This window comes from Microtetraspora sp. AC03309 (genome assembly GCF_020826795.1).
GTDB classification, from domain to species: Bacteria; Actinomycetota; Actinomycetes; order Streptosporangiales; family Streptosporangiaceae; genus Microtetraspora; species Microtetraspora glauca.
Map to the genome: position 1 here is coordinate 57,672 of NZ_JADDIL010000011.1, position 57,443 is coordinate 115,114.

Here is a 57,443-nt window from a genome sequence, read left to right on the forward strand (position 1 = left end):
CTACGAACACCAGCGTTCGGACCTCCCCGCCGTCGCGCTCGCCCAGAGCGTGGTGACCCCGCTCTGGTCTCGTGTCTCGGGTGGCTGCCATCTCTCGCGCGACATCGTCACGGCCATCAGGCGGGCCGGATTCATCGTCGAGCGGCTCGACCGTTTCACCTTCTGCCACGTCACCCACACCATCGGCGCCGCACGCCGCGCCTGAGCCGACCCGCGCCGACCGCCGTACGCGCCCGGCGTTCACGTGCCCCCGAAACGCACATACCCCCGCAACACACCCCCAGCAAGAGGAAGACACATGCGCTGGCGCAGGAGCGGCCGGAGACCTCCGGTCGAGTTTCTGATCCCCGGCGGTTTCGTGCTGGTCGTCGTCACCTGTGCCGTCGCCGCACTGGCCCTCCCCGAGGGCACCGTCCGCGTCATCACGATGGCGGCGGCCGTCGGCGCGTTCGCCCTGTGGGCGGGAAACCCGGCCGCCGCCCTGGCCACAGCCGCGACGGCGTGGTTCTTCACCACCGGCTTCCTGGTGAACGGCGCGGGAGAACTGACGTTCTCCCGCGACGACGTGATCAGGTTGGGGGCGTTCGTCGCGACCGGGCTCGCCGGCCTCGGATGTGACCGGCTGCGACAGGTCCACGGCTCCCGACGGCGGGCGCGGCGGCTCATGCGCGCCCGCGCCGACCCACGCCGACGACCGGTGCTCTCAGCGAGACGGCGTTCTTCCGGCGTCAGAAGTTCGGGTTGATCTGGACGCGGCTGCCCCGGCAGGTGTCAGAGCCCCAGTCGTCCACGCACACCACGAGCTGCAGCTTCTTCAGGCCGTAATGTTCATCCGTGATGCGGAGATTCCTCCACGTAAGGGTGATGTTGGCGTCCTGCCTGTTGTACCGATAGGTGGTCTTCGCCGTGGACCCCGTCTCGTTGTAGACGACGAAGTAGGCGTAGACGTTGTTGGAGTCGACCCGCAGATCGCTGACCGACAGCGAGTTGACGCGGATCTCCTCTCCGTCGACGTACGTGACGTTCGCCGACGCGGAGGCGAACCCCGGCACCGCCGTCGAGAAGTTGGAGCTCGCCGCGGCCTGTGCTCCGGAAGGCCAGCCGACCAGCGCCGCCGCCCCCAGCACCAGGGCCGTACGAACGAACAGTTTCCTCATTTCCTCTCCCTTCCTTCCGCCCCTGTCACGTGATCGCGCCCAGGGGCGTCTCCTGCTCGCGATGGACTGGTCAAAGAGTCACAGCCCGGCGCCGCGCCATTCCAGAGGAAGCGAACGCGATGCGTTGCAGTACAACTTGCACTGCGCTGACCAGGCATTCTGTGCGCGAACTGCAAGCATCGAGGAGTGTCACCCCGCGCGTTTCCTTTGCCAAGGCGCGCACCGGCGGCGGGTTCGAGCCGTGCGCGTCCCTCAAACGCGATGCGGGATCGCGCGGCCGACGGGCCCGCACCATGCGCGCGACTGATCGACTATCCGTCGTGCTAGACAGGAGACAGGAGAAGGGGTGATGAGCCATGCCTCGCTTCCTGAACAGGGACCTCGTGGCGGTCGCCGCCGCGCTGGTGGTGCCCCTCGCCGTCGCGGCGATGATCTTGCCGTTCCGCGCGGGCTTCTCGAACACGAACACCGCTCTCGTCCTGGTGGTGATCGTGGTGGCGGTCGCCGCCGCCGGGAACCGCGTCGCCGGGGCACTCGCGGCGGTGTCGGCCGCCGTCTGGTTCGACTTCTTCTTCACCCAGCCCTACCAGCGGTTCACGATCACCAAGGCCGCGGACATCCAGACCGCCGTCCTGCTGCTCGTCGTCGGGCTGGTGACCTCCCAGCTGGCGGCCTGGGCCCGCCGCCTCAAGGTGATCGCCATCACCGACGCCGACTACCTCTCCCGCGTCCACGGCATCGCCGCGCTGGCGCAGACCGCCCGATCCCCCAGCACAGTGATCAACCAGGTGCAGGACCAGCTCACCGAGCTTCTCCACCTGCGCGGTTGCCGGTTCGAGTACGGAACCCTGCTCGGCCATCCCCCGCGCCTCGAACAGGACGGCACCGTCACCGTGAACCGCAGGCACTGGGACGTCGAGCGCAGGGGCCTCCCCGATCGGGAGATCGAGCTGCGCGCCTTCGGCAACGGCCACTTCTACGGGCGGTTCATGCTCCAGCCCACGCCTGGAACCGTGCCGCCTCTCCAGGCACGGCTCGTCGCGGTGACGATGGCCGACCAGGTCGGCCACACACTCGACATCGCGGCCGCCGCCCACGGCGGCAGGCGATGACGGCGTTCTGGAGCGCTGACGATGACCGCGTCGGCACGTGAGCGTCCGGTCCCGGGGACCTCGATCACCGGCATGGCCTCGATCGCACTCATCGGGCAGACGCGTCTACCGCACTACAGCCACACCGCGGTCCTGGTCGGCACTCTCATCCTTCTGGTCGTCTTCGTGATCCTCGTGATCGCCATCTTCCGATCCCGCAGGAAATGAACAGTCCGACGCCAGCTCGGAGAACCGGGTGGCCGGTGCGAGCGGCCCGACCTCACGACACCGAAGCCCGCACCACAGGGATACTTCAACGCGTGGTAGCCGTAGGCATGACGAACATGCGGAATCTGACGGGTCCGGTACTTCTCACGGCGGGTCTCCTCATGGCCGGCTGCGCGGGAAGCGCGGAACGCCCCACGGCCGCGGGTTCGGCGTTGCCGCGGGTCGCCACGAAGGGCGCGACGCTGGACCTGTCCGTACTGCGCGGCAGCGGCGGGGGTGACTACACACCGCTGGATTCACCCGAAGCACTGGCGAAGGTCGCCCCGATCGTCGCGGCCGGCGTCGTCGACGGATTCCAGCCCGGCCCGACCTTCGAGTCCCACAAGGGCGGTCCGCCGAACTACAACGTGGTGCTGCGGGTCAAGGTCACACAGCCGATCAAGGGGGTCAAGGAGCGTCTCGGGACGTCGATTCCAGCTGGTGTCATCCACATTCTGCTGTCACAGGGAGGGGCGTATCGGGACGATTCCACGTCTGTCGTGGGATGGCGTCCGCGCAGGACCATCGAGGAATTCCGGAAGGCTCTCCCGGCGGGCATTTCCGTCCTGGCGTTCGCCTGGGAGCGGCATGATCTCCATGAACTGCCGCTCATGGACGCCGGCACTCAGTTACGGGAAGGCACCGCCCTCCTTAGGGTCCACCCCCAGGGATTCATCCTGGAGGATCCGGGCCTGGCCGCCAACCGCGCTCCAGACGAGAGCGCCCTGGTCAGCGGGGCGGAGCGACTGACCTTCGGCGGCGGCGAGTGGATCCGATCCAAGACGCTGGCCGAGATGGTCGAGCGGCTGAAGCGCAACGGCTTCGGCGAGTAGCACCGAAAGAAACCAGCGGCAGCCGGAGGCAGCGGACGTTCCGGCGACGGCTTCGACACGTATTGGGCGGTGACTACACACGCGTGTAGCATCCTTTTCGCAGGAGCAGTTCACTACATGTGTGTATAGGGATGGTTTTTCTGTGGTGATGACCGGACCGGACCCCGACGACCTCACCGCTCGCGCGCGGATCAGAGACGCGGCGTTGTTGCACTTCGGCGAGCACGGGTTCGAGCGGGCGACGATCCGCGGGATCGCCGAGACCGCCGGCGTGTCCTCGGGGCTGGTGCGCCACCACTTCGGCTCCAAGCAGGCCCTGCGCGAGGCGTGCGACGCCCACCTGGTGAAGCTGATCAGCAGGCTCAACGACCAGGTCCGGGCCGACCCCGCGCCCGCCGACGTGAACTACGTGGCCGCCGCCCGTGCCGCGATCGGGCCCTACCAGCGATATCTGGCACGCGCCCTGGCGGAGGGGGGCGCCGCTCCGCTGTTCGACGCGATGGTCCGGATGAGCGAGCCGTGGCTCGCCGACGCCGACAAGAGCCGTGACCACACCCCCGATGTCGACCGCACGACCCGGGCGGCGGTGATCACCGCGATGGCGCTGTCGGTCACCGTCCTGCACCAGCACCTGTCCCGCGTCACGGGCGTCGAGATGTTCAGCCCCGAGGGAGACCTGCTGCTCGCCCGAGCGCTGATCGACATCTACTCCCACCCCATGCTCAGCCTGGAGGAGGCCGCCTCGATCCGGGCGGCCCTCGACAGGGTCCGGAGCGCATCCCCCCAAGCGGACCGCGAGAGCACTCCCCCGCGAATCAAGGAGCACCGCGATGACTGACGCCGTATCGGTGGCAGGCTTAGTCAAGACATTCGGCTCGACGAGAGCGCTGGACGGTCTCGATCTCGTCGTACGCACCGGTGAGGTGCACGGCTTCCTCGGGCCGAACGGCGCGGGAAAGAGCACCACGATCCGGGTCCTCCTGGGCATGATGCGGGCGGACGCGGGCACCGCCCGGCTGCTCGGCGGCGACCCGTGGGCCGACGCGACCGCGCTACACCGCCGGCTGGCCTACGTGCCCGGCGACGTCACACTGTGGCCCAATCTGTCCGGCGGCGAGGTGATCGACCTGCTCGGCCGGATGCGCGGCGGGCTGGACAAGCGGCGCCGCGCCGACCTGCTGGACCGCTTCGACCTGGATCCCCGGAAGAAGGGGCGCGCCTACTCCAAGGGCAACCGGCAGAAGGTGGCCCTGGTCGCCGCGCTGGCCTCCGACGTGGAGCTGCTGCTGCTCGATGAGCCCACCTCGGGCCTGGACCCGCTGATGGAGGAGGTGTTCCGCGACACCATCCGGGAGGAGCAACGCCGCGGCGACCGGACGGTGCTCCTGTCCAGCCACATCCTGGCCGAGGTCGAGGCGTTGTGCGACCGGCTCACCATCATCCGCGACGGCCGAGCCGTCGAGAGCGGCACCCTGACCGACCTGCGGCACCTGACCCGCACCTCCATCCAGGCCGAGCTGGCGGGCCCTCCTGACGGGCTGGCCGACCTGCCCGGCGTACACGATCTGCGCACGGAGAACGGCCAGGTGCGCTTCGACGTCGACACCGCCGCACTGGACACGGCGCTGCGGCACCTCACCGCGGTGGGCGTGCGCGGCCTGGTCAGCCGGCCGCCCACGCTCGAAGAACTGTTCCTACGGCACTACCACCGGAACGGCCCGGCCACCGAGAACGACGCGCAGGTGTCGCGATGAACGAGCTCACGGGCACCGGCAGGCTGGTCCGGCTGATCCTGCGGCGGGACAGGTTCCTGATGCCGCTGTGGGTGCTGTCTCTCGGCCTCATCCCGATCTCCTACGTGGCCTCCGTCAACGAGCTCTTCCCGACCGCCGCGGGACGACAGGGGTATGCCACCGCCAGCGCGAACAACGTCGGTTTCGTCGCGCTCTACGGTCCGTTGAACGGCTCCGGGCTCGGCGAACTGGTCGCCTGGCGGGCGGGTTTCGTCCCCGTCATGATCGGACTGTTCAGCATCCTCACCGTCATCCGGCACACCCGTACGGAGGAAGAGGCGGGACGCCGCGAGTTGCTCGGTGCCACCGTGGCCGGGCGGCACGCCGGCCTGGCGGCGGCGCTGGTCGCGACGTTCGGCGCCTGCCTGGTCCTCGGCACGGTCCTGGCCCTGGGCATGATCGGCCAGGGTCTGCCGGCCGCCGGATCATGGGCCTTCGGCGTGGAGTTCGCCGCCACCGGCTGGATGTTCGCGGCGGTCGCGGCCGTCGCCGCACAACTGACCAGCGGCGCGGGCGGCGCACGAGGGATCGCGATCATCACCCTCGGCGCGGCGTACGTGCTCCGGGTCGTCGGCGACATCAACGGGCTGACGGACGGCCCGCTGTCCGGGCTCACCTGGCTGTCCCCGATCGGCTGGGCGCAGCGGATCAGTCCCTACGCCGACGAGCGGTGGTGGATCACCGCGCCCGCCGTCGGCTTCACCGCGGTGTTCGCGCTGGTGGCCGTCGCGCTCTCCGCGCGGCGCGATGTCGGCGCCGGGATCCTCCCTCCCCGGCTCGGCCCTGCCCGGGGAGCGACCTGGCTGCGCTCGCCGCTCGCTCTGGCCTGGCGGCTGCACCGCGGTCTGCTCGCCGGTTGGATCGCGGGGTTCGCCGTCCTCGGCGTGGTGCTGGGCTACCTCGCCGCGGGCGTCGGGGACCTGGTGCGCGACAACCAGCAGATGCGGGACATCCTCGCCCGCCTCGGCGGCGCGGCCGGACTCATCGACGACTACCTCGCCGGCATGATGGGGCTGTTCGGCCTGATCGCGGCGGGCTACGCCATCCAGGCCACGCTCCGGCTACGGGGCGAGGAGACCAGCGGGCACGCCGAGCCGGTGCTGGGCACCGCGGTCGGGCGGTTCCGCTGGGCGGGCAGCCATCTGGTCTTCTCGGCGCTGGGCCCGGCCGCCGCGCTGGCCGCCGCCGGGCTCGCCATGGGGCTGACCCATGGCCTGAACACCGGTGACGTCGGCCATGAGCTGCCGCGGATCCTCGCGGGCGCGATGGTGCAGGTGCCCGCGGTCTGGATCCTCGCCGCGATCACGATCGCGCTTTCCGGCCTGGTGCCCCGGCTCGCGGCCGTCAGCTGGGGCGCGCTGGCGATCTGCCTGCTGTTCGGCATGGTCGGCACCGCGCTCCAGTTCGACCAGTGGGTCCTGGACCTCTCGCCGTTCACCCACCTCCCCCGGATTCCCGGAGGGCGGTTCAGCGCGGTCCCGCTCCTGTGGTTGTCGGCCATCGCCGTGGCCCTGGCCGCCGCCGGACTCGCCGGTCTCCGCCGCCGGGACCTCCCCATCACCTGACGTGCCGGATGCCGCACCGCCTGGGCCGTCGTGGCGCGGGCCCGCCACAGGACCGTGCGATCCGCGGATCAGCCGTCGAGGTAGCGCAGGATCGCGAGCACCCTGCGGCTGTAATCGGGATCCCGGGGCAGGCCGAGCTTCTCGACGATGGCGTTGACGTGCTTTTCGACGGTGCTCAATGACACGTGCAGGCGCTCGGCGATCGCCGCGTTGACGAGGCCCTGCGCGAGGTGCTCCAGAACCTCCGTCTCGCGTGCGCTCAGCCTGCTCAGCGGATCGGCGTGCGTGGTGCGGGCGAGCAGCTGGCGGACCACCTCGGGGTCGAGGGCCGCCCCGCCCGCGTGTACGCGTTCGAGCGAGTCGAGGAAGTCGGCCACGTCAGAGACGCGGTCCTTGAGCAGGTAGCCCAGTCCCTCGGTGGCCCCGGCGAGGAGTGTGGCCGCGTAGGTCTTCTCCACGTACTGCGACAGGACGAGCACGCCGACGCCCGGCCGGCGTTCGCGGATCTCCAGCGCGGCGCGCAGCCCCTCGTCGGTGTGCGTCGGCGGCATGCGCACGTCGATGACGGCCACGTCGGGCCGGTGCCGCTCGACGGCGTCGAGGAGCGCGCGCGAGTCGCCGACCGCGGCGACGACCTCGTGGCCGGCCTCGTCGAGCAGCCGGACCAGGCCCTCGCGGAGCAACACCGAGTCGTCCGCCAGGATCAGCCGCACGGCGCCGCCTTGGGCAACGTCGCGGCGACCGTGGTGGGGCCTCCCGCGGGGCTGTCGACGGTGAGGTCGCCGTCGAGCGCCAGGACGCGCCTGGCCAGCCCGGAGAGTCCACCTCCGGACGGGTCGGCGCCGCCCGTGCCGTCGTCTGAGATCGCCACGCTCACCGTCCGCTCGTCCTCGGTCAGGACGACCAGGATGTCATGAGCCCCCGCGTGCTTGACCGCGTTGGTGATCGCTTCGCGGGCCACGAAGTAGAGGGCCGTCTCGACCTCGGAGACGGGCCGGTCGGCCAGCCCGTAGTGCACGGTCACCGGTACGCTCGACCGCTCGGCGACCCCGGCGAGGGCGGCGCGCAGGCCCAGCTCGTCGAGCGCGGTCGGATAGATCCGCCAGGCCACGCTGCGCAACTCGTCGAGAAGCCGGCGCGACTCGGTGTAGGCCTGGCTCACCAGTTCGGCGGTCCTGGCCTGGTCGGGGTTGTGCCGGGCGCGGCCCAGCAGCATGGCCAGCGCGACGCCCCGCTGCTGCACACCGTCGTGCAGGTCGCGTTCGATCCTTCGCCGCTCGTCGTCGACGGCCCGCACGATGCCCGAACGGGTCGCGGTCAGCTCGGCGATGCGCCTGCGCATCAGCTCCTGCCTGCCCGGTCCGAGGACGTGGTCGGCCAGCCGTCGTTCCGCCGCGCCGACCGCGAGGATCCACAGCGCGACCAGCGCCAGCAGGACCACCCCGCCCGTGAGCCCGAGCACCCAACTGCTGGTGACCAGCCGCACTCCGGGGAACTCCAGCGGCACCCGATCCGACTCGCCCGAGGCCAGGTCCCACAACCCGCCGAACAGGAAGAGGCCGCTGATGAACAGGCCCGCCACGCTGACGTACCCGCCGAGGACGCCGAGCGCGGCGCGGGCGGCGAGGAAACCGTGGCCGCCCGCCTGCGCCGCGCCGTGGCCCAGTCGTGCCCGTTCCACCGCCATGAACCGGGCCACGGCGCGGCTGACCGCGGGCCGGGCCGCCGGGATCACGGACGCGGGCCAGGCGAGGCAGAGGAAGGCGAGTTCGGCGACGCCGAGGGCCATGCCCGCGAGGACCCCCGTCAGCACGCGGGCGACCCGATTGCTCGACACGGCTGCGAAGTCTAGGCGTCGCGCCGGCGCAGGACGGCGTAGCCGGCCGCCACCCCGGCCGCCGTCCACCCGATCAGCCAGGCCAGGCCCTCGCCGGGCGAGTACGGGATCGGGCCGCCGGTGAGGTTGTCGGTGCTGCCCATGAAGGCCAGGCCGGCGAACGTCGGCATGCGCATCGACACCTCCAGCGCGGCCTGGCCGCCGGTCATCGCGAGCATCAGCGGCAGGCCCATCAGAAGCATGAACACCACGGTGAGGGTCCCGGCCGCGCTGCGCATCGCGGCGCCCACACCGAGCGTCATCACCGACACCAGGGCGAGGAAAGCCCCGAGGGCCAGCAGGTCGAGCGTGGTCTCGGCAGGCGGGAGGACGGCGTAGCCGCCGAACATCCGGGTAGAAAGCACCGCATAGGTGACCGCCGACGCGATGCCGCCGGACACCACTCCCGCCGCGAACATCACCGGCGCCACCACCAACGCCTTCGCGGCGAGCATCCGGCCGCGGATCGGCGTGGCCTGCAACGTGGTGCGGATGCCGCCCGACGCGTACTCCGACGTGATCGTCAGCATCGCCAGCGTGACCAGCGCGAACTGGACGAACGACGTCGCCGAGATCACCGGCTCGCTCACGACCAGGCGCGCCCCCTCGCCGCCGGCACGGCGCAGCTCCGTCGCGGTGGCGCCGCCCAGCGTCAACGCGCTCAGCACCATGAGCACGGCGGCGCCCGTCAGGCACCACCAGGTCGAGCGGACCGACCACAGCTTCGTCCACTCGGCGCCGATCGTCTGGCCCAGTTCCTTGACCGCCATCGTTCACACGCTCGCTCTCCGGACGCCGTACTCCACGCTGCTCGCGGTCAGTTCCTGGTAGGCCTGCTCCAGCGAGGCCTCACGCGTGCTCAGCTCGTGCAGCCGGACGCCCGCCTCGTACGCCAGGTCGCCGATCCGCTCGATGCCCGCGCCGGTGGCGACGATCGCGTTCTCGCCGATCCGCTCCACTCCGATCCCGGCTGCGCGGAGCCGTACGGACAGGTCGCCCGCGTGCGGGCTGCGGACGACCACGACGGTCAGCGAGCTGTGCGCGATGACCTCCGCGAGCGGCGCGTCCATGATGAGCCGTCCCTTGCCGATCACCACCAGGTGGTCGGCGGTCAGCTGCATCTCGCTCATCAGGTGGCTGGAGACGAAGACCGTGCGGCCCTGCTCGGCCAGCGAGCGCATCAGGTCGCGCACCCAGCGCACACCGTCGGGGTCGAGGCCGTTGACGGGTTCGTCGAACATCAGCACGTCGGGGTCGCCCAGCAGTGCCGCCGCGATGCCGAGCCGCTGGCTCATGCCCAGCGACAGCACGCCGGCGCGCCTGCCCGCCACACCCGCCAGCCCGACCGTCTCCAGGACCTCCTCGACCCGGCTTCTCGCGATGCCGTTGCCGCGCGCCAGCGCCAGCAGGTGCGCGCGGCAACTGCGCCCCGGATGCACCGCGCGCGCGTCGAGCAGCGCCCCCACCCTCCGCAGCGGATACCTGATCTCGTGGTACGGCACTCCTCCGACGAGCGCCGTGCCGGACGTCGGGCGGTCGAGCCCGAGGATCATGCGCATCGTGGTCGACTTGCCGGCGCCGTTCGGGCCGAGGAAGCCGGTCACCGTGCCGGGTTTCAGCTCCAGCGTCAGGTCGTCGACGGCGGCCCGACCGCCGTAACTCTTGGTCAATCCCTTGAGGCTGATCACGCGTCCAACGCTAGGCAGGGGCCGGGCCGCCGACCATGGGGGCGATCCGCCGACTCCTATGGCGGAAACCCGTAACGCGCGACCGGCTCCGCTATGACAGGGCGCGGTGGCGTAGTTCGGGCTTCTGGATCTTCCCTGATCCCGTTCTCGGCAGGTCGTCCACCACGTCGAAATAGCGGGGGATCTTGTACTTGGCCAGCCGTCCGAGGAGGAATTCGCGCAGCTCGTCGCCGGTGACGTCCTCGCCGGGACGGCGGACGACGAACGCGCGGCCGACCTCGCCCCACGTCGCGTCGGGCACTCCGACCACGGCGACCTCGGCCACGGCCGGATGCTCGAACATCACACCCTCGACCTCGGCCGGGTAGACGTTCTCCCCTCCGGAGATGTACATGTCCTTGACCCTGTCGACGATGTACAGGTGCCCCTCCTCGTCGACGGTGGCGATGTCACCGGAGTGGAACCAGCCGCCGTCGGAGAACGCCGCCGCCGTCGCCTCCGGGTTCCGCCAGTAGCCGGGGGTCACGTTGGGCCCCTTGACGAGCACCTCTCCCGGCTCGCCGACCGCCACGTCGGTGAGGTCGGGACGGACCACGCGTACGGCGGCGAAGAACACGGGAACACCCGCGGAGCCGACCTTGCGGGTGCTCTGGCTCGCCTCCAGGAAGGTCGCCCCCGGCGCGGTCTCGGTGAGCCCGTACCCCTGGCAGAACACCAGGCCGCGTTCCTGGTAGGTACGGATCAGCGCGGCCGGGATCGCCGCTCCCCCGGACATGAGGTTGCGCAGCGAGGACAGGTCGGCGCCGGCCCACCGCTGCGACCGGGCGAACGCCGCGAACATGGTGGTGACCCCGAACATCCAGGTGACGCCGTGCTTCTCGATGAGGTCGTAGCACTCGTCCACATTCCACGAGGGCATGATCACCGAGCAGCCGCCCTTGGCGAACGTCGGCAGCAGCGTCTGGTCCAGGGCCGCGACGTGGAAGAGCGGCGCGCTGATCAGCGTCACCTCGTCACTCGCCACGTCGACGCCGATCATGATGTTGAAGGTGTTCCAGACGAGGTTGGCGTGGGTGAGGGTCGCGCCCTTGGGGCGCCCGGTGGTGCCCGAGGTGTAGAGGATCAGGGCGACGTCGTCGAGCGCCACCGGCACGTCGATCGGCGTGGGGTCGCCCTCCGACAACCACGTCTCGTACTCCCGTTCCCCCGGCGCGGGAGAGGCGAGGGCGACGATCGCGAGCAGGGCGGGCGTGTCCGGGAGCGCGCGGACCACCGCGGCGCACTCCGGCGCGTAGATCAGGGCCGTCGCGCCGGAGTTCTCCAGCATGTACGCGATCTCGGGTGCCGCGAGCCTGAAGTTCAGCGGGACGAAGATCCCGCCGAGCAGGTGGGTGGCGAACATGGTCTCGGCGAACGCGGTGTGGTTGGGACCGAGGTAGGCCACCCGGTCCCCGGCCCGCACCCCGGCCTCGCGCAGCCGCGAGGCCAGCTTCGTGGTGCGTTCGTGGACCTGGGCGTAGGTGAGGGTCCGGTCGTGGAGGACGAGCGCCGTGCGGTCCGGCGTCATCTGGGCCCGGCGAGCCGGCCACCCTCCCACTCCAGCGTTCTGCATCGGTGTACGACCTCCGGGGTCAGATCTTCGGATGGGCGGTGGGACTTCCGGCCGGTACGACCACGGCGTCCGAGGTCAGGTTCTCGTGGCTGGTCTCCTTCAACGCCCATGCGCACAGCACGGTGAGCAGGCAGCAGCCGGCGATGACCACGGAGATCACCGTCGTGCCGTCGCCGCCGCTGGACGCCCGGATCTGGGCGAAGAGCAGCGGCGCGAGGCCGGCGCCGAGTCCCGCGAGCTGGTAGCCGAGCGAGGCGCCGGTGTAGCGGCTCCGCGTGCTGAAGAGTTCGGCGTAGAGCGCCGCGAGCGGCCCGTACATCATCGGGTGGATCACCGCCTGGCCGAGCACGAGCGCGACGGTGAGCACGGCCACGTTCCGGGTGTCCGCCATCGGGAAGAGGACGAAGCCGTACACCGCCATGATCAGCGCTCCGGCGAGCACGATCGGGCGGCGCCCGACACGGTCCGACAGCGCGGACCAGCCGACGATGCCGGCCACGGCCAGCGCGGACGAGAGGGTCAGGCCGTTCAGGACGTCCTGCCGCGCGAACCCGGCTCCCACGCCGTACGAGATGAGGTAGGTGGTCAGCGTCCCCTGGGCGACGAAGGCGGACAGGCCGACGCCGACCCCGAGCAGGAGCGTCCTCGGGTGGTTGCGCAGCACGTCCGTCAGCGGCGCCGAGCGGGGCGCTGCCTCGTCCTTGGCGGCGGTGAACACCGGGGTCTCCTCGACCTTGAGGCGTACGAACAGGCCGATCGCGAGCAGGACGACGCTGAACAGGAACGGGACGCGCCAGCCCCAGCTCAGGAACGCCTCCTCGCCGACGACGGCCGCGGTGCCGCTGAGCGCGGCGGTCGAGAGGACCATGCCGAACGGCGCTCCGGCGTTGGTGAAACTGGCCCACAGGCCCCGGCGGCGGGTGGCGTGCTCCGCGGACATCAGCACCGCGCCGCCCCACTCGCCGCCGACGGCGACGCCCTGCAGGATCCGCAGCACGACGAGCGCGAGGGGCGCCAGGCCGCCGACCTGCTCGTACGTCGGGAGCAGGCCGATGAGGAAGCTGGCGATGCCCATGAGCACCATCGTGAGGACCAGCATCCGCTTGCGTCCCAGTCGGTCGCCGAAGTGACCGAAGACGACGCCCCCGAGCGGCCTGGCGAGGTATCCGGTGGCGAAGGTGCCGAAGCTGGCGACCGTCGCCATGAGCGGGGTGAGGTTTCCGAAGAAGACCTTGCTGAACACGACCGCCGACGCCGTGGCGTACAGCAGGAAGTCGTAGTACTCGATCACGCTGCCGAGGAAGCTCGACGTCACCGCGCGACGGAGCTGGACGGGGGTGGACTGGGGGGCCGGCGAGTTCGACATGAGTGGGGTCCCTCATTCGTGACTTGGCGGAGTCCGCTCTCTTGACGCGAGGTTAGGCAGTCTCGTTACGCACGTCAATACTTTGCCTAATGTTGTCCGGCGTTCGGATTTCCGCTCATTCGCGGACCAGCTCCCGGCCGATGAGGTCCTTCATGATCTCGGTCGTGCCGCCGTAGATCGTCTGTACGCGCGCGTCGACGAAGGCCCGCGCGATCGGGTATTCGCGCATGTAGCCGTAGCCCCCGTGGAGCTGCAGGCACCGGCTGATCACCCGCTGCTGGAGCTCGGTGGTCCACCACTTCGCCTTGGCCGCGTCCGTCGCCGACAGGTCGCCCGCGTTCAGCGCCAGGACGGCGTCGTGCACGAACGACCGCGTCACGTCCAGCTCGGTCCGCATCTCGGCGAGCTCGAAGCGGGTGTTCTGGAAGTCCGCGATCCGCTGCCCGAACGCGCCGCGTTGCCGCACGTAGTCGAGCGTCCAGCCGAGCGCGGCCTCGGCCGCCGCGAGCGCGTACACGGCGATCGACATGCGCTCGGTGGGCAGGTGCTCGCGCAGGTGCCGCAGCCCTTCGCCCTCGGTCCCGAGCAGCGCGCCGGCCGGCAGCCACACGTCGTCGAAGAACAGCTCCGCCACGTTCTCGCCGCGCTGTCCGAGCTTGTCCAGATCCCTCCCGGCGGTGAAACCCGGCGAGCCCCTCTCCACGAGGAACAGGCTGAAGCCGCGGCCGCCGCCCTCGGGATCGGTACGCGCCACGACCACGAGAACGTCCGCGTGCCCTCCGTTCGTGATGAACGTCTTGCCGCCGTTGATCAGCCAGTGGTCGCCGTCGCGCCGCGCCGTGGTCGCGATGCCGCGCAGGTCGCTGCCCGCGCCCGGCTCGGTGATCGCCAGAGCCGGGGTCAGCTCGCCACCGCACAGTCCGGGCAGCCAGCGTTCCCGCTGCTCGCCGGTGCCCAGATCGAGCAGGTACGGAAGCACGAGGTCGTCGACCAGGCTCACCTGGGAGTTGACGGAGGCGGCGCCCACCCGGGCCAGCTCCTCCATGAACACGCACCTGAACCGGTAGTCGCCGGTCCCGCCTCCGCCGTACCGCTCGGGCACGGCCAGGCCCAGCAGGCCCTGGCGGCCGGCGGCCGGCCACAGAGCGGGATCGACGCGCCCGGCGTCCTCCCACCCGAGCTGGTGAGGCACGACCTCGCGCGCGACGAACTCGCGCACCGCGTACCGGAAGACCTCGTGGTCCTCCTCGTAGAATGCCCGCCGCATCGTGCTCAGGCGTAGTGCCGGTAGACCGCCCGAGCGACGCAGGCGGGCTTGTCGGAGCCGTCGACCTCGACGGTGAAGTCGAGCAGCATCTGCACGCCGTTCCCGGCCACCTCGGTGACCGAGACGACCGTGGCGGCGAGGCGGATCCTGCCGCCCACCCGGACCGGGCTGGGGAAGCGCACCTTCTCCAGGCCGTAGTTCACGCTCATCGTCACGCCCCGGATGTCGAGCAGCTCGTTGAAGAGCGGGATGACCAGGGACAGGGTCAGATAGCCGTGGGCGATCGTGCCGCCGAACGGCCCGCCCTTCGCCTTCTCCGCGTCGATGTGAATCCACTGGTGGTCGTCCGTGGCGTCGGCGAAGGTGTTCACCCTGTCCTGGGTGATCTCCAGCCAGCCGCTGCGGCCGAGGTCCCTGCCGGTGAGCGCCTTGATCTCGTCGAGCCCGTTCACGGTGATGGTCATCGCCGGGTTCTCCCTTCCTGCCGGTTCCTGTTCCGGTTCCGGTTAGTGCTGTTCGCCGCCGAGCCCGAGCAGGCGTACGGCGTTGTCCTTGAGGATCTTGGGACGGACCTCCGGCTTGATCTCGAGCTTGTCGAAGTCCGAGAGCCAGCGGTCCGGGGTGATCACGGGATAGTCGGACCCGAAGAGCACCTTGTCCTTGAGCAGCGTGTTGGCGTACCGCACGAGCTGCGGCGGGAAGTACTTCGGCGACCACCCGGACAGGTCGATGTAGACGTACGGCTTGTGCGTGGCGACGGCGAGTGCCTCGTCCTGCCACGGGAACGACGGGTGCGCCAGGATGATCCGCAGCTCGGGGAAGTCCACGGCGACGTCGTCGACCAGCATCGGATCGCCGTACTTCAGCCGGATGCCGCCTCCGCCGGGGACTCCCGCGCCGATGCCGGTCTGGCCGGTGTGGAACAGCGCGGGGACGCCGAGCTCCTCGATGGCCTCGTAGAGCGGATAGGCGGTCCGGTCGTTGGGCGCGACGCCCTGGATGCTCGGGTGGAACTTGAAGCCGCGCACGCCGTGATCCTCGACGAGCCGGCGCGCCTCGCGGGCGCCCGCCCTGCCCTTCCAGGGGTCCACGCTGCCGAACGGGATGAGCACGTCGGCGTGCTCGGCGCAGCTCTCGGCCACCTCCTCGTTGGCGATGCGGCGGTGCCCGGTGGCGTGCTCGGCGTCGACGGTGAACACCACCGCGGCCATCTTCCGCTCGCGGTAGTAGTCGGCCGTCTCCGCGATGGTCGGCTTGCGGTGCCCGTGCGCCTTGAAGTACTCCTCGGAGGCGCCGAACAGCTCCGGGCTCAGGGAGCCGTGCCCGTCCCTGGCGACCTCCGCGTGCGTGTGGACGTCGATCGCGACCAGTTCGGCGACGTTCATGATCCGATCGCTCATCTCACGCCTCCGGAACCTTGGGCGCGGGGATCCCGTACGTCTCCGGTTCGGCGCCGACACCCGCCTCCCAGGACGCGGCGATGGCGTCGGGCGTCCATCCGCCGTCGGCGTAGGCGACGGCCTTCTCGCTCGGGTGGGACCAGAGCGCGAGCCGGTCACCGCCGATTCCGACGGCCTGCCCGGTCACGCCCGCGGACGCGTCCGAGGCGAGGAAGACGACGAGGCCGGCGACGTCCTCGACCGTGCCGAGGCCCTCGTCCTTGCGCAGCCACTCGGGGAACGGCCGGCCGGTACGCTCTGCCTCCTCCAGGATCGGGGCGAAGACGGGGATCGTCTTGGTCATCTCGGTGGCCGCCACCGGCACGACCGCGTTCACGGTGATGTTCGCCCTGGCCAGCTCCATCGCCCAGGTGCGGGCCATGGCGACGATGCCCGCCTTCGCGGCGGCGTAGTTGGTCTGGCCGAAGTTCCCGCGCTGACCGGCGGGCGAGGAGATCAGGATCAGGCGGCCTCCCGTCCCCTGCTCGCGCATGCGGACCGCCGCCGCGCGGGCGCAGGTGAACGTGCCGCGCAGGTGCACGTCGATCACCGCGTCGAAATCCTGGTCGGACATCTTCCACAGGACCCTGTCCCGCAGGATGCCGGCGTTGGTGACCATCACGTCGAGCCGGCCGAACTCCGTGACGGCGGTGGCGACCAGCCGGTCGGCCATCTCGGAGCCGCCGACCGGCCCCGCGGCGACGGCGGCCCTGCCGCCGCGTGCCGTGATGGCGTCGGCGACCTCGCCCGCGGCTTCGGCGTTCACGTCGTTCACGACCACCGCCGCGCCGGCCGCGGCCAGGGCCTCGGCATACGCGCGCCCGAGGCCACGGCCCGCACCCGTGACCACGGCGACCTTGCCGGACAGATCCATGGATTCACCTCTCGACGACCTCTCGACGACCTCTCGACGCGGATCGATGTGATCGACGCGCCGATGAGCGACCCGGTCAACATAAGGCAGTTTTCAGACGTTCGTCAAAATTTTGCCTAATATCGCTGATCCATCTACCCTCTTCCTGTGACGCTCAGCGAAGGAGACGACCAGGCGCACGCACCGTCCGCGCGCCCGCAGTCGCTGATGTTCAGCTTTCTCGGCATCTACGTGCTGGGACGCGACACCGCCGTCTACTCGGGAAGCGTCATCGACGTGTTCGCCCGGCTCGGTCTCTCCGAGGAGGCGGTGCGGTCGACCCTGACCCGCATGGTCAAGCGGAACCTGCTGGCCCGGCACCGCCAGGGCCGGAAGATGTACTTCGGGCTCACCGGGCACGCCACACAGGTGCTGGAAGACGGGCGCAGGCGGGTCTGGGAGACCGGCGCGGTGAACCGCGACTGGGACGGCACCTGGACGCTGGTCGGATTCTCACTCCCCGACAGCAGGCGCAGCACCCGGCACGACCTCCGATCCCAGCTCATCTGGGCCGGATTCGGCCTGCTGCAGAGCGGCCTGTGGGTCGCGCCCGGCGTGAAGGACGTCACCGGGATCCTCGCTCCGCTCGAACTCGGCGACCACGTCACCGTGCTCACGGCGCGGGCGTTCAAGCCCACGGAGTCGGCGGACATCGTCAGGAAGGCGTTCGACACCGAGGAGATCGCCGGGCGGTACCACGCCTTCCTCGACCGCTGGGACACCCGCCACCCGCTCCCGTCGGCGCCCGACGACCTCGCGCGGCAACTGCTCCTGCACACCGACTGGCTGCAGCTCGTCCGCCAGGACCCGCACCTGCCGGCCGAGCACCTGCCCCGCGACTGGCCGGCGATCCGAGCCGAGCAGGTCTTCCAGTCGCTGGCCCGGTCGTACGAGCCGCGCGCCAAGAAGCTGGCCGACACGGTCCTGGACGAGCTGTCTCTGGACGCGCGGGCTCCGGGCCGGCCGGTGGCGGACGAGCCTGTGGAGGCGGCGGGCTCCGCATCACGGGCCGCCCCGCGGCCGTAGCGTGCAGCGCCCGCGTGATGCCGCGCGCCGCGGCCTGGACGAGAGGTGCCAGCGCGCCCGGTTGCGCGCCGTCCGCCCGGACGACCAGGGAGACGGCCGCGGTGATCCGGCCGTCCACGCCCGCGATCGGCGCGGCCACGGACAGGGCGTCCACGGTGACCTGGCCGTCGCTGACCGCGTAACCGGACCTGCGCACGTCGGCGAGGACCCGGCGCAGCGTGTTCGGATCGGTCACCGTCTTCTCGCTGTACCGGCGCAGTGGCAGGCCGAGCACCTCCTCCTGTACGGCCCTCGGCGCGTGGGCGAGCAGGACCAGCCCCACACCTGTGGCGTGCATCGCGAACCGGCCTCCGACGCGGGTCCAGACCGGTACGGCGTGCAGCCCGGCGATGCGCTCGACGAACACCACTTCCGCGCCCTCGCGTACGGCGAGCTGCACGTTCTCATGGGTGACCTCGTAGAGGTCCTCGAGAAAGGGCATGGCCGCGTCGCGGAGCCCGACACCGCGCGGGGCGAGCGAGGCGACCTCCCACAGGCGGAGCCCGATCCGGTACCGGCCCCGCTCGTCGCGTTCCAGAGCGCCCCATTCGAGGAGCTCGGCGGCCCGCCGGTGCGCGGTGGCCAGCGGCAGGCGGGCGAGGCGCGCCAACTGGCTCAGGGTGAGCTCCGGCTCGGCGGCGGTGAACGCCTCCAGCAGGGCGAGCACCTTGGCGGTGACCGAGCGGCCGGGACGCGGCGCGTCGCTCGGGGTTCCCATGTCCTCCTCCATTCGGGCGCCGTCCTTCCCCTGTGATCAGAGTTCGAGAACGAGCCGCGGACCGAGGGCACGCGACACGCAGATCATCATCGTGTCGCCCGCCGCCCGCTCCTCCGCCGTGAGCAGCGAGTCGCGATGGTCGGGAACCCCGTCCAGCACGGCGGTCTCGCAGGTGCCGCAGGTCCCCTCCTGGCAGGACGACAGCACCGGCACGCCGGACTCCTCCACGACCTCCAGGATCGACCTGTCCGGGGGGACGACGAGCGTGCGCCCGGACAGGGCCAGCTCGACCTCGAACGTGTCGCGCGGCCCCGCGTCCGCTCCGGCCTTCGGGGCGAACCGCTCCATGTGCAGAGCGCCGGCCGGCCAGTGGGCGCACACCCGCTCGACGGCGGCGAGCAACGGCTCCGGCCCGCAGCAGTAGACGGCCGTCCCGGGCCGCGGCTCCGAGAGCAGCGCGTCCAGGTCGAGCAGTCCCGTCTCGTCCTGCGGCCGTACGGAGACCCGGTCGCCGTAGCGGTCGCACAGCTCGTCCCGGAACGCCATCGAGCCCCGTGTGCGCCCGCCGTAGACCAGTCGCCAGTCCGCGCCGCGCGCCTGGGCCTCGGCGACCATCGGCACGAGGGGGGTGACGCCGATGCCGCCCGCGACGAAGAGGTAGCGCTCCGCCTCCACCAGTGCGAAGTGGTTGCGCGGCCCGCGAACACGCACGCGGTCGCCCTCGGCGAGCCGGTCGTGCACGTGGCGCGACCCGCCCCGGCTTTCCGGCTCACGCAGTACGGCGACCTGCAGCGTCGAGCGGTCGGCCGGATCACCGCAGAGCGAGTACTGCCGCACGAGGCCGTCCCGCAGCATCAGGTCCAGGTGCGCGCCCGGCTCCCAGTACGGCACCGGCCCGCCGTCGAGGCCGCGGAACGTGAGCCGCACCACGCCGTCGGCCACCGTCTCCTTGCGCGCGATCAGCACGTCGAGTTCCGTCTCGGCCCGCGGAAGAGCGCCCGCCCACGTCGTGGTCCTCATCCGCCGCCACCCGCCCGGCCCGGCGGCTCGTGGTCCGCGGGATGCGCGAGCAGCCATTCCCACAGCTCCACCGGATCCTCCGAGCGGCGCCGCGCGCCGCAGTGGCACACGCCGTCGAGGACATCCGTTCCGAGCGTCCAGTCGATGCGGTAGACGGTGTCGCCCCGCGGCATCGACGGGCTCGTCATGATGGCACTGCCTCGGAGGGCCGGGCGGGCGCCGCGCCGGCCTCGGCCATCCGCGTGAGGATCCGCCGGGCGGCCAGGCCGCCGGTGTCGATGTTGATCGACAGCTCCTGGTAGCCCTCGGGCTCGGTGGCGATCACCTTCTCCAGCAGGTTCAGCGCGACCACGTCCTGCATGACCACCGTGCGGTTGTTCTCGGCCAGGAAGTCCGACACCTCCTGGTCGCCGAGCGCGAAGTCGCGCGCCACCGCCCAGAAGTCGTGCGTGCTGTTCTCGGTCTCCGGCGTGATGGCGTACACGATCTCGACGTGGAAGCCGTCGGGGTCGGAACCGTCGGCGTTCGGCAGCACGCCCACCGGCGCGATCCTGCTGTGCAGCAGGTACAGGCACGGCGGGTGGTACTCGATGTCCTGCCAGCGGGTGATCCGGCCCTCGATACCGGTGGATTCGGCGTAGAACAACGGGCACTCGGCGTCGGCCATGTGCCGGCTGACGTAGACGATCCCGCGGTCCTCGTCCACCTCGGTGGTGATCGGGGTGTTCGCCACCTCCGGCGTGCCGATGTAGCCGCCGTGCAGGTAGGTCTCGTGCGAGAGGTCCATCAGGTTGTCCACCAGCAACTGGTAGCGCGCGGCCAGCGGCTCCATGCCGCTCACGCTGGTGTACGCGGGATCGTCGAGCCAGGGCGCCCGCGGGATGGACGAGGGGTCCGCTCGATCGTGGTCGCCGATCCACACCCAGACGAAGGAGTCCTGCTCCACCACGGGGTACGACGCGACGCGGGCGGTGCGCGGGATCCGGGCCTGGCCGGGGACGAACACGCACGTCCCGCCCTGGTCGTAGGTGAAACCGTGGTACCCGCAGACGATCGTGTCGCCTTCCAGCCGGCTCTCCGACAACGGGTAGCGCCTGTGCACGCACCGGTCGGCCAGCGCGACCACCCGGCCGGACGTGGTGCGGTAGAAGACCAGCGACTCGCCGAGGATCGTCCTGGCGAAGAGTTCCCGCCCGATCTCGCGGCCGTACGCGGCGACGTACCACTGATTGCGCACGAAAGCAGTCATATGGATTCAGAGCTCCCTCGAAACTGCGACTCCCCCCAACTATCTGGACGCGATCCGCCCGGCACATCAACGTTTTCACTGGATGGAAGACGTGGCTGGTTCGAGCCGCGACCGGCGTGGGAGATCGATGGAGCCTCTCTCCCACGCCGGGGTCGCGGCCGGGGTCCTTCAGGCCCCGGTTTCGATCGGGCGAACGGCTTCGACGCAGTGCAGCAGCGGCTTCACATGGGTGGTGCTCGTGATCCGGAAACCGGCGTCAGGAACCAGCTCGGCGAGCGACTCCGGCATGCCGGGGCGCATGGCCGGCCCGACCAGCACGCCGACGAGGCGGGCGGAGACGGGGTGGGTCGGCGGGCGGAAATCGGCGATCAGCAGTTTTCCGCCCGGCCGCAGGACACGGAACATCTCCCGTACGGCGGTGCCACGCGCGGACCGGGGCATGTGGTGGACGGCGAGAGTCGAGACCACGACGTCGAACGACGCGTCGGAGAAGGGGAGGTCCTGGCCCTCGCCGACGCGGTAGGAGCAGGTACGGGGCGCGCGCGCACGAGCGTGATCGAGCATCGACGTCGACGGGTCGACCCCGGTCACGTGCCCGTCGCGCCCCACGAGAGGGGCGATGATCCGGGTCAGATAACCCGTGCCGCAGCCGACGTCCAGAACCCGATCACCTGGGCGGGCACCGGTCAGCGCGGCGATACGGGTGAACACCCTGCGGCGGCGCCCGCCGAGGCCGATTTCCGCCAGCACCTCGTAGGCGCGGGGGTGATCGATCGTGCCGCCGCCGTCCTCCTGTTTCGCGGGGCCGTGTCCGATACGCATGGCACTTCTCCTTTTCCGGAACAGGTTGTTTAGTTATGAATGGTCAGTTCGTTGACGCGGAAGGGTCAACACGCAGATTCGCCAGGTCGTGCCGTACTGAACAGGAGTGATGAAGATGTCCGGGACCCCGAGGCGGGAGAGCTCCGACAGGCGCGTACGGCGCACCCGCCGAGCCATCCGGCAGGCGTTGGTGGACCTGATCCTGACCAAGGGGTACGAGGCGGTGACCGTCACCGACCTCATCAACCGCGCCGACGTCGGACGCTCGACCTTCTACGCGCATTTCACGGACAAGGAGGAGGTGCTCTTCAGCAGCCTCGACGAGCTCTCCGACCTTCTTCGACTCGATCCCGCGTCACGCTCGGACAGGCTGCTCTCGTTCACCCTGCCGATGTTCGAACATCTTCACGAGCAGCGGCGCCTGGCGCGGGCCCTGCTCGGGCGGCGCGGGGGCACCGCCGTGGTCGCGCGCGGTGAGCAGATCATGGCCGCCGTCGTCCGTGACGAGCTGCTGGCGGCGCTTCCCGAGGGGAGCCCGCCGCCGGCGTCGCTCGACATGGCGGTGATCTGCGTGACCGGGGCGTTCATGGCGCTGCTGCGCACGTGGGCCGACGGTGAGCTCGTCGCCACACCCGCCGAGATGGACGCGGCGTTCCGTGCCGTGGTGCTGCCCGGCCTGGAAACGGTGCTGGCCGTACAGCGGGGTCGTCCCATGTGAGGCGGTCGCGAGGGACCCGCACCCGGCGGACATCACGATCGATGCGCCGAACTCCCGCGCATACCGCGCACATGGTTCCATTGACCCGAAAGAGGAGGAGACATGCTCACCGTGCCGACGGCCGCCGGCCGCCTCGCGAGCTGGCTGGGACTGGCCGGGCACCTCTGCGCGCTGCCCTTCTATCTGGCGAGCGGGCTGGTGGCCCCCCTCTGGGCGATCATCGCCCTCCTCGTCGTGTGGCTGGGACTGCTGGGCGTCTGCGTGGGGGCGATCCGGGCGCGCTCGGCGTGGGGCTTGGCGGTGCCGGTGTCGGCGGTCGGCATCTGGCTGGGCGCGGTCTCGGCCGGCGAGGCGTTCCTGGGCTGGACCGCCTGACCACCACTGCCAACGGCATGGCCCGCGAGCGCGGCGACCCCCCGTCCTTCACAGGAGTAAGGACGTCGAACGGGGAAGATCACTGAAGGTTCGTCGACCGCCTGCGTAACGGCCACCCCGCCGGCCGTCTGGTGATCGAGAGCCGCTTCCCGCTCGCCTGCCCCTGCCCGGGGAGGACTGGAGGAGATGTGACAGCCGTGGTGCCCGCACAGAGTCAGGCCGAGAACCAGGCCGATAACCAGGCCGAGAACCAGGCCGAGAACCAGGCCGATAACGAGGCACAGGAACAGGGTCGGGCACAGGAACGGGCGCGCACACCGGCGAGTGCGCTCGCGCTGGAACTCGCCGCCGCCGGACGGCTCCCCGCGTTCGTCTACGACCTGGCCGAGCTGGACGCGCACATGCGGTCCGTCCGGGCGGCACTCGGAGACGTCGAGCTCTATTACGCGGTCAAGGCGAACCCCGACCCGGAGCTGCTGCGCGTTCTCTCCTCACACGTCGACGGCTTCGAGGTCGCCTCTGGCGGAGAACTGGCACACGTACGCGCGTCGTACCCGGACACGCCGGTCGCGCTGGGCGGTCCGGGCAAGACCGACGAGGAGCTCGTCAGCGAGGTCACCCGGCTCCACGTGGAGAGCAGCGGCGAACTCAGGCGGCTGCTCGCGTCCGGACGCGCCGCCGACGTGCTGCTCCGGGTCAACCTCGACCTCCCGGTCGAGGGCGCGTCCCTGGCCATGGGAGGTGGAGCGACTCCGTTCGGCATGGATCCTGCCGCGATCGACGAGTGCCTGGACCTGCTCTCCGCTCAGGACACGGTCCGGCTCCGCGGGATCCACGCGCACCTCGCCAGCGGACTCGACGCGCCGCGGATGCTGGAGCTGGCCGCCGCCATCCTGGAGTACGCGCGGGGAGTCGGCGTCACCGAGATCAATCTCGGCGGCGGCATGGCCGTCTCCTACACCGATCCCGAGCGGCGGTTCGACTGGCACGCCTACGGCCGGGGCCTGGCGGAGCTGCGCCGTCCCGGCGAGGTGCTCCGCGTCGAACCGGGGCGTTCGCTGACCGTCTACTGCGGCCGGTACGTGACCCGGGTCATCGACGTCAAGCGCGTTCACGGCGAGCTGTTCGCCGTGGTCGCGGGCGGAACCCACCACATCCGCACCCCGGCGACCAAGGGGCACAACCAGCCGCTGGTCGACGGCGCGCCGGGCGAGCCCATCACGATCGTCGGTCAGCTCTGCACCCCCAAGGACGTGCTCGCCCGGCGCGTACCGATCAGCCTGGAACGCGGCGACGTGGTGGAGTTCACCATGGCGGGCGCGTACGCCTGGAACATCTCCCACCACTCGTTCCTCATGCACCCCGAGCCGGGCTTCCACTACATCGGAGGATGAGGCGACCGCCGGGGCCCGGCGTACGGGCACGGCATGGCGCCCGAGGCGGCTCAGGGAAGGGTGACGAACCGGCCGAGGAACTGCCGGGCGGTGGCGGTGTCCAGGCGGTAGTCGAGGTTGGTCAGCTTGCAGGCGTCGTCGTCTCCGCTGATCGTCGTGGCCACGATCAGGTGGGACTCGCGTCCTCCCAGGAAGTTGGGGCCGCCCGAGTCGCCGAAGCAGGTGCTGCCGTCCTTCTTGGACTTGATCGACAGCTTGAGCCACCGGGGAGTGAGGGACTTGAACGAGATGGACGTCTGGTTGCGGACGTCGGTGTAGACGTAGTGCGTGCCCTTGGTCGGGTTGAGGGAGCCGTACCCGACGGGGGTGAAGCGCGTCGTCTTGAGGCCCTCGTCGGCCTTGAGCTCGTCGAGCAGGCCCTCGGTCGGCAAGGTGGCGGGAGCGATGTCCGGGACGGGTGTGTCGAAGACGACCACGGCCATGTCGTGGTTGTCGGCCTTGTCGCTGTAGCGTGAGTCGGCCACGAATCGACCGGTGTAGACCTTGACGCCCGGTTTGTAGCGGCTCTCGAAGGAGACGCGAGCGATCTTCTTCCCGTCCTTCCGCTTCTTCACGTCCTCCCCGCAGTGGGCGGCGGTGAGGAAGACCGTCGGCGAGATGAGCGTGCCGGTGCAGAACGACCAGGTGTCGTCACTGTGCGGCTTCTCGGCGATCATGGCCCCTACTTCAGGATGATCGGTTCCGTCGGCGGACCCGTTGGTGATGGCGGCCGCCGGGGAAGCGACACCCATCACCAGCAAGGCAGGAATCATGACAAAAGGGACAAAACGCATTCAGGAACTGTAGCCGCCCGTGGGATTCGCTTGACATAGGGCAACAGAAAGATCTACGTACAAACCGGTTAAAACCGGACGATCTACGGCGACCGTGTGATCGGCTATGCCCGCTTCGCCACCGGCCACGACGTCGTCGAGAGCCGTCGCCGAGGTCAGTGCGCGTCGCCGGCGGCCTCTGCCGCACCGATGCGGGCACGGCGGCGCGTGGTCATCGCCCAGGCGGCCGGCGCGGCCGCGGCGAGCAGCGCCCCGGCAGCCCCCACTGCGTGCTGCGCGCTGAGGCCCGCGGCCTGCCCGGAGCCGTCCCCGGTCAGGTAGACGCCGCCGATGACGGCGACTCCGAGCGTGCCGCCGAGTTGCTGGACGGCGTTGAGGAGCCCCGCCGCCGAGCCGGTCTCCTGCGGGGAGACGCGGCGCAGCGCGGCGGTGAAGAACGGCGGGGTGAACAGGCCCACGCCGAGGCCGGCCAGGGCGAGGGCGAACGGCAGGCCGAACGGGTAGTGGCCGGCGGGCGCGGCCCGGTAGGCGAGAGCGGCGGCGGCGAGGCCGGAGGCGAGAACGGCCAGGCCGACGTGCAGGACACGGGTGCCGTAGCGGGGGACGAGGTGGGAGCCGGCAGCCCAGGAGCCGACGGCCAGGCCGGCGGACCACGGCACCAGGGTGAAGCCGGCGGCGAGCGGGCCGGCGCGCAGACCCAGTTCCAGGTGCAGGACCACAGTGATCATGACGCCGTTCATGACGGCGAAGAACAGGGTGGAGGTGGCCAGCGCGGCGGGGAAGGCGCGGCCGCGCAGCAGGGACGGCTCGACCAGCGGGGTGCGGCCGGCGGCGGCCGCGCGTCGCTGGTGGGCGGTGAACGCGATCAGCATGAGCACGCCGAGCGCGGCGGCGGCCCACGCGGTGGCGCTCGGCGCACCGGTGTCGGTGGCGAGCGGACACACCAGCAGCGCGGTGCCGGCCATGGCCATGGCGGTGCCGGTCGGGTCGAGGCGGGGGCGTACGGGGGCGCGGTCCTCGCGCAGGCGCGGGGCGATGGCCAGGACGGCGGCCGCGAGTGGCAGGTTGACCAGGAACACCGCGCGCCAGGAGGTGCCGAGCAGGTCGGCGTGGGTGAGCACGCCGCCCAGGACAGGGCCGAGGACCGCGGACAGGCCCATGACCGGGCCGATGGTGCCCAGCGCCTTGGGGAGTTCGTCGCCGTCGAACATGGCGCGGATCAGTCCGAACGTCTGGGGGATGATCAGGGCGGCGGCGGCGCCCTGCGCCGCGCGCATGCCGATGAGAGCGGCGGCGGTGGGGGCGAGCGCGCAGGCCAGTGAGGTGAGGGCGAACGCGGTGACGCCGATCCGGAAGACGCGGCGGCGGCCTGCGATGTCGCCGAGGCGGGCGGCGATGAGCAGGCCGAGGGCGAAGGTGAGGGTGTAGGCGGCGCTGTACCAGGGGATCGCGGTGGCGGAGCCGCCGAGGTCGGCGTGGATGACGGGGCCGGCGACCTGGACGACGGTGGCGTCGAGGAGGTTCATGGCCTCGGCGGTGAGCAGCGCGATCAGGGCGGTCCACCGCCAGCGGTACGCGGCGGGAGCCGGATGGTCGGATGCGGCGGGAGCCGGCTGGTCGGACGGGGTGGAGTGCTCGGTCATGGGGTCCCCCGTGGGTGGTGTGGGTGGGCGGATCTACGACATGCCGGGCTGTCCTTCCGCCTGAACAGCCCGGACGCCGTATCGATCCCGCTGGTTCGACCTGATCCGAGGTCGATCACCAGCGTCGGGACAACCGGCCCGATCTCACTCGGCCCGATCTCACTCGGCCAGGGCGCGACGCAGGGCTGCCGCGAGTTCGGCGATCTGCCGCTGTGACACCTCGGCGGACAGGATCGCCTGCGACCCGTGGAAGGTGCCGGGCCACTGGTGCAGCTCGACCGACACGCCCGCCTGTAGCAGGCGCAGCGCGTAGTCGATGGCTTCGTCACGGACCGGGTCGAACTCCGCGGTGGCGATGTAGGCGGGGGGCAGGCCGGACAGGTCGGTGGCCCGCGCCGGGGCGGCGTACGGCGTGGCAGGCTGGGAGCCCAGGTAGTGCCGCCACGCTGCGGTGATCTTGCCGCGATCATGCCAGGGCGTATCGGTGAAGTTCCGCTGCGACCATGTCTGCTGCCGGTCGTCGAGTCCGGGCTCGTTGAGCAGCTGGAAGCGGATCGGCGGCCCCTGCTGGTCACGGGCCCGCAACGCCACCGCGGCCGCGAGCCCCGCACCGGCGCTGTGTCCTCCGACCGCGATGCGGGCCGGGTCGACGCCGAGCTCGGCCGCGTGCTCTGCCGTCCAGGTCAGTACGGCGTAGGCGTCGTCCAGGGCGGCCGGAAACCGATTCTCGGGGGCCAGACGGTAGCCCACCGAGATCACCACCGCGCCGGAGCCGTCGGCGATCCGGGCGGCCCACGGGTGCTCGGTGTCCAGGTCACCGAAGACCGTTCCACCGCCGTGTAGCCAGACGATGGCGCCCTGGGCCTGGTGCGGGCGGTAGATCCGCACCGCCACGTCCGAATCGGCGGGCACCGTACGTTCCTCGATCTCCAGTCCCGCCGTGTCCGGTGCCGGCCTCGCGGCGGCCAACTCGGCGAAGCTCTTGCGCGCGGTGACCGGGTCGGTCAGGTCGACCTGCGGGAGAAACGGGATGAATGCTTCCAGTTCGGGATCCATGTCGGCCATCCTTACGAGTGCCGCTCCCGAGTTCATCAGCCATCCGTCGGGCTTCTCGCCCCGATCGCGCACCGATCGGCGCATATCCTCTTCGCCATGGAGGCGCTGGCCGAACGGCTGTCGGGACTGGATTCGTACGTCGACGGCGCGATCCGCGTCGTCGCGTTCTACGACACACTGATGCGCCGGCGGGTGGATCTCCCCGCGCTCGCCCGGGCCTCGGCGGGCCTGGCCGAGTGCGTGGCCGGAATTCGGCTCCACAGCACGGGGCGGGCGATCCGCGTCTCCCCCGAGGGCACGGAAGCGTCCACCCCGCCGTCGCCCGCGTCCACCACGGCGCCGATCACCCTCGACGAGGAGGAGATCGGCACGGTATGGCTGGAACGCCCCGGCACGCCCGACCCGCTCGACGACGTGCTGCTGGACCGGCTCGCCATCGCCGTCGCGGCGGTCGTCGAGAGGTACGGCCCGGCCCGCACCACCATGGCCGACCCCGCCCTCGTCGAACTGGTGATCAGCTCCGACAGCGACGAGGCGGCCAGGGCCCGGGCGCTGCGGCTCCTGGGTTTCGCCGCCGACCTGCCGATCCGCGTCATCGCCGTACGATCGCGACTTCCGCTCGACCAGGTCGGCGGCCTGGTCTGCCCGGCTCGCCCGGTGAAGGCGGCACCGCTCGCCGACGTGGGCGTCATCCTGGCCACCACCGTGGACCCGGCCCGGTTTCCAGCGGATGTACGCGCGGGCATCGGCGCCGCCGCGAGCCCCGACCGATCCTGGCGGCAGGCCCGCAGCGCCCTCCGCTTCACCACCCCACGCCAGCCGGTCGTCCGCTACGACAGCCTGGGCGCGCTGGCACTCCTGGCCGAGATACCCCAGGACGCCGCACGCGACAACGCCGACGTGACCGCGATCACCCGCATGGCCGGCAGCCCGGAAGATCTGGAGACTCTGGACGCCTACTGCGCCACCGGCTCCCTACGTCGGGCCGCCGACCTTCTCCACCTGCACCACAGCAGCGTCGCCCGCAGGCTCGACCAACTCGGAAAGGCCTTGGACATCGACCTCACCGAACCGACCGGACTGATGCGGGCCAGACTCGCCCTGACCGCATGGCGGCTGCTCGACGACTGAGGAAGACCCGTCTCGCCGCCTCCGGGTACCCGTACACGGTGGTGCGCGTGATCCGGGGTTCGTCTCCACCGGCCCCCGGCGGCGGGAGGCACGAGATCAGGACAGGGCGCGCGGGTCGGCGTGCAGGCGCCGCGAGAGCCGCACGGTGATGAACTCGTTGTCGTCGGCCTTACCGGCGGTCCGGCCGGAGGAGAACGGGAAGTTGTTGTCGTTCAGGAGGACCAGGGTCTGGTCGTCCAGCAGGGCGATGTCCTCGATCGTCTGGAACGGGAAGCGGAAGGTCGGCCCGAAGCCGCCGATCCCCTTCGGGTTGGCGAGATCGAGCAGGTCGGCGACGAGGGTCTTGTCCAGCTTCCCGTCATGGTCGCGGTCCCGCGTGTCGGCGAGGTAGACACGCTTGAACGCGGCTGCGTCGCCCTGCGCGTTGTCCCTCTCGATGATCAGGAACCGGTGGCCGTCCACCGAGATGGCGTCACCGATGGCGTTCGACGGCGATTCGAGCTGATAGGTCCAGCGCCGCTTGGTGTAGGCGCCCTTGCGCACGTCGAACTCGTACATCCGGAGGGTTCCCGCCTCGTCCCCGGTGACGGTTCCTTCGAGGAGCGGATAGAGGCGCTTTCCGTCCACGGACCGGGCCATGCCCTCGAAGCCCTTGCTGCTGCCGAGGTTCGGGTTTCCCCCGTTGAGGTACGGGTTCTCCGGCGCCTTCACGCCGGGCAGCTCGACCGGGGCGCTGAGCAGCTTTCCGGCGGCCGAGAAGTGCAGCAGGAACGGGCCGAACTCGTCACCGATCCACAGTGTGCCGTCCTTGGCCCGCACGATCGACTCCACGTCGAAGTCGGCCCCCGTGAGCACCCGGTCCTGCCTGGTCAGCGGGAACGTGATGTGCTTGCCGGGATCGCTCAAGTTGAACCCGCCGAGGACCTTCACCTTGCCGGTCGAGACGTCGGGCCTGATGTGGTGGACGCGCAGCAGGAAGTCCGCACTGTTGGCCTTCGCTCCGTATCCGTTGTCGGAGAGCACGTCGAAGGTGCCGTCACCCCGGCGTACGACACCGCTGAACCCCTGGACGGGCTGTCCCGCGAACGGGGCGGCGATCCCGTTGAACGGCCCCGCCCCGATCGCCGATCCGGACGGCTCACTGCCCGGCACGAAGGTCTCCGCCGGAAGCACGGCGAATCCGGTCAGGGTGGCCCGGCCGAAGGTGTCGGCGGGGGTGGCGGAGGCGGGCTGCGCGAGCCCGAAGGTCAAGGCGGCGGCACCGACGATCGTCAAAATTCGTTTCATGGGGCGCACGTTAGGGATGCCAGGTGACCGGACATCCAACGCGAACCAGACGGGATGTGACCGCGTCCGGACAAGGACGTCGGCCGGTAGACGGAGAGTGCCGTTGTGGATCCGCGCGGTGGCGTCCGCATTCGACCACAACGGACATGGCGCCGTGAACGACGTCATCGCGCAGGCGATGTCGGCCCTGATCCCGGGTGGAGCGGCGCGCGGTGAACTGGTTCGCGGACACCGCGTACTGCGCTGGGTCGAGGCCGGCGCGGGCGGTCCGACGGTCGTCCTGGACGCAGCCGGCGGCACACCCGCGCTGACCTGGACGCCGATCCTGCCCGCGCTCGCCGAGCACACTCGCGTCATCGCCTATGACCGCGCCGGGCCGGGCGCGAGCGACCCCGCGATGCCGATCACGATCGACTCCGAGGTCGACGACCAGGCGTGTGCCGAAATAGGCCCGCACAGCCAGCGAATACGACTCACGCCCATGAGGTGAGAACCGCAACAGTGAAAGGCGCACTAAGGTCATTTCGTGCTGCCTCTCGCGTCTGCAGATCCGGGTCAGATCAACGCCTTCCGACTGAGCGGTGTACTCGGCCGAGGTGGGCAAGGGTCGGTGTATCTAGGGCAGGACGCCGCGGGGGCGAAGGTGGCGGTGAAGGTGCTGCACGCGCAGATGGAGGATACGGAGACGCACCGGCGGTTCATGCAGGAGGTGGAGGCGACGCGGCGGGTGGCGCCGTTCTGCACGGCTCGGGTGCTGGATGTCGGGGTCGCCGACGGCCGGCCGTACATCGTGAGCGAGTTCATCACCGGGCCCTCGCTGGACCGGCTGGTGAGAGGCGAGGGGGTGCGGTTCGGCAGCGGGCTGGAACGGCTGGCGGTGACCACCTTGACCGCGCTGGCCGCCATCCACCGGGCCGGGATAGTGCACCGGGACTTCAAGCCGAGCAATGTGATCATGGGGGCCGAAGGGCCGGTCGTGATTGACTTCGGGATCGCCAGGGTGCTGGATCAGACCGCAACCGGCAGTGTGATGGGGACGCCCGCGTTCATGGCGCCCGAGCAGTTCGCGGGCGGGGCGGTCGGGCCGGCGGCGGACCTGTTCAGCTGGGCCAGCACGATGGTGTTCGCGGCTACCGGGCATCAGGCGTTCAAGGGGGACACGATGCCCGCCATGATGCACGCCATTTTGACCACCGAACCGGATCTGTCCGAGGTGCCGGAGGGGGTGCGGCCATTGCTCGCGCGCTGCCTGGCCAAGGCCCCGGAGGCACGGCCCGGCACCGAGGAACTGCTGGGCCTGCTGACAGGGCAGGAGTCGGGGGCTGCGGCCGGATCGCGGACCGTGCCCGTGCCGGACCGTCCGGCGCCCCCGCCGTCCGGGACGTTGCTCCTGCCCGACCCGGAATCGCAGGCGCCGGGGAGCCGGGCTCACTCCCCTGCCCCGCAGTTGATCGCCTCCGTGGTGGCGCTGGTCTTGATGGCCCTGCTCGCGCTGACCCTGTTCGCCCAGGGACTGGATTTTCTCGCCGGGTGGGCCTTCGAGCACCACGCGTACCTCCTGAGCCTGCCTGCCTGGATCATGCTCAGCATGGGCTGCCTGATCCCGGTGGTTCCCGCCTTCTGCGTGGCGGTGTGGCGCCACAGTGTGGCCTCGGCGATCAGCATGGCGCTCGTGATCCCACTGGCCCTGGTCTTCCTGTTCTGGGGGTTCGTCCTGGGCGCCGAGGACAACCTGCCCGAGGTGCTGCTCGCGATCGTCCCCAGCGTCCTGCTGGGCGTGGCGGTCGCAGCGGCCGCACTCCTGCTGTGGCGGCTGAACGCCTTCATCGCGGTGCTCGGCGGGATCGGCGGCCTGCTGATGTCGGTGGAGACCGTCGGTCACCTCGTGGATGTGATGCCGGGGTCGCCGGGGCGTACCTTCGAGGCCCTGATGATCGTGATCCTCCCGCTCACCAGGTTCACGCTCGGTGCCTGGCTCGCGCTGCTGGGCGTCATGCTCATACTGCGGGCCGTACAGCGCGGAAAACATCAGGGCGCGAGCGCGGCTGAAGACCGTTTTCCTGCTCACCGGTCACGATGATCGAGTGGCGGTGACACCCGACGGCCGCCGAATGACCAGCGGCGGTGGCGACGGCACGGCACGCGTGTGAAGTCTGGCCACCGATCAGCGACAGCGAGCCCGCCCGGTCTCTCCGGCCCGGTCTCACAGCTTCGGCGACGGGGAAGGCACGGCGAAAGCGGGCCGGCGGTCAGGACTTCATGAGAAGGCTGGTCTGCGAGCCGAACTCCCGGAAACCGAGGGCTCGGGCGACTCGTCGCGACGACTCCGGACGCGCTCTCCACTGCGGCGGCAACCCGTTGACCAGAGCGTCGGCCACCGCCACCGAGGCCACCAAGCGAGCCCGGCCATGGCCGCGATACGTCGCGGCGGTCAAGACGGACAGCTGCGCCGCCGTATCGCATGCCCGGGACCCGGCCTCGCGGGCGGCTTGGTAAAGGAGAGGGTTGAACAGGGACCACTGCCGGGTCGGAGCTGCCATCGGTTTCGTCGTGCCTTTCCGTGACGAAAGCAGGGCCGAGGAGGGCGGCGGAACCCGGCGACGCCATGCCGGCCGCCCGCATCCCGCGCCGGATGCGCCCCGAGATCGCCCAGGCGTTCCGGGATGTACTCCTTTGGGGGCCACCTGCGCGTCTCCTACTCGAGGGCCGCGAGGGGTGGGGCCCGCGTGGCGGATGAGATCCGGGCCGACCCCCGGACATCATGAACAGACCTCGGTGCGGTCGGTGCGGTCAGTGCGGTCAGTGCCGCACCGACCGCGCCGATCGCGCTGATCGCGCTGATCGCGGAGAAGGAGAGGTGGGGACGTGACCAGCAATCCCGAGCAGGTGCTGATGGTGGTCAGTGACGGATCCGTGCAGCTCATCGAGGCGGTGTACATCGGCCGTGACGATCGTGCGCACCGGCACGCGAGGAACATCGGGGCCGTGGTGGTCGCGCTTCCGATCGTGGCCGACTACCGGCCCGCCGACGAGGACGAGTCGGCGCATGACCACCCGGCCGCGCGGCCGGCGCCGCCCGGTGGGCTGATGGCGGCCGCGCCGGCGGAGCCGCGCCTTTAACAGCATGGTGGAAGGCGCGTGAGTTTGCGGGAATCCTCAATGGGGCGAGTGGGCACCGGCCGTGCTGAATCCGGCGCTCGGCCGCCACCACGTGAAGCCCCCGAACGCGACTCCGCCGCACCCCGCCACGGCTACGGAAGCACATGACCGCCTGGCGTTCCATTCGCGTGTTCGACACCCGCCATGCGCCCGCCGTGCCGGCTGTGCCCGCTGTGCCGGCTGCGAAAATCGACGGCGGTTGTCCCGGCGTGATGGTAGACATCCAGCGTGGCGAAGACACTTGAGTTCCCCGTTTTGTTGCGGCTGATCGACGAACGGTCGGTCGCGTTCCGGGCCGCGGTCTCCGCCGCGCCCAGCCTTGACGCGCAGGTGCCGACCTGCCCCGAGTGGACGCTGATCGATCTAGTGCACCATCTGGGCGGGGTGCACCGCTTCTGGGCTGCCACCGTCGCCGCAGGGCCTGCCGATGCTCCCCCGGCCAGGAGCGCGTCGGCTGCGCCCCGGGAGCGCGATGCCCTACTGGCCTGGTCGGTCGAGTCGACGGAGCAGTTGCTGAGCGCGCTGCGCGAGGCCGGCCCGGATGCCGGTTGCTGGACGTGGTGGGGTGCGTCGGAGTCGCCGCAGACCTCCGGTGCCGTCGCCCGGCACCAAGTCCAGGAGGTCGCGGTGCACACCTACGACGCCCAGATCACCCTGGGTACCCCGCAGCCGCTGCCGGACGAAGCGGCACTCGACGGTGTCGACGAGTTCCTGTCCACTTGCTGCGCATGGACAAGCGCCTGGCCGCACAAGCCCGCTGCCGTCGACTTCCACGCCGTAGAGGGCCGCTCCTGGCGCCTCTCGCTCTCCGGCGAGGGCGCGCGGACCACCCGTCTCCCCACGCACGGCACAATGCCTGACCCCGTTGCTGACACCGTTACTGACCCCGTTGCTGACACCGCTGCCGACGAGGACCCGGACGCGGCCGCCGCCTCCGCCCGGGGCACGGCCAGTGAGCTGGTCCTCACCCTGTACGGCCGAATTCCGGTGGACTCCCTGCAACTCCACGGTGACCGGCATCTCTTCGACCTGCTCCAGGCCTGGGAGCCTGAGTAGGAACGTGACGACGCGCCACCTCGTGGCGCCCCGAGGGCATGTCGGTTCCCGCCCGTTGGCGTGACAGCGACCACCCGCTCCCACAGGTCGTCCGGAACAAGACCGGCACGCACGCGGACACCCCGCCGACCACGATCGTCGAGCACAAGACCCGCGGCTCGACTCATTCTGAAACGATCAGTTGAAGGGCACACCTCGTCAGCGCGTCTCGCTCGCCGACCGGGCGCCTTGGGCGCGCAGCCACTCGGCCAGATCGTCGGCACCGGAGCGGCGGGCGGCGTCCAGCGGGGTGAGGCTGTCATAGCCGACCCAGTCGAGATCGCCGCCCATCGCGAGAAGGTGCTCGGCGCTCTCGCGCTGCCCGCCGTGGCAGGCGCACCACAGGGCGGTGGTCAGAGCGTCACGGCCGGGCCGGGGCTCCGCCCGGGTGATCCGGCGGACGCGATCCATGAGCCCGAGCGACGCGGCCTGCCACAGGTTCGTCACCGCGCCGCGCTCGACGAGCCGTCTGGCGGCGTTCCACTGCCCGAAGGCGACCGCGTCGGCCAGCGGCGTGCCGCCGTCGACGACGGAGCCGGGGGCCTCGATGTCGGCGCCGCGGTCGAGCAGCGCGTCCACGACCGGGACGTCGCCGTTGCTCGCCGCCCAGTGCAGCGGGGTCTCGGTGTGCGGGCCGGCGAACCGGCCGTTGACGTCGGCCCCCGCCTCCACCAGCACCGCGACCGTACGCGGTCCGCCCGGGTGGTGGCCGGGCCAGTCGGTCGCCACGTGCAGCAGCGTCCGCGACATGCCCTCCGCCGACCGGAGCCGGACGGCGGCCAGGTCGGGATGCTCGTCCAGAAGCCGCCGCAACTCGTGCACCGCGCCGGTGCGGATCGCCTCCACCGCCGCGACCGCGACCGGGTCCTCGCTGTCCAGGTACGCCATGGACACCATCCTCGCCCGACCGGCCGACAGAACACTCGGAGGCCACTACCTGGCGGTGAAGACGATCTCCACTCGCCGGTTCTTGGCGCGGTTCTCCTCGACGGGCCTGCCGTCGACGATGTTGGGCAGCTTGGGCTTGGCCTCGCCGAAGCCTCTGACCTGGAAGGTCACGCCGGACAGCGTCGCCTGGAGCGCCTGCCGTACGGCCTGCGCCCGCCTGAGAGACAGCACGTTGTTGTAGGCGTCGGTGCCCTGGTCGTCGGTGTGGCCCTCGACCCTGACCACCCCGCCCGCGGACTCGGCCTGGACCTTCGCGGCGATCTGCCGCAGGCGCGCCTTCGCCTTGGCCGTCAGCACGGCCTTGTCGAGCGCGAACAGCACATCGCTGGTGAGCGCCACGGTGACCTGCTCGCCCTGCTTCGACTCGCTCTCGGCGCCGTCGAGCGACTCCGCCTCGGCGTTGATGTCCTCGACGGGGGCCACGATCTCCTCCACCCCGGCCGTGGCGTCCACCGGATCCGCCCACGCGACCGTCGCGGGACCGGCCACGGGTCCGGCGACCAGCGCGACCGCGAGCGCCAGGACGACGAGGCGCTCAGGAGATCGGGACATCGGTGAACACACCCAGGATCTTGAGATCCACGTTGATCTTCGTGACGTCCGGCGGCGGGGCGGCGAACGTGGCGTGCAGCGGCAGAACCTCACCGGGCTCGGTGAACAAGTCGTAGTCCGAACACAGGCATTTGGCCTTGGGGTAGGCCCCCGTGCGGGCGACGGTGTACCGCTTGCCGTTGGCCGGATCGACCAGGCTGATCCCCGCCACGGTCAGGCCGAGGCCGGCGGGGGTGTCGCCCATGCCGCTGTTCATCTGCCAGCGCGCGACGCCCTTGTTGGTGACCGTCAGGGTCAACGTGGAGAGCCGGCCCTGCCGCTTGAGTCCGGTGATCTCCACGGTCAGGTCGGCGCCGCCGACCTTGACCTCCCTGCTGGCGATCACCGTGCCCTGCTCGGCGGGCGCGCTCGCCTGCCCGTCGGGTGCGGCGTCACCACCGACGGCGTCCCCGGAACCGCCGGCGTCACCACCGGTGGAGCCGTCGGAACCGGTGGCGTCGGAACCGGTGGCGTCGGAACCGGTGGCGTCGGAACCGGTGGCGTCGACGGAGTCGGCGGCCTGCTTCCCCTGCGAGACCGGCTGCCTCTCCTCACCACTGCCACCCTGTTGCCCGGGAAGCATCCCGCAGCCGGTCAGCACGCCCGCCAGCACCGCCGTGAGCAGATATCCGGCCGCCTTCGGCGTGTTCCCTCTTCGCATCCCGTCTTCCACCTCTGCCTGTCGCGAATCGAACCCGGGCTCGACCGTAGGCGGGCCACCTTCAGAATCCGCATAGTGCGCTATATGCGCAGGCCACGCCGCCGTGACGCCTCGTTCGCGAGCTCCTGGGCCCCGGTCAGGCCGGGTCTGTCACCGAGCGCGGCAAACTCTCCCACAGCACGCGTTACGGCATCAACTGCCCCATCTATCTCATCCAGGTCCAGCAGCGCCCCGGCCAGGGTCAGCGACGCCCGCGCGACGCCTCGGCGGTCCCCGTACTCGCCGAACGTCCCGAGCGCCTTCTCCGCGGCCGCGCGGGCGGCGTCGGGCCTGCCCTCCGCCATGGCCACCCGTGCCAGGACCACCAGTCCCCCGGCCTCAGGCAGCCGGTCCCCCAGCCGCCGTACCAGGCCGAGGCCGCGTTCGGCCCACGTACGCGCCTCGGACGGCCGCCGCCGGTCCAGACAGAGCCCGGCGAGATCGAGCGAGACCGCCGCCTCCCCGCGCGGGTCGCCCAGCTCGCGGTAGACCTCAAGGCTTCTGACGAGCAGGTCCTCCGCCCGCCGTACGCCGCCGAGGGCGCGCAGCGCGTCGGCTCTGCCGCGCTGGTCGGCCGCCGCCGAGAACGCGGCCAGACAGGCCACGAAACAGGCTTCCGCCTCCGCCGGCCGCCCCTGGGCGAGATGGACCAGACCGAGCCGGTGCCGGGTACGGGCCACCTCGCCCGCCTCCGCCAGCGGAAGCGCTCGCTGGAGGGCGTCGGCGGCCTCGGAAAGGCGGCCCTCCATGCGGTGCAGGTCGGCCAGCGACCGCAGCAGCAACGCTTCGCCGTGGCGGTGGCCCATCCGCCGCGACGCCCGCAGGCCGATCTCCGCCGTCGTACGCCAGTCCTCGCGGTGCGCGCCGAGCTCGAAGAAGGGCGTCAGATAGAAGGCCAGCCGCCACGCCGCCTCGTCCAGCCCGGCTCGCTCGAAGTCGCCGACGGTGGCGACCAGGAAACCCCTCTCGGCGGCCAGCCAGCGGGCCGACTCCCTGAGCTGCGTCGTCTCCAGGGCCGCCGCCTGCTCCGCCGTACGGACCAGGGTCTGGCCGGAACCGGGCTCGGCGGGCAGGAGCATCGTCCTGGCCCGCCGGGTACGGTCGAGGATCTCCCGGGCGGCCGCGGCGAGCACCTGAGCGGGCGGGCCCTCCTCCGCGGCCAGACGCTCGGCGGCGTAGAGCCTGGTCAGGTCGTGCCGGCCGTACCGCTCCCGCCCGGCCGCGTCGAGCCCGCGCGCCTGCAGCAGGCCCGCCTCGGCCAGCGCCTCCAGCGGCCCGTCGGCGGGTTCGCCGAGAACGGCGGCGGCCGCCCACGGAGCGAAGTCGGGCGCGGACAGCGCGCCCAGCCGGCGCAGCAGCAGGCGTTCCCGGTCCGAGAGCGCACGGTAGCCGAGCGCCAGGCTGCCGCGCACGGCCAGATCGCCCGCGCTGAGCTCGTCGAGGCGGCCGTGCTCGTCGTCAAGGCGTCCCGCGAGGTACTCCAGCGTCCAGCTCGGCCGCCGCGCCAGCCGGGATCCGGCGATCCTGAGCGCGAGCGGCAGCCCACCGCACAACTCCGCGATCCTCGCCGCCGCCTCGGGCTCCGCGCGTACCCGCCGCTCGCCCACGACCCTGGCCAGCATCGCCACGGACTCGCCCGGGTCGAACACGTCGAGCTCCCAGGCGCGCGCCGCCTCCAGGCCGGACAGCGGCGAGCGGCTGGTCACCAGCGTCAGGCAGCCGGAGCCGGTGGGCAGCAGCGGGCGCACCTGGGCCTCGTCGGCCGCGTCGTCCAGCACCACGAGCAGCCGCCGCCCGCTCACCATGCTGCGATAGAGGCGGACCCGCTCGGCCAGATCGGCGGGCACGGCACCCTGCGGGCAGCCGAGCGAGCGCAGCAGGTCCTCCAGCACGGCGCCCGGTGTCCTGGCCGCGAGCGAGGCGTGCAGCCGTCCGTCGGGGAAGTCGAGCGCGGTGGCCGCGTGGACCGCGACCGCGGACTTGCCCGCACCCGCCGGGCCGTGCAGCACCAGGTGGACGGGCGCGGTCCCGGCCGCGGGCACGGATCGGCGGATCCAGTCCAGTACGCGCTCGCGTCCGGTGAAGTCGGCGACGTCAGGCGGCGTCTCGTTCGGCACGGCCCGCGCACCGTCCGGCATGTGCGGCGAACTCGGGATGCGCGGCGAGTGCGCCGAGCCCGCCGCATTCGGCGCATTCGGCGTGTTCCGCACGTTCGGCATGTTCGGCATGTTCGGCGAGCGCGCCTCTCCGGCCAGCACGCGCGCGTGCGCCTCCCGCAGCTCCGCACCGGGTTCGAGGCCGAGCTCGTCGACCAGCAGCCGCCGCGCCTCCTGGTACGCGGTGAGCGCCTCCGACCTGCGACCCGCCTGGTTGAGCGCCAGCAGGAGCTGCCCCCACGCCCGTTCGCGCAACGGGTGCGCGGTCACGTGCGCGCGCAGCTCCCCCGCCACCTCCGCGCCACGGCCGAGCGCCAGGTCCAGCTCGACGCGCTCTTCCAGCGCGGTCAGCCGAAGCTCCTCCAGCGGTACGGCATGCGCCCGCCGCAGCTCGGCCGAGTCGATGCCGGCCAGCGCGGGCCCCCGCCACAACCCCAGGGCGGCGCGCAGGCCGTCGGCCGCGCCGGCGACGCTGCCCGCGTCCCTGGCCCGCCTGGCCGCGGTCACCAGGCGCTCGAACCTGTACGCGTCCACCTGGTCGGGATCGACGTCGAGAAGGTAGCCACCGGGCACGGTGCGGATCCCGTCGACCACCTTGCGCAGGGCGCTCACGTACACGCGCAGCACCGGCTCGGCCGAGGCGGGCGGCTCGTCGCCCCACACCTCGACGATCAGCCGGTCGACGGTGAGCAGCCGGCCCGGCCGCAGCAGCAGGGCGGCCAGCAGCGCACGGTGCTTGGGCGGTCCGGGCGTCAGATCACGGTCGCCCGCGAGGACCTGGAGCGGGCCGAGCACGCCGAACCGCACCGCTCAGCCCTTCGCCGCGCGGAGCTCGAACGTGCGGAACCTGACCTGGACGGGCTGCGCCGTGTCCGGGGCCGCGTACACGCCGACGGCTCCCGGGCTGTAGGGGCCGCTCGTGTCGGCGGCCTCGCTCACCAGGTCGTCGTTGAGCCACATGCTCAGGGCGACCTTCTCGCCCCGCTGTACGCACTGGGCGACGACCCGGTTCTCCGCCGACTTCCTCACCTGGACGGGGCCGTGCAGGACGGTGCTCCGCCCGCCGTGCCGCTTGTTGATCGACGCCTCGCCCGAGCCGGTGACCGCGAACTCGTAGCGGTCGCCGGTGCCCGAGTCTCCGTGGCACCACACGCCGAACTCGCCCGAGCCCCGCTCCAGCCGCACCCTGGAGCTGATCACGATGCCTTCGGCGGACTCGCCCGAGAAGGGAGCCGACTTCCACAACCGCCAGCCGGCGTTCGCGGTCAGCACGTAGCCGCCGCCGTCCCGCTCGCTCCGGCCGCCCTCGGACGCGCCGACGGCCCAGGAGTCGGCGAAGTCCGCGCGGTAGGGCAGGGCCGTCGTGCCGAGGCCGGTGTAGACGGCCCACCCGCCGGCCAGGACCGCGGCGAGCGCGACGCCGCCCGCCACGACGCCCGCGACCCGGGGCCACCGTCGCCGCGCCGTCGCGAGCCGTGCCTCGGGTACGGCCGGGCCCGACGCGACCATGCCAGATACGGCCGGGTCCGATGCGACCGGGCCCGATACAGCCGGGCCCGATACGGCCGTGCGGCCGGATACGTTCCGGTCTCCGGGGATGTACAGGCCTGCGGCCGGGGCCGACCCATCGCGCGTGGTGGGTCCATCGGGTGGGACAGGACCGGCGGGCGTGCGCGGCGCGGCGGTGCCGGACCAGGTGCGTTCGACGACCTGGGTGGCCGTCGCGGGGGTCGGCCGGCCACCGACCAGTTCGTCCAACAGCCGCTGCGCGCTCGGCCGCCGCGCCGGGTCCTTGGCCATGGCCCGCTCGACGACGGCGCGCATGCGCTCGTCGAGGCCGTCGAGATTCGGCCCCTCGTTGACGATGCGGTAGAGGACCTCGGACGGCGAGCCGCCGCCGAACGGCAACCGTCCCGTACCGGCGAACGCGATCACCCCGCCCCACGCGTAGACGTCGGCCGCGGGCGTCAGCGGGTCGGCGCGTACCTGCTCGGGTGCCATGAACGCGGGCGTGCCCACGATCGCCTGGCTGGCCAGGCTCTGGTTGTCGACGAGCTGCGCGATGCCGAAGTCGATCACGCGCGGGCCGAGCGGCGACAGCAGCACGTTCGACGGCTTGAGGTCGCGGTGGATCACCCCGGCCCCGTGGATGGCGTGGAGCGCGGTGGCGATCCCGACCGCGAGCGCCTCCAGGTTGCCGCCGGTCAGCGGCCCCTGCTCGCGTACGGCCTGCGCCAGATCCGGCCCCTTCACGTATTCCGTGACGAGGTAGGCGACGCCTTCTTCGATCCCCGCGTCGAGTACTGGAGCCGTGCAGAACCTGGCCACGCTGCGCGCCGCCGTGACCTCGCGATCGAAGCGCCGCCGGAAGGCCGGATCGCGGGCCAGATGGGGATGGATCACCTTCACCGCGGCCAGGCCGCCGGTCGGGGTGGAGGCGAGGTGCACCACGCCCATGCCGCCCCGGCCCAGCTCACGCCTGAGCACGTATCCGCCGATCACGTTCATCGGAGTCACCTTACGGTCAAAGACCCCAACCACGACAAAGGCCTCAACCTCGGCTTCTGTCGGCTCAGCTCAGCTCGGGTGGAGGACGAACAGCCGGACCAGGTCGTCGACGCGATAGTGGAACCGGCCAGCCTGACCGGTGTCGACCACCGAGACGAACCGGGCCTCGACCAGGATCCCCAGATGGTCCACGGCGGCGCTGTGGTCCAGGCCGCAGACGGCGGCGACGGTGCCGGTCGTGAACTCGACCCGCCCCAACCTGGCCAGCCGGGTCAGCGTCTGGCGGACGTCCTTTCTCAACCGTGCGTGGCTCTGCACCAGACCGTCCCGTACGGCCAGGTCCGCGACGCTCAACTCGTCCAGCCGGCGATGCTCGTCGCGCAACAGGGCGACCAGGTCGGCGATGGGCCAGTACGGGCGCGCGGCGAGCCGGGCGCCGCAGATGCGCACCGCCAGGGGAAGCCTGTCGCACAGCCGGACCAGCTCGGCCGCGGCGTCGGGTTCCGCGGTCACCCGCTCGTGCCCGACGATGGCCGAGAGGAGCTGGATGGCGTGATCGGTGTCGAACCGGTCGACCTCCACGATCCTCGCGCCGCCGACGCCCACCAGCCGGGTGCGGCCGGTGATGAGGACCGCGCACGCCGGTGAGCCGGGGAGCAGGGGCCGTACCTGCGCCTCGTCCGCGGCGTCGTCGAGGATGACCAGCATGCGACGGCCGCTCACGAGGCTGCGGTACAGGGCCGTGCGCTCGGCCGGGTCGTCAGGTACGGCGTTCTTGGCGACTCCGAGCGCCCGCAGGAACCGCCCGAGCACGCGGATCGGGGATTCGGGCGTGGACGCGCCACCGCGCAGGTCGGCGTAGAGCTGGCCGTCGGTGTACGCGGACATCAGCCGGTGGGCGATGTGCACGGCGACGGCGGTCTTGCCCGCTCCGGCGGGACCGGTGATCGCCGCGACCAGCGCGGTCGTCCTGGTCGAGTCGTCGAGCACCCCGTCCAGGTGGTCGAGGAGCACGGCGACCGCCTTGGCGCGTCCCGTGAAGTCGGCGATGTCGGGAGGGGTCTGACGGGGGACGACCTGATGTCCCCGCCCGATGCCACTGGGCCGCTCGAACCCGCCGGGCGACGGAAGGTCCTGGTTGAGCACGCTCAGATAGGCGCTCTGCGCGTCCGCGCTGGGCGCGACGCCCAGTTCCTCGGCCAGCCGGGTTCTCAGCCGCTCGTACTCCATGAGGGCCTCCGCGGGCCGGCCGCAGGCGGCGTGTAACTCGATCAGGCGTGTGTGCAACGGCTCGTCGAACGGCCGCGCCCGTGCCAGGGCGCGGGCCCTCGGCAACACCAGTTCGGGCATCTGGACCGAGATGGCGAGCGTGGCCAGCCGCTGCACGCACGTGGCGTGCTCGTCTTCCAGAGCGCGGATCGCCGACTCCTCCCGCACCCCTTCGGGGAAGCCGTCAAGCACGGAGCCGTGCCAGAGTTCGAGAGCGCCCACCAGGGCGGCGAGCCGCTGGTGCGGGTCCCCTCCCGCGGTCTCGACGTCGGAGGCCAGCGCGGCGCGGAAGCGGGCGGCGTCGAGGAACCGGTCCGGCAGCCGGAGCCGGTAGCCGCCGCCGACGTGCTCGATCTCAGCGACCGCGGCCGCTTTGTCGCGCAACCAGGAGCGCAGTCGCGACACGGCCGTGCGCAGGGCGATCGTGCTGCCGACGCCGTGGCCCCACACCTGTTCCAGGAGACGCCCCTCGGGAACGACCTCGCCGTTGTGCAACAGCAGGACGGCGAGCAGCATGCGCGGATGGCGTGCCGGCAACGCCAACGTGATCCCTTCCACGCGGACCTGGAGCGGTCCGAGAATCTGGAAGTCGTACGCGGGAACGATTTTGTCGACGATCATGCCGGTTCCCTCGCCTGAGCCACTCGCGGATCATCGCGAAAGATCACACCAGAGTCGCAATAACCGCAATTGCGGACACAGCAATCATACGGCCAATGATCGGCAATGCCTGACCTTTAACGTCCAAGTGTCGACAAGTCGCGAGTCATCTCTGTCTGCGTAACACCGTGATTGGCGGAACCGATTTGGTAGGCATCGTGCGAGAATTCCGGTGACGCAACACACCGTAGTCGATCAGTTCTTGAATGTCGTCAGAAAGAACCCTGGCCACGTCGCGGTGCATTCGGCCGGATCCTCGGTCACCTATGCGGACCTGGCCGCCGCCGCCGGCGGGGTCCAGCGCCTCGTCACCACGGCGGGAGCCCGCCCGGGAACGCGCGTCGGCCTGCTGATCGGCCACGGCGCCGGCGTCATCGCGGCGATCATGGGAACTCTGCTCTCCGGCTGCGTCTACGTGCCGCTCGACCCGGCGTATCCGGCGCCGCGCCTGGCCTACATGATCGACGACGCCGACGTCACCGTGCTGGTCTCCACCCACGAGCACGAGGCGCTCGCCCGGACCCTCCTCGACGACCGGCCGTGCCCGGTCGTCTTCATCGAAGACGCGCCCCCGGCGGCGCCGGTGGTCTCCGGAGCGATCGACCCGGACGGCCTGGCCTACCTGCGGTACACCTCCGGATCCACCGGCGTGCCCAAAGGCGTGGCCCAGAGCCACCGCAACCTGCTGCACTGCGTCGGCAACCAGATCGACAGTCTGTCGATCACCGCGGAGGACCGGCTCAGCCTGCTCTCCTCGGTCAGCTTCGACGCCTCCATCCCGGACATCTACCCCGCGCTGCTGACGGGTGCGGCCGTGGTGCCGATCAACGTCCGCGCGCTCGGGCCGGGCGAGCTGGTACGCCGCCTGGCCGACCTCGGGGTGACCGTCTACCACTCCACCCCGACGCTCTACCGGTACGTGCTCGACGCCCTGGGGCCGGACGGCCGGTTGCCGTCGGTCCGTACCGTTCTGCTCGGCGGCGAGCGGGTGACCAGGTCCGATGTGGTCGCGGGCCGTGGGCGTTTCGCCGACGCGTGCCTCTTTGTAAACGGTTACGGCGCCACCGAGGCCACCTTCGCGGCGCACCATCGGACCTCCTTCGACCTGCCGGACACCGCGCCGGAAGCCGGTCCCCTGATGCCGATAGGCCGCGCGCTGCCCGGCTACGAGGTGGTGCTGCTGGACGGCGGCACCGGCGCGACCGCCGACGAAGGCACCGCGCACGCCGCCCACGCCGCCGACTCCGCCGACGAGGGTGAGATCGCCATCCGCGGCCCCTATCTGGCGCTCGGGTACTGGCGGGGCCCGGAACGCACCGCCGAGCGCTTCACCGTCGACGACGAGGGCAGGCGGGTCTACCGCACCGGAGACCTCGGACGCCGGCTCCCCGACGGCACGCTGGTCTGCCTGGGCAGGCTGGACCGGCAGATCAAGGTGCGCGGCTTCCGCGTCGAGCCGGCCGAGGTCGAGGCGCACCTGGTGGGACGGCCTGGGGTGGCCAAGGCCGTGGTCTCGCTCGCGGGCGACCGGCTCGTCGCGCATGTCCAGCCCTCCCCCGGCGCCGTACTCGATCCGGCCGCGCTGCGACGGAGCGCGGCCGAGAACCTGCCGGACCATCTGGTGCCCGCGGCGATCGTGGTGCTCGACGCGCTGCCGCTCACCCCGACCGGCAAGGTGGACGTCAGGGCCCTGCCCGCTCCCTCCCCCGTACGCGCGGGTGAGCGGCCGGCCACGCCCGTCGAGGCGGCCGTGCACGACGTCTGGTGCGACGTGCTCGGGGTGGACCAGGTCGGCGTGACCGAGCCCTTCTTCGACGCCGGCGGTCACTCCCTGCTCCTTGGACGGCTCCAGCGGCGGCTGGCCGACACGTTCGGGACGGCGGTGCCGATGACGGCGCTGTTCGAGCACACCACGGTGCGGGCCCAGGCCAGGGCCCTGAGCACGCCGACCGCGCCGACCACGCCGAGCGGACCGGCCGTCACGTCGTCCGCTCGGCCGGCCGCCACCGGCCAGGCCGACGACTTCGACGAGCGCGAGGACTTCGACGATCTCGACGATCTCGACGGGCATGTCGCGGTGGTGGGCCTGGCCTGCCGATTCCCCGGCGCGCCGGACCCCGCCGCGTTCTGGTCCGTGTTGTCCGACGGCGTGGACACCATCTGGGACTACTCGGAATCCGAGCTGCGCGAACTGGGCGTCGGCGCGACGTTGCTCGCCGACCCCGCGCACGTACGGGCCGGCGGAAAGCTGGACGGGGTGGCGGACTTCGACGCGGAGTTCTTCGGGTTCGCCTCCGACGAGGCCGCCCGCACCGATCCGCAGCACCGGCTGTTCCTGGAGACGGCCTGGGAGTGCCTGGAGGACGCGGGATGCGACCCGGAGCGGTTCGACGGCCAGGTCGGCGTGTTCGCCTCGACGTCGGCCAACAGGTACTTCCTGTTCCACCTGTTCGGCAACCCCGCCGCCGGTACGCCGGACGACCCCGACGACTGGGAGGGGCGGCTCCTGCCGCACCAGCGTTCCGACCACCTGCCGGGGCAGGTGGCCTACCGGCTCGGCCTGACCGGTCCGGCGATCGCGGTGCAGACCGCCTGCTCCAGCTCGCTGGTCGCGGTGTGCCTCGCCGCCCAGAGTCTCGCCGACCACCGCTGCGACCTCGCGCTCGCGGGCGGCGTCACCGTCACCTGGCCTCGCCACCGGCACACTCCCGGCGGGATGGTCTCCCCTGACGGCCGCTGCCGCGCCTTCGACGCCGAGGCCGCCGGCTCCGGCTTCTCCAGCGGAAGCGGCGTGGTGGCACTGAAGCGGCTCGCCGACGCCATGGCCGACGGCGACCACGTGTACGCCGTGATCCCCGGCTGGGCGGTCGGCAACGACGGCGCCTCGCGGGCCGGCTTCGCCGTACCCGGCCTGACCGGGCAGGTCGCCGCGGTGACCGAGGCGCTCGGCGACGCGGGGATCTCCCCCGACGAGATCGGCATGGTGGAGGCGCACGGCAGCGGCACCCCGCTGGGGGACGCGATCGAGGTGGAGGCGCTGACCCGCGCCTTCCGGGCGGCCGGTGCACGCGGCACCGGCCACTGCGCGCTGGGCGCGGTCAAGACCAACATCGGCCACACGGACGCCGCCTCCGGAATCGCGGGATTCATCAAGGCGGTCCTGTCGGTGTGGCACGGGCAGATCCCCGGCAACCTGCACCTCGGCACGCCCCACCCACAGCTCGAACTGGAGCGCGGACCGTTCTACCTCCCGTCCAAGACGACGCACTGGCCAGATGGCCGCCGCGTGGCCGGGGTCAGCGCGATCGGCATCGGCGGCACCGGCGCCCACGTCCTGGTGGCCGAGGCGCCAGGACAGGCTCCAGGACAGGCGCCGCCGGAGCCGGACGCAGCGGAGCCGGACGCAGCGGAGCCGGACGCAGCGGAGCCGGACGCAGCGGACGCGCCGGGGCCGGCAGGACCGGGGTCGCCGGGAGCGACGTCCGCCTCCGGGAGGCGGTACACGTTCCCCGTCTCCGCGCGCACTCCCGAGGCCCTGCGCGCGGCGATCGTACGGCTGCGCGACCACCTCGCCGCCAACCCCCACCTGTCACCGGCGGACGTGGCGCACACGCTGACGCTCGGACGCCGGACCTTCGCACACCGGGTCGTCGTGGAGTGCGGTGACCTCGCCGAGGCCGTCGCGGCGCTCGACCCCGACCTGCTGATGTCCCGGGCCGCCGCATCGGAGGCGCCGCCATCCGGTGCCGCCGTCCCAGGGCGGCGGGTGCCCCTGCCGACCTATCCCTTCCAGCGACAGCGCTACTGGATCGACCCGCCGGGAGGCAACTGATGTCCACTCTTACGGCCCGCTGGTTCCGCTGCCCGCGGCCGTTGCCGCAGGCGGCGCACCGGCTCTTCTGCCTGCCGTACGCCGGTGCGGGCGCGGGTGTGTTCCACCCGTGGCCCGCCGCGCTCGCTCCCGACGTGGAGGTGCTGGGCGTCCAGCTCCCCGGACGGGAGAACCGGATCGTCGAGCCCGCCGAGATCGACCTGGCCGAGCTGGCCGCCGCGGTCACCGACGCCACGACGTCGGACGGCCGCCCGTACGCGCTGTACGGGCATTCGCTGGGCGCGCGGCTCGCGTTCGAGCTGATCCGGACCCTGCGCCGGGCCGGCGCGTCACTGCCGGTCCGGCTGTACGTGGGCGCCGCCCGCGCGCCGCACCTGACCGGGTCCGCGACGTTCGACGGGCTCTCCCGCGTGCCCGGCGACGAGCTGCTGGCCCGGGTCGTCGCCGGGGGCGGGGTGCCGGAGGCGGTCGCCGGCGAACCCGAGCTTCTGGAACTGCTGCTGCCGACGTTGCGTGCGGACTTCACCTGGCTGGACGACTACGTGTACCAGCCGGAGGCGCCGCTGCCGGTGCCGATCAGGGCCGTCGCCGGCACGCTCGACCGGGCCGTCTCGATGGAGCAGATGGCCGGGTGGGAGCGGCACACCAGCGCGGGATTCGTCCTGCACCACGTCGAAGGCGGTCATTTCTTCCTCCAGGACCGCCAGGCGGACCTGATCGCCCTCCTGTCGGCGGACCTCACGACGCTGGCCGGTGACCGGTGAAGAACCCGCCCCTCGGAGACACCGGCTGGACGGTGTGGCCGGACGCGCTGCTGCGCACCACCGGCTTCCCCGCCGCCGGGCTGGACGCCTTCCACGCCCCCTCGGCCGCGGCCGCCGCCGACGACCTGCTCGCCGGGCACGGCGACGCCGAGACCCTCGACAAGGCCCTGGACGAGGCGATCGCCGCCGGAGCGGCGAAGATCTGCGAGATCGCCGCCGACCCGCTCTTCCGCGAGGCCATCACCTGGCAGAACCCCGGCGTGCTCGTCACGCTGAACAGCCTGGTCGCCGGTGGTCCCGCGGCCGCTCGCAACAGGCGCCGCCGGGACAGGGAACGGGCGGTGGCCCGCTACTGGCAGCGGTACTGCGCCAAGAACGAGACCATCGGCTTCTTCGGGCCCGTCTGCTGGATCACCGTCCAGGACTCCCCCGAGGCACTCGACGTCCACCCCGGCCCCCGGCTCCTGCGTGAACGACGGGTCTTCTTCGAAAGCTGGGCCCTGACCGCCTACGCCGACCACCTCGCCACCGACCCCCGGATCCGCCGCCACTGGCCACCCGCGCTCCTCCCTCACCTCACGCTGGAGGATCGGACGGTGCTGCGCCCCATGCAGCCGCCCCTTCCCCTGTCACCGGTCGAAGCCGCCGTACTCGCCCGATGCGACGGACGCACCCCCGCCACAGACGTCGTCGCCGAACTCGACCGCCCCGAGGACGGCTACCTCCTCCTCGAACGACTCGCCGAACGCGACCTCATCACCTGGGACGCCGCCCTCCCCCTCGGCCGCACCGCCGAACACGCCCTCCGCCACCGCATCACCACCATCGAGGACCCCGGCCTACGCGAGAGCGCCATGGCCGGACTCGACCGCCTGTGCGCCGCCCGCGACACCGTCGCCGCCGCGGCCGGCGACCCCGACACCCTCAGAGCCGCCCTCGCCACGCTGGACGAAGAATTCACCGCGCTGACGGGCGCCCCACCGCGCCGACGCGACGGCCAGATGTACGCCGGCCGCACCCTCTGCTACGAGGACACAACCCGCGACCTCGACGTCACCGTCGGCACCACACTCCTGAACGACCTCGCACCGCCCCTCGCCGTCCTCCTCACCACCGCCCGCTGGCTGACGGCCGCGCTGGCCGACGCGTACGCGACGGCGTTGCGTGAGCTGTACGACGACCTGCGGGAGGAGTCCGACGCCCCGGTACGCCTGGACGACCTGTTGTCCCTGTCCCCCGGCCTGTTCTGGGGCGCCGGGCGGCGTCCGGCGGACGCCGTCGCCGACGAGTTCGCGCGGCGTTGGGAAAGCCTGTTCGGGCTGGAGTCCGGGCCTGAGTCCGCGCCGGGATCCGGGCAGGGATCCGGGCAGGGATCCGGGCAGGGATCCGGGCCGGATAAGGACGCCCGCCTGGAGCGGGACGTCGCCCGCGTCCGGTTCGCCGCCACCGACCTGGCCGAACCGCTGGCCCGGCTCTTCCCCGCCGAACGGCCCGGCTGGTCCGCGGGCCGGCTGCACAGCCCCGACCTGCAGATCTGCGCCACGGACGCCGACGCGGTCAACCGCGGCGACTATCAGGTGGTCCTCGGCGAGATGCACGCGGCGTGGGCGACGTTCGACTGCGACGTCTTCACCGCCTGGCATCCCTCGGTCGACCGGCTCCGGGACGAGCTGACCCTCGATCTCGGGCCGCACCGGATCCGGTTGCTCCGTCCCGGGACCTGGCCCCGGCACACCGGACGGCTCATGGCGTCGCTGACCGGCACCACCGACCGGATGCTGGGCTTCACCGCGGCGGCGGGCGCGGACCCCGACCTGCTGCTGCCCGCCACCTCCGTCACCGTCACCGAGGAGGAGGGAACGCTGGTCGCCACCGCGCCCGACGGGCACCGATGGCCACTGATCGAGATGTTCTCCGAGATGCTCAGCACCCTCGCCGTCGACGCCTTCAAGATCACCATGCCGGGCGCCCACGTCCCCCGGATCACCATCGACCGGCTCGTCATCGCCCGCGAGATCTGGCGTACCACCGTCGGCGAAACCGGACTCGCCGGCGTCAAGGGCGAACGCGGACGCTACCTCGCCACACGCGCCTGGCGTCAACGCCTCGGCCTCCCCGACCAGGTCTTCATCAAGATCGGCACCGAAGTGAAACCCTGCTACTTCGATCTCACCAGTCCCCACTACGCCGGTGTCCTGTGCGCCATGCTCCGCGCCGCCGGACCCGACGTCGCCCTCACCATCAGCGAAGCCCTCCCCACCCCCGACCATGCCTGGGTCCCCGACCACGACGGCAACCGCTACTTCAGCGAACTCCGCCTCCAGATCACCGACCCCGTCACCGTGGACGGCGGGCGATGAACGGCCGTCCGCCCCGCGTCGAGGAGATCGGCGCCCACCTCACCGTCGCCGACCTGATCATGGCGCGGGCTCGCGCCGTACCGGACGCGGTCGCGGTCGCCCAGTGGGACGAGAAGATCACGTACGGCGAGCTGGCCCGCCGCGCCGCGTCGCTCTCCGCCCGGCTCCACGCTCTCGGCGTCGGCCCGGAGACCAGGGTCGGGATCTGCCTGAAGCGGCGGCCCTCGATGTTGGTTGCGGTCCTCGGCGTGCTGCTGTCCGGCGGCTGTTACGTGCCGCTGGATCCGGACGGCCCGCGACTGCGGCTGCGTGACATGGCCGCCGACGCCGGTCTGGGCATCGTGGTGTGCGACCCGGCCGGAGCCCAGGCGGTCGGCGAGGCGGCGGGTGAGACGGCCGTGCGGTGCGTCGCCGTACCCGAGCCGTCCGATCCGACCCAGCAGTCCGATCCGGCCCGGCAGTCCGAGCCGTCCGATGGGGCCGACCTGGCCGACCTGGCGGAGCCGTCTGACCTGGCCGACCTGGCCGCCGTGCCCGCCTGCCCGGCCGCGCCGGACAACCTCGCCTACGTGCTGTACACCTCCGGGTCCACCGGCCGTCCCAAGGGCGTGGCCGTCACTCACCGCAACGTGATGTCGTTCGTGACCGGATGGGCCGCGATCAGCGGAGCCGACGAGACCACCCGCGCGCTGGCCGCCGCGTCCCTCGGGTTCGACGTCGCCGTCCTCGACCAGCTCGTACCGCTGGCCGTGGGCGGGACGGTGCTGCTGGCGGGTGACGCCGACCGCGCCGACCCGGCCAGACTGCGGCGTTTCGTCGCCGAGCACCGGGTCACCTGGGGGTTCCTCACCCCGGCTGTGCTCTCCCTGCTCGACCCGGCCACGCTGCCCGGCTGGCGGACGGTGATGTCCGGCGCGGAATCGGTGCCGGCCGAGCTGGCCGACCGGTGGGCGACACCGGGCCGCCGGTTCATCCACGCCTACGGGCCCACCGAGACCACGGTGGCGGTCACCACGGCCGAGCTGACCGCGCCGCAGGGCACGCCGGTGCCCATCGGACATCCCCTGCCCGGCTACCGCTGCCATGTCGTCGACGAGCGGCTCCGCCCGGTCGAGCCGGGAGCCGAGGGCGAGCTGCTGGTCGGCGGCCCCGGCGTGGCTCGCGGCTACCTCGGCGGGCCCGCGACGACCGCCGATGTGTTCGTGCCCGACCCGTTCTCCGGCGAGCCGGGCGCCCGGCTCTACCGGACCGGAGACCTGGTCCGGTACACCCCGGACGGGCGGCTCGTCTTCCTGGGCCGCCGCGACGGGCAGGTCAAGATCCGCGGCCAGCGGGTCGAGGTCGGCGAGATCGCGGCCGTCCTGCGGGAGCATCCGCGCGTGACGCAGGCGGCGGTCGAGGCGGTGCCCCGGCCCGGCGGCGGCCTGGAACTGGTCGCCTTCCTCACCCCCGAGGACGCGCCGGACGACGTGGGATACGCCGCCTCGCGGCTGACCGCGGCGATGCTGCCCGGACGGGTGCTGCGCCTGCCCCGACTGCCGCTCAACGCCTCCGGCAAGGTGGACGGAGCCAGGCTGCGCGAGCTGGCCGCCGCCGGCCGTCCCGCCGACGGCGCACCGGAAGGAAGGACCACCACAGAACGGGCACTCGCGGCGATCTGGCGGCGGCTCGGCATCGGCGCCGACTTCTTCGCGAGCGGGGGCGACTCGATCACCGCGATGCGGCTCGTCGCCGCCGCCCGCGACGAGCTGGAACTGGACGTGACGGTGGACGACGTGTTCGCCGGCCGCACCCTGGCGGAGATCGCCGAACGGTTCGACAAGGCCGCCCGGCGGCCGGGGCCGGAGCTCACCCTCGGCCATCCGCCGACCCTGGCCCCACCTCAGCGCCGGCTGTGGTTCATGGACCAGCTCGCGCCCGAGGCCGCGCCGTACAACATCGCGCTCGCCCAGAGGCTGCGCGGCCCCCTGGACCCGGCGGCCCTGCGTACGGCGCTGCGGGCCGTCGCGGAACGGCACGACGTCCTGCGCTGGCGGATCCGGCAGACGGCCGGCGTGCCGTACGCCGTCTGCGAGCCGCCGTCCGACGTGGACCTGACCGTGGTGGACCTGAGCGGATACGGCGAGGCGCAGCGAGAAACGCAGCTCCGCACCCGGCTGGCGGCCGGCGCGGCCGCGCCGTTCGACCTGGCGGGCGGCTCCCCCTGGCGGGCGTGGCTGTACGTGCTGGGTCCGGGCGAACACGTGCTGGCGCTGACCCTGCACCACGCGGTGTTCGACGGCTGGTCCGGGGACGTGCTCTACACCGATCTCGCCGCCGCCTACGCGGCCGCCGTCACGGGCCGGGCGGCGGACCTCCCGCCGCCGCGCGCGTCGTACGCCGACTACGCGGTCTGGCGCGCCGAGCGTGACCTCCGCGACGGCGAGGCGGACCTGGCCTGGTGGGCCGACCACCTGCGTGGGGCGCCCACCGTGCTCGACCTGCCCCGCGACCGGCCCCGCCCGGCCGAGCAGACCTACCGTGGCGCCGAGGCCCGCGTGGAACTGCCGCCCGAGACGGGCGCCGCCGTCCGCGCGCTGGCCGCCGACCTCGGCGCGACCCCCGCGGGCGTGCTGCTGGCCGGGCTCGGCCGGCTGCTCCACCGGGTCACCGGCAGCGCCGACCACGTGATCGGCGCGGTGGTCGCCGACCGGAGGGTCGCCGCCTTCGACGACCTGGTCGGGTTCTTCATCGACATGGTGCCCCTGCGGCTGCGGTCGGACGAGCACGCCGACTTCGCCACCCTCGTACGGCGGTGCACCCGCGAGCTGATGGACGTCGCCGCGCATCCGGCCGCGCCCCTGGAACGCGTGGTCGAGGAGCTCGGCATCCCCAGGGATCCTTCCCGCGCCCCGCTGGTGCAGGTCATGTTCAACGTGCTGAACCTGACCGAGCCGCGGCTGGACCTCGCCGGGCTGCGCGGCGAGACGATCGAGGTCGACAAGCCGGGTTCACCGTTCGACCTGACCGTGTACGTGGCGGAACGGGACGGCGGGTTCGTGGTCGAGGTCGTCTACAACCCCGACCTGTTCGACGCCGTGAGGATCGACGCGATGCTCGCCGACTACGTGACCGTGGTCGGCGCGCTGGCCGCCGACCCGGCCGCCGCCGTGGGCGCGGTCACCCTGCCGGCCCCGCTGTTCCCGGCCGCCGCGCCCGGCGCCATGCGGGTCGCGGAACCGGCGGCCGCGCCGCGCCCCGTCCCGGGCGCCGGAACGTCCGCCACCGAGGAGCTGATCGCCGCGATCTGGCGCGAGGTCCTGGAGCGGGACAGCGTCGGCCCCGACGACAACTTCTTCGACATCGGCGGCCACTCCCTGGCGCTCGCCGCCGTGCACGCCCGCCTGTGCGTCCGGCTCGACCGCGAACTGCGGATGGTGGACCTGTTCCGCTATCCGAACATCCGCACCCTCGCCGCCCACCTGGACACCCGGGCGGACGGCCCCACCGGCCGACCTGAGGCCGGTAACCCCGAACTCGCCCGCGCGGCCTCCCGGGCCGAGGCGCGGCGGAACCGTACCCGGCGCCCACGACGCGCCCACGGCACCATCGGACAGGAGAACGACCATGAGTGACGTCACCGACGAGGGCGTCGAACCGATCGCCATCGTGGGGATGGCCGCCCGCGTGCCGGGCGCGGCCGACCTCGAGGAGTTCTGGCGCAACCTGGTCGACGGTGTGGAGTCCATCAGCTCCTTCACCCGTGAGGAGCAGCTGGCCAGGGGTGTGCCCGCGGAGGACGTCGACGACCCGAGCTGGGTGTCCAAGGCACCGTACGTCGAGGGGTACGACCAGTTCGACGCCGGCCTGTTCGGCATGACCACGCGCGAGGCGGAGATCCTCAACCCGCAGCACCGGCTGTTCCTGGAGTCGTGCTACGCGGCGCTGAACGACGCCGGAACCGATCCGACGCGCTACGACGGCGCCATCGGCGTCTACGCGGGCACCGGGGGCAACCAGTACCTGTGGGAGAACCTGGCCCGCAACAAGCGGGTGTGGGACACCCGCCACGGCATCGGGCTCGCCACCGCCAACTCGCCGAACTACGTGGCCACCACCGTGTCCTACCGGCTGAACCTGCGCGGGCCCAGCCTGACCCTCCACACCGCCTGCTCCACGTCGCTGGTCGCGTTCCACATGGCCTGCGAGGCGCTGCGCGGCGGCGAGTGCGACATGGCCCTGGCGGGTGGAGTGAACCTCGAACACCCGCCCGCCGCCGGATACATCGGGGTGGAGGGGTTCACCTCACCCGACGGTCACTGCCGGCCGTTCGACGCGGACGCGAACGGCACCGTCTGGGGCAGCGGGGTCGGAGTAGCCGTACTCAAGCGACTTGAGGACGCCATCGCCGACGGCGACCACATCCGCGCGGTGGTGCGGGGCAACGCGATCAACAACGACGGCGCGGCCAAGGTCGGCTTCTCCGCGCCCAGCGTCGACGGGCAGGCCTCCGTGATCGCGCAGGCCGTCGGGCTGGCCGCCATCGACCCGCGCACGATCGGCTACGTCGAGGCGCACGGCACCGGCACCGCGATGGGCGACCCGATCGAGGTCGCCGCCCTGTCCTCGGTGTACACGCAGGACACGCCGGACCGCGGCTGGTGCGCCATCGGCTCGGTGAAGTCCAACATCGGCCACCTCAGCCAGGCCTCGGGCATCATCAGCGTCATCAAGACGGTGCTGGCGCTGGAGCACGGGCTGATCCCCCCGACCATCAACTACGAGCGCCCCAACCCGGCGATCGACTTCGACGACACCCCGTTCTACGTGGCGTCCACGCTGGGCAAGTGGCAGACCGACGGCGGTCCCCGACGCGCCGGCGTGAGCTCCTTCGGCATCGGAGGAACCAACGCGCACGTGGTCCTGGAGGAGGCGCCACCCGTCGAGGCGGCGCCCGGTTCCGGCACCCTTTCCGCGCGGCCCGCGCACCTGCTGCAGGTGTCCGCGAAGACCGCCACCGCGTTGGACACCGCGGTGGACCGGCTCGCCGCCCACCTCGCCGCCCACGAAGACCTCGATCTCGCCGATGTGGCCCACACGCTGCGGACGGGCCGGCTGGAGTACCCCCACCGGGCCGCGGTGGTGGCCGCCGACCGCGCGGACGCGGTCGCCGCGCTGCGCGACCGCAAGCGCCTGCGCAAGCGGGAGCCCGCCGCCGCCCCGCCGATCGCCTTCCTGTTCTCCGGGCAGGGCGCGCAGTACGCCGGCATGGGCGCCGAGCTGTACCGGACGGAACCGGTGTTCGCCGCCGCCGTCGACGAGTGCGCGGGCCTGCTCACCGAGCACCTCGGCCTCGACCTGCGCGACCTCCTCTTCGTCGCGGCGGACGGCGCGGAAGGCACAGAGGGCACGGAGGGCACGGACGGCGCTGACGCCGACGAGACGCTCCGGCAGACGCGCTACACCCAGCCGGCGCTGTTCACCGTGGAGTACGCGCTGGCCCGGCTGTGGCAGAGCTGGGGCGTACGACCGGCCGCGATGATCGGCCACTCCATCGGCGAGTACGCGGCGGCGACCGTCGCCGGGGTCTTCCGGCTGCCCGACGCGGTGCGGCTGGTCGCGGCCCGCGGCGCGCTGATGCAGTCGATGCCGCCGGGCGCGATGCTCGCCGTACAGCGGGACGAGTCGACGCTGGCCGGGCTGCTGCCCGAGGGTGTGTCGGTGGCGACCGTCAACGGCCCCGGCACCTGCGTGGTCGCGGGTCCCACGGACGCGATCGAGGCGTTCGCCGCGACCCTGAAGGACCAGAAGGTGGGCTGCAAGGCGCTGCGCACGTCGCACGCCTTCCACTCCGCGATGATGGAGCCGATCCTCGCGGAGTTCACCGCGCTGGTCGCCTCGGTGCCGCGGCAGGCCCCGAGCCTGCCGTTCTGGTCCAACGTCACCGGCGAGCTCATCACCGCCGAGCAGGCGACCGATCCGGCGTACTGGGCCGACCACCTGCGGCGGCCGGTCAGGTTCGGCGCGTGCGTCGCCGGGCTGCTCGCCGCGTACGGCGACACGCCGCCGCTGCTGATCGAGTGCGGGCCCGGACGGCAGCTCGCCGGGCTGGCCAGGATGCAGCTTCCCAAGGGGGCGCCCGCGCCGCTGCCCAGCCTTCCCGGGCCGGGGGAACGTGCAGGGGACACCGTCACCGTCTATGAGGCGGCGGGCACGCTGTGGGCCGCCGGAGTGCCGCTGAGCGCGGGGTTCGGCACGGGACCGGGCACAGGTACGGGGCCTGCGCCGGGCGCTGTGGCGCGCCAGGTGCCGCTGCCCGCCTACCCGTTCGAGCGCAGGCGCTACTGGATCGACGCCGACCCGGCCGACCAGGCGGCCTCCGCGCCCGCCCGGCGGCGTGGGCCGCTGCCGCTGGCCGAGTGGTTCGCGGTGCCGACCTGGCGGCAGCTCGCCCCGGACACCCGCCGGGCCGACCTCGGCGACTGCCTGGTGCTGGCCGACGGGCCGCGCGGAGACGAACTCGTCGCCGGGCTGCGCGCCCGGGGCGCCGCCGTGCGGGTGGGCGGCCACGGCGACTACGCGGCGCTGCTCGGCGAGGGCGTCCCCGCCAGGATCGTGCACGCCCTGGCGCTGGACGGGCCGCCCGCCGACGGTGAGATCACCGCCACCTGGGACGCGCAGGAGCGCGGTTTCTTCAGCGTGCTGACCCTGGTCCAGGCCCTCGCCGACGCGGGAGCGGCCGACGGTGTGCACCTCGACGTGGTCTCGTCGGGAACCTCGGACGCGCAGGGCGATCTGCTCCGCCCCGAGCACGCCACCCTCGCCGGCATCGTCAGGGTGGTGCCGCTGGAACTTCCCGGCCTGACCGTACGGCACGTGGACGCCGACCCGGAGACGGGTCCCGCGCGGACGGCGGAACTCGTCGCCGAGCTGCTGCGCCCCGCCGACGAGCCGGAGGTGACGCTGCGCGGCGGCCGCCGCTGGGTGACCGACTACGCCCAGGTGTCCTTGGGCGAGGAGGCCCCCCAGGCGCCGGTGGTCCGCGACGGCGGCCGGTACCTGATCACCGGTGGAGTCGGCGGGATCGGCATCACGCTCGCCGAGGACTTCGCGCGGCGGGCCGGCGCCCGGCTGGCGCTGCTCAGCCGCGGTGGCCTGCCGCCGCGTGAGGAGTGGGACGCTCACCTCGCGGTGCACGGCGGCGCGGACAGGACGGGCCGGGCCATCCTCGCGATCCGGCGGAT

At 71.9% G+C, this 57,443-nt stretch carries 48 protein-coding genes and 1 pseudogene (2 of these 49 cut by a window edge); 22 read left to right on the plus strand and 27 right to left on the minus strand.

Annotation, left to right across the window (positions count from 1 at the left end; all coding sequences use genetic code 11):
* Both IMZ11_RS08350 and IMZ11_RS08355 read left to right on the plus strand, forming a co-directional pair.
* Positions 1-205 carry the 3' portion of a class I SAM-dependent methyltransferase gene (locus IMZ11_RS08350; RefSeq protein ID WP_228639239.1) on the plus strand. Its footprint begins 455 nt before the window's first position, so only the last 205 of its 660 coding nucleotides appear in the window; the start codon falls outside the window, past its left edge; the stop codon is at positions 203-205.
* A gap of 93 nt (positions 206-298) precedes the next feature.
* On the plus strand, positions 299-745 hold the full coding sequence (locus tag IMZ11_RS08355; RefSeq protein ID WP_228639241.1) for a hypothetical protein: 447 nt from the start codon (positions 299-301) through the stop codon (positions 743-745).
* Here the strand turns inward: IMZ11_RS08355 and IMZ11_RS08360 are convergent.
* The gene (locus tag IMZ11_RS08360; RefSeq protein WP_228639243.1) at positions 729-1,157 is read right to left on the minus strand and encodes a hypothetical protein; all 429 of its coding nucleotides are present in this window, start codon (positions 1,155-1,157) and stop codon (positions 729-731) included. The two genes, IMZ11_RS08355 and IMZ11_RS08360, sit on opposite strands and share 17 nt — an antisense overlap.
* A gap of 356 nt (positions 1,158-1,513) precedes the next feature.
* On the opposite strand from IMZ11_RS08360, the gene IMZ11_RS08365 reads away from it, so the two are divergent.
* The 6 genes from IMZ11_RS08365 to IMZ11_RS08390 all read left to right on the plus strand — a co-directional run bounded on the left by IMZ11_RS08365 (position 1,514) and on the right by IMZ11_RS08390 (position 6,706).
* Entirely contained in the window at positions 1,514-2,269 is a 756-nt protein-coding gene (locus IMZ11_RS08365) for a DUF4118 domain-containing protein (protein WP_228639246.1), read from the plus strand.
* Between the two features lie 21 nt (positions 2,270-2,290).
* Positions 2,291-2,476 carry a hypothetical protein gene (locus IMZ11_RS08370; protein WP_228639248.1) on the plus strand — a complete coding sequence of 62 codons (186 nt, stop codon included), beginning with the start codon at positions 2,291-2,293 and terminating at the stop codon, positions 2,474-2,476.
* Positions 2,477-2,592: 116 nt separating this feature from the next.
* Positions 2,593-3,348 (plus strand): hypothetical protein, encoded by a 756-nt coding sequence (locus IMZ11_RS08375; RefSeq protein WP_228639250.1) that lies wholly within the window; start codon positions 2,593-2,595, stop codon positions 3,346-3,348.
* 148 nt (positions 3,349-3,496) lie between these two features.
* A complete protein-coding gene (locus IMZ11_RS45905; protein ID WP_305075859.1) occupies positions 3,497-4,186 on the plus strand; it encodes a TetR/AcrR family transcriptional regulator in 690 nt (229 codons plus the stop codon).
* A complete protein-coding gene (locus IMZ11_RS08385) occupies positions 4,179-5,102 on the plus strand; it encodes an ABC transporter ATP-binding protein (RefSeq protein WP_228639252.1) in 924 nt (307 codons plus the stop codon). The genes IMZ11_RS45905 and IMZ11_RS08385 overlap by 8 nt, the downstream gene beginning before the upstream one ends.
* Positions 5,099-6,706: an ABC transporter permease gene (locus IMZ11_RS08390; protein ID WP_228639254.1), complete on the plus strand. Its 1,608-nt coding sequence runs from the start codon at positions 5,099-5,101 to the stop codon at positions 6,704-6,706. Before IMZ11_RS08385 ends, IMZ11_RS08390 begins: the two co-directional genes overlap by 4 nt.
* A gap of 68 nt (positions 6,707-6,774) precedes the next feature.
* Here IMZ11_RS08390 and IMZ11_RS08395 read toward each other — a convergent pair whose 3' ends face one another.
* The 10 genes from IMZ11_RS08395 to IMZ11_RS08440 form a co-directional block, all read right to left on the minus strand.
* A complete protein-coding gene (locus tag IMZ11_RS08395) occupies positions 6,775-7,419 on the minus strand; it encodes a response regulator transcription factor (RefSeq protein ID WP_228639256.1) in 645 nt (214 codons plus the stop codon).
* Positions 7,410-8,543 carry a histidine kinase gene (locus IMZ11_RS08400; protein WP_228639258.1) on the minus strand — a complete coding sequence of 378 codons (1,134 nt, stop codon included), beginning with the start codon at positions 8,541-8,543 and terminating at the stop codon, positions 7,410-7,412. Before IMZ11_RS08400 ends, IMZ11_RS08395 begins: the two co-directional genes overlap by 10 nt.
* 11 nt (positions 8,544-8,554) lie before the next feature.
* Positions 8,555-9,352, minus strand: coding sequence for an ABC transporter permease (locus IMZ11_RS08405; protein ID WP_228639260.1), 798 nt, complete (start codon positions 9,350-9,352; stop codon positions 8,555-8,557).
* A gap of 3 nt (positions 9,353-9,355) precedes the next feature.
* Positions 9,356-10,270 carry an ATP-binding cassette domain-containing protein gene (locus tag IMZ11_RS08410; RefSeq protein WP_228639262.1) on the minus strand — a complete coding sequence of 305 codons (915 nt, stop codon included), beginning with the start codon at positions 10,268-10,270 and terminating at the stop codon, positions 9,356-9,358.
* A gap of 91 nt (positions 10,271-10,361) precedes the next feature.
* Entirely contained in the window at positions 10,362-11,882 is a 1,521-nt protein-coding gene (locus tag IMZ11_RS08415; RefSeq protein ID WP_228639264.1) for a long-chain fatty acid--CoA ligase, read from the minus strand.
* Positions 11,883-11,901: 19 nt separating this feature from the next.
* Positions 11,902-13,248, minus strand: coding sequence for an MFS transporter (locus tag IMZ11_RS08420; RefSeq protein ID WP_228639266.1), 1,347 nt, complete (start codon positions 13,246-13,248; stop codon positions 11,902-11,904).
* Between the two features lie 115 nt (positions 13,249-13,363).
* Positions 13,364-14,515, minus strand: coding sequence for an acyl-CoA dehydrogenase family protein (locus tag IMZ11_RS08425; protein WP_228639268.1), 1,152 nt, complete (start codon positions 14,513-14,515; stop codon positions 13,364-13,366).
* A 5-nt stretch (positions 14,516-14,520) separates the two neighbouring features.
* Positions 14,521-14,979, minus strand: a complete 459-nt coding sequence (locus IMZ11_RS08430; protein WP_228639270.1) for a MaoC family dehydratase — start codon at positions 14,977-14,979, stop codon at positions 14,521-14,523.
* Between the two features lie 42 nt (positions 14,980-15,021).
* A complete protein-coding gene (locus tag IMZ11_RS08435; protein WP_228639368.1) occupies positions 15,022-15,900 on the minus strand; it encodes an amidohydrolase family protein in 879 nt (292 codons plus the stop codon).
* A gap of 16 nt (positions 15,901-15,916) precedes the next feature.
* Entirely contained in the window at positions 15,917-16,828 is a 912-nt protein-coding gene (locus IMZ11_RS08440; protein WP_228639272.1) for an SDR family NAD(P)-dependent oxidoreductase, read from the minus strand.
* Positions 16,829-16,975: 147 nt separating this feature from the next.
* Here IMZ11_RS08440 and IMZ11_RS08445 point away from each other — a divergent pair, with 147 nt between their 5' ends.
* Positions 16,976-17,893 carry a PaaX family transcriptional regulator C-terminal domain-containing protein gene (locus IMZ11_RS08445; protein WP_228639274.1) on the plus strand — a complete coding sequence of 306 codons (918 nt, stop codon included), beginning with the start codon at positions 16,976-16,978 and terminating at the stop codon, positions 17,891-17,893.
* A 70-nt stretch (positions 17,894-17,963) separates the two neighbouring features.
* Here the strand turns inward: IMZ11_RS08445 and IMZ11_RS08450 are convergent.
* From IMZ11_RS08450 to IMZ11_RS08470, 5 genes and pseudogenes are all read right to left on the minus strand, one after another.
* Positions 17,964-18,662: pseudogene (locus tag IMZ11_RS08450) on the minus strand (IclR family transcriptional regulator); the annotation flags it as partial.
* 24 nt (positions 18,663-18,686) lie between these two features.
* Positions 18,687-19,670 (minus strand): PDR/VanB family oxidoreductase, encoded by a 984-nt coding sequence (locus tag IMZ11_RS08455; RefSeq protein ID WP_228639276.1) that lies wholly within the window; start codon positions 19,668-19,670, stop codon positions 18,687-18,689.
* Entirely contained in the window at positions 19,667-19,858 is a 192-nt protein-coding gene (locus IMZ11_RS08460) for a hypothetical protein (protein WP_228639278.1), read from the minus strand. Before IMZ11_RS08460 ends, IMZ11_RS08455 begins: the two co-directional genes overlap by 4 nt.
* On the minus strand, positions 19,855-20,919 hold the full coding sequence (locus IMZ11_RS08465; RefSeq protein WP_228639281.1) for an aromatic ring-hydroxylating dioxygenase subunit alpha: 1,065 nt from the start codon (positions 20,917-20,919) through the stop codon (positions 19,855-19,857). Before IMZ11_RS08465 ends, IMZ11_RS08460 begins: the two co-directional genes overlap by 4 nt.
* 168 nt (positions 20,920-21,087) lie before the next feature.
* A complete protein-coding gene (locus IMZ11_RS08470) occupies positions 21,088-21,741 on the minus strand; it encodes a class I SAM-dependent methyltransferase (RefSeq protein WP_228639283.1) in 654 nt (217 codons plus the stop codon).
* Between the two features lie 115 nt (positions 21,742-21,856).
* Here IMZ11_RS08470 and IMZ11_RS08475 point away from each other — a divergent pair, with 115 nt between their 5' ends.
* From IMZ11_RS08475 to IMZ11_RS08485, 3 genes are all read left to right on the plus strand, one after another.
* Positions 21,857-22,459, plus strand: a complete 603-nt coding sequence (locus IMZ11_RS08475; protein ID WP_228639285.1) for a TetR/AcrR family transcriptional regulator — start codon at positions 21,857-21,859, stop codon at positions 22,457-22,459.
* A gap of 102 nt (positions 22,460-22,561) precedes the next feature.
* Positions 22,562-22,834 (plus strand): hypothetical protein, encoded by a 273-nt coding sequence (locus IMZ11_RS08480; RefSeq protein WP_228639287.1) that lies wholly within the window; start codon positions 22,562-22,564, stop codon positions 22,832-22,834.
* 200 nt (positions 22,835-23,034) lie between these two features.
* Positions 23,035-24,228, plus strand: coding sequence for an alanine racemase (locus IMZ11_RS08485; protein ID WP_228639289.1), 1,194 nt, complete (start codon positions 23,035-23,037; stop codon positions 24,226-24,228).
* A gap of 50 nt (positions 24,229-24,278) precedes the next feature.
* Here the strand turns inward: IMZ11_RS08485 and IMZ11_RS08490 are convergent, their stop codons facing one another.
* From IMZ11_RS08490 to IMZ11_RS08500, 3 genes are all read right to left on the minus strand, one after another.
* Entirely contained in the window at positions 24,279-24,944 is a 666-nt protein-coding gene (locus IMZ11_RS08490; RefSeq protein ID WP_228639291.1) for a trypsin-like serine protease, read from the minus strand.
* Between the two features lie 272 nt (positions 24,945-25,216).
* Positions 25,217-26,704, minus strand: a complete 1,488-nt coding sequence (locus IMZ11_RS08495; protein ID WP_228639293.1) for an MFS transporter — start codon at positions 26,702-26,704, stop codon at positions 25,217-25,219.
* 159 nt (positions 26,705-26,863) lie between these two features.
* Positions 26,864-27,760 (minus strand): alpha/beta hydrolase, encoded by an 897-nt coding sequence (locus IMZ11_RS08500; protein WP_228639295.1) that lies wholly within the window; start codon positions 27,758-27,760, stop codon positions 26,864-26,866.
* A 96-nt stretch (positions 27,761-27,856) separates the two neighbouring features.
* Between IMZ11_RS08500 and IMZ11_RS08505 the strand changes: the two genes are divergently transcribed.
* A complete protein-coding gene (locus IMZ11_RS08505; RefSeq protein WP_228639297.1) occupies positions 27,857-28,891 on the plus strand; it encodes a CdaR family transcriptional regulator in 1,035 nt (344 codons plus the stop codon).
* A 96-nt stretch (positions 28,892-28,987) separates the two neighbouring features.
* Here IMZ11_RS08505 and IMZ11_RS08510 read toward each other — a convergent pair whose 3' ends face one another.
* Positions 28,988-30,178, minus strand: a complete 1,191-nt coding sequence (locus tag IMZ11_RS08510) for an esterase-like activity of phytase family protein (RefSeq protein WP_228639299.1) — start codon at positions 30,176-30,178, stop codon at positions 28,988-28,990.
* A gap of 154 nt (positions 30,179-30,332) precedes the next feature.
* Here IMZ11_RS08510 and IMZ11_RS08515 point away from each other — a divergent pair, with 154 nt between their 5' ends.
* A complete protein-coding gene (locus IMZ11_RS08515; protein WP_228639301.1) occupies positions 30,333-30,668 on the plus strand; it encodes an alpha/beta fold hydrolase in 336 nt (111 codons plus the stop codon).
* A 36-nt stretch (positions 30,669-30,704) separates the two neighbouring features.
* Complete coding sequence (locus tag IMZ11_RS45910; protein WP_308066768.1) at positions 30,705-32,258, plus strand: serine/threonine-protein kinase; 1,554 nt, start codon at positions 30,705-30,707, stop codon at positions 32,256-32,258.
* A gap of 169 nt (positions 32,259-32,427) precedes the next feature.
* Here the strand turns inward: IMZ11_RS45910 and IMZ11_RS08525 are convergent, their stop codons facing one another.
* Positions 32,428-32,718 carry a GNAT family N-acetyltransferase gene (locus IMZ11_RS08525; protein WP_228639304.1) on the minus strand — a complete coding sequence of 97 codons (291 nt, stop codon included), beginning with the start codon at positions 32,716-32,718 and terminating at the stop codon, positions 32,428-32,430.
* Positions 32,719-33,043: 325 nt separating this feature from the next.
* Here IMZ11_RS08525 and IMZ11_RS08530 point away from each other — a divergent pair, with 325 nt between their 5' ends.
* Both IMZ11_RS08530 and IMZ11_RS08535 read left to right on the plus strand, forming a co-directional pair.
* Complete coding sequence (locus IMZ11_RS08530) at positions 33,044-33,298, plus strand: hypothetical protein (RefSeq protein WP_228639306.1); 255 nt, start codon at positions 33,044-33,046, stop codon at positions 33,296-33,298.
* A gap of 267 nt (positions 33,299-33,565) precedes the next feature.
* Positions 33,566-34,393, plus strand: a complete 828-nt coding sequence (locus IMZ11_RS08535; protein ID WP_228639308.1) for a maleylpyruvate isomerase family mycothiol-dependent enzyme — start codon at positions 33,566-33,568, stop codon at positions 34,391-34,393.
* A gap of 198 nt (positions 34,394-34,591) precedes the next feature.
* On the opposite strand, the gene IMZ11_RS08540 is transcribed toward IMZ11_RS08535, so the two are convergent.
* From IMZ11_RS08540 to IMZ11_RS08565, 6 genes are all read right to left on the minus strand, one after another.
* On the minus strand, positions 34,592-35,320 hold the full coding sequence (locus IMZ11_RS08540) for an ankyrin repeat domain-containing protein (protein WP_228639310.1): 729 nt from the start codon (positions 35,318-35,320) through the stop codon (positions 34,592-34,594).
* Between the two features lie 45 nt (positions 35,321-35,365).
* Complete coding sequence (locus IMZ11_RS08545) at positions 35,366-35,932, minus strand: OmpA family protein (RefSeq protein ID WP_228639312.1); 567 nt, start codon at positions 35,930-35,932, stop codon at positions 35,366-35,368.
* Entirely contained in the window at positions 35,916-36,632 is a 717-nt protein-coding gene (locus tag IMZ11_RS08550) for a hypothetical protein (RefSeq protein WP_228639314.1), read from the minus strand. The genes IMZ11_RS08545 and IMZ11_RS08550 overlap by 17 nt, the downstream gene beginning before the upstream one ends.
* Positions 36,633-36,712: 80 nt before the next feature.
* Entirely contained in the window at positions 36,713-39,634 is a 2,922-nt protein-coding gene (locus IMZ11_RS08555) for an AfsR/SARP family transcriptional regulator (protein ID WP_228639316.1), read from the minus strand.
* 3 nt (positions 39,635-39,637) lie between these two features.
* Complete coding sequence (locus IMZ11_RS08560) at positions 39,638-41,335, minus strand: serine/threonine-protein kinase (protein WP_228639318.1); 1,698 nt, start codon at positions 41,333-41,335, stop codon at positions 39,638-39,640.
* A 69-nt stretch (positions 41,336-41,404) separates the two neighbouring features.
* The gene (locus tag IMZ11_RS08565) at positions 41,405-43,225 is read right to left on the minus strand and encodes a BTAD domain-containing putative transcriptional regulator (RefSeq protein ID WP_228639320.1); all 1,821 of its coding nucleotides are present in this window, start codon (positions 43,223-43,225) and stop codon (positions 41,405-41,407) included.
* A gap of 241 nt (positions 43,226-43,466) precedes the next feature.
* Here IMZ11_RS08565 and IMZ11_RS08570 point away from each other — a divergent pair, with 241 nt between their 5' ends.
* The 5 genes in view from IMZ11_RS08570 to IMZ11_RS08590 are tightly spaced (each overlapping or abutting the next) and all read left to right on the plus strand, a layout consistent with a single transcriptional unit that may run on beyond the window.
* Entirely contained in the window at positions 43,467-47,096 is a 3,630-nt protein-coding gene (locus IMZ11_RS08570; RefSeq protein WP_228639322.1) for an amino acid adenylation domain-containing protein, read from the plus strand.
* A complete protein-coding gene (locus IMZ11_RS08575) occupies positions 47,096-47,860 on the plus strand; it encodes a thioesterase II family protein (protein ID WP_228639324.1) in 765 nt (254 codons plus the stop codon). The genes IMZ11_RS08570 and IMZ11_RS08575 overlap by 1 nt, the downstream gene beginning before the upstream one ends.
* Positions 47,857-50,220, plus strand: a complete 2,364-nt coding sequence (locus tag IMZ11_RS08580) for a lantibiotic dehydratase (protein ID WP_228639326.1) — start codon at positions 47,857-47,859, stop codon at positions 50,218-50,220. The genes IMZ11_RS08575 and IMZ11_RS08580 overlap by 4 nt, the downstream gene beginning before the upstream one ends.
* A complete protein-coding gene (locus IMZ11_RS08585) occupies positions 50,217-53,834 on the plus strand; it encodes a non-ribosomal peptide synthetase (RefSeq protein WP_228639328.1) in 3,618 nt (1,205 codons plus the stop codon). The genes IMZ11_RS08580 and IMZ11_RS08585 overlap by 4 nt, the downstream gene beginning before the upstream one ends.
* On the plus strand, positions 53,827-57,443 hold the 5' portion of the coding sequence (locus IMZ11_RS08590) for a type I polyketide synthase (protein WP_228639330.1). 2,077 nt of this gene lie beyond the right edge of the window; only the first 3,617 of its 5,694 coding nucleotides appear in the window; its start codon is at positions 53,827-53,829; the stop codon falls past the right edge of the window. The genes IMZ11_RS08585 and IMZ11_RS08590 overlap by 8 nt, the downstream gene beginning before the upstream one ends.

Excerpts from the sequence above, each read along its gene's own strand:
- IMZ11_RS08355 (WP_228639241.1), top strand. The coding sequence starts at position 299 with ATGCGCTGGCGCAGGAGCGGCCGGAGACCTCCGGTCGAGTTTCTGATC.
- IMZ11_RS08360 (WP_228639243.1), bottom strand. The coding sequence starts at position 1,157 with ATGAGGAAACTGTTCGTTCGTACGGCCCTGGTGCTGGGGGCGGCGGCG.
- IMZ11_RS08365 (WP_228639246.1), top strand. The coding sequence starts at position 1,514 with ATGCCTCGCTTCCTGAACAGGGACCTCGTGGCGGTCGCCGCCGCGCTG.
- IMZ11_RS08370 (WP_228639248.1), top strand. The coding sequence starts at position 2,291 with ATGACCGCGTCGGCACGTGAGCGTCCGGTCCCGGGGACCTCGATCACC.
- IMZ11_RS08375 (WP_228639250.1), top strand. The coding sequence starts at position 2,593 with ATGCGGAATCTGACGGGTCCGGTACTTCTCACGGCGGGTCTCCTCATG.
- IMZ11_RS45905 (WP_305075859.1), top strand. The coding sequence starts at position 3,497 with ATGACCGGACCGGACCCCGACGACCTCACCGCTCGCGCGCGGATCAGA.
- IMZ11_RS08385 (WP_228639252.1), top strand. The coding sequence starts at position 4,179 with ATGACTGACGCCGTATCGGTGGCAGGCTTAGTCAAGACATTCGGCTCG.
- IMZ11_RS08390 (WP_228639254.1), top strand. The coding sequence starts at position 5,099 with ATGAACGAGCTCACGGGCACCGGCAGGCTGGTCCGGCTGATCCTGCGG.
- IMZ11_RS08405 (WP_228639260.1), bottom strand. The coding sequence starts at position 9,352 with ATGGCGGTCAAGGAACTGGGCCAGACGATCGGCGCCGAGTGGACGAAG.
- IMZ11_RS08415 (WP_228639264.1), bottom strand. The coding sequence starts at position 11,882 with ATGCAGAACGCTGGAGTGGGAGGGTGGCCGGCTCGCCGGGCCCAGATG.
- IMZ11_RS08420 (WP_228639266.1), bottom strand. The coding sequence starts at position 13,248 with ATGTCGAACTCGCCGGCCCCCCAGTCCACCCCCGTCCAGCTCCGTCGC.
- IMZ11_RS08425 (WP_228639268.1), bottom strand. The coding sequence starts at position 14,515 with ATGCGGCGGGCATTCTACGAGGAGGACCACGAGGTCTTCCGGTACGCG.
- IMZ11_RS08430 (WP_228639270.1), bottom strand. The coding sequence starts at position 14,979 with ATGACCATCACCGTGAACGGGCTCGACGAGATCAAGGCGCTCACCGGC.
- IMZ11_RS08435 (WP_228639368.1), bottom strand. The coding sequence starts at position 15,900 with ATGAACGTCGCCGAACTGGTCGCGATCGACGTCCACACGCACGCGGAG.
- IMZ11_RS08440 (WP_228639272.1), bottom strand. The coding sequence starts at position 16,828 with ATGGATCTGTCCGGCAAGGTCGCCGTGGTCACGGGTGCGGGCCGTGGC.
- IMZ11_RS08455 (WP_228639276.1), bottom strand. The coding sequence starts at position 19,670 with ATGAGGACCACGACGTGGGCGGGCGCTCTTCCGCGGGCCGAGACGGAA.
- IMZ11_RS08460 (WP_228639278.1), bottom strand. The coding sequence starts at position 19,858 with ATGACGAGCCCGTCGATGCCGCGGGGCGACACCGTCTACCGCATCGAC.
- IMZ11_RS08465 (WP_228639281.1), bottom strand. The coding sequence starts at position 20,919 with ATGACTGCTTTCGTGCGCAATCAGTGGTACGTCGCCGCGTACGGCCGC.
- IMZ11_RS08470 (WP_228639283.1), bottom strand. The coding sequence starts at position 21,741 with ATGCGTATCGGACACGGCCCCGCGAAACAGGAGGACGGCGGCGGCACG.
- IMZ11_RS08475 (WP_228639285.1), top strand. The coding sequence starts at position 21,857 with ATGTCCGGGACCCCGAGGCGGGAGAGCTCCGACAGGCGCGTACGGCGC.
- IMZ11_RS08480 (WP_228639287.1), top strand. The coding sequence starts at position 22,562 with ATGCTCACCGTGCCGACGGCCGCCGGCCGCCTCGCGAGCTGGCTGGGA.
- IMZ11_RS08490 (WP_228639291.1), bottom strand. The coding sequence starts at position 24,944 with ATGATCGCCGAGAAGCCGCACAGTGACGACACCTGGTCGTTCTGCACC.
- IMZ11_RS08495 (WP_228639293.1), bottom strand. The coding sequence starts at position 26,704 with ATGACCGAGCACTCCACCCCGTCCGACCAGCCGGCTCCCGCCGCATCC.
- IMZ11_RS08500 (WP_228639295.1), bottom strand. The coding sequence starts at position 27,760 with ATGGATCCCGAACTGGAAGCATTCATCCCGTTTCTCCCGCAGGTCGAC.
- IMZ11_RS08505 (WP_228639297.1), top strand. The coding sequence starts at position 27,857 with ATGGAGGCGCTGGCCGAACGGCTGTCGGGACTGGATTCGTACGTCGAC.
- IMZ11_RS08510 (WP_228639299.1), bottom strand. The coding sequence starts at position 30,178 with ATGAAACGAATTTTGACGATCGTCGGTGCCGCCGCCTTGACCTTCGGG.
- IMZ11_RS08525 (WP_228639304.1), bottom strand. The coding sequence starts at position 32,718 with ATGGCAGCTCCGACCCGGCAGTGGTCCCTGTTCAACCCTCTCCTTTAC.
- IMZ11_RS08540 (WP_228639310.1), bottom strand. The coding sequence starts at position 35,320 with ATGGCGTACCTGGACAGCGAGGACCCGGTCGCGGTCGCGGCGGTGGAG.
- IMZ11_RS08545 (WP_228639312.1), bottom strand. The coding sequence starts at position 35,932 with ATGTCCCGATCTCCTGAGCGCCTCGTCGTCCTGGCGCTCGCGGTCGCG.
- IMZ11_RS08550 (WP_228639314.1), bottom strand. The coding sequence starts at position 36,632 with ATGCGAAGAGGGAACACGCCGAAGGCGGCCGGATATCTGCTCACGGCG.
- IMZ11_RS08560 (WP_228639318.1), bottom strand. The coding sequence starts at position 41,335 with ATGAACGTGATCGGCGGATACGTGCTCAGGCGTGAGCTGGGCCGGGGC.
- IMZ11_RS08565 (WP_228639320.1), bottom strand. The coding sequence starts at position 43,225 with ATGATCGTCGACAAAATCGTTCCCGCGTACGACTTCCAGATTCTCGGA.
- IMZ11_RS08575 (WP_228639324.1), top strand. The coding sequence starts at position 47,096 with ATGTCCACTCTTACGGCCCGCTGGTTCCGCTGCCCGCGGCCGTTGCCG.
- IMZ11_RS08585 (WP_228639328.1), top strand. The coding sequence starts at position 50,217 with ATGAACGGCCGTCCGCCCCGCGTCGAGGAGATCGGCGCCCACCTCACC.